The sequence below is a fragment of the Streptomyces sp. NPDC029296 genome (assembly GCF_055569255.1).
This window is the reverse complement of the sequence record NZ_JBVHXT010000001.1, coordinates 310835-363873: the sequence shown is the minus strand read 5'-3', so window position 1 is coordinate 363873 and position 53039 is coordinate 310835. Positions and strand designations below refer to the sequence as shown.

47 protein-coding genes, 4 pseudogenes and 1 riboswitch are annotated in these 53039 nt (G+C 72.1%); of the genes and pseudogenes, 27 read left to right on the top strand and 24 right to left on the bottom strand.

Going from position 1 to position 53039, the window contains the following annotated elements; genetic code table 11:
• The first annotated feature begins 263 nt into the window (after nucleotides 1–263).
• Nucleotides 264–824, top strand: a complete 561-nt coding sequence (locus ACZ4W9_RS01515; RefSeq protein ID WP_467932407.1) for a hypothetical protein — start codon at nucleotides 264–266, stop codon at nucleotides 822–824.
• Between the two features lie 157 nt (nucleotides 825–981).
• Here ACZ4W9_RS01515 and ACZ4W9_RS01510 read toward each other — a convergent pair whose 3' ends face one another.
• From ACZ4W9_RS01510 to ACZ4W9_RS01495, 4 genes are all read right to left on the bottom strand, one after another.
• Nucleotides 982–1284: a hypothetical protein gene (locus ACZ4W9_RS01510; protein WP_467932406.1), complete on the bottom strand. Its 303-nt coding sequence runs from the start codon at nucleotides 1282–1284 to the stop codon at nucleotides 982–984.
• A 42-nt stretch (nucleotides 1285–1326) separates the two neighbouring features.
• Nucleotides 1327–2061, bottom strand: coding sequence for an ABC transporter ATP-binding protein (locus tag ACZ4W9_RS01505; protein ID WP_467932404.1), 735 nt, complete (start codon nucleotides 2059–2061; stop codon nucleotides 1327–1329).
• The gene (locus ACZ4W9_RS01500) at nucleotides 2058–4160 is read right to left on the bottom strand and encodes a hypothetical protein (RefSeq protein WP_467932403.1); all 2103 of its coding nucleotides are present in this window, start codon (nucleotides 4158–4160) and stop codon (nucleotides 2058–2060) included. Before ACZ4W9_RS01500 ends, ACZ4W9_RS01505 begins: the two co-directional genes overlap by 4 nt.
• 73 nt (nucleotides 4161–4233) lie before the next feature.
• Nucleotides 4234–4527, bottom strand: a complete 294-nt coding sequence (locus tag ACZ4W9_RS01495) for a lactococcin 972 family bacteriocin (RefSeq protein ID WP_467932402.1) — start codon at nucleotides 4525–4527, stop codon at nucleotides 4234–4236.
• A 943-nt stretch (nucleotides 4528–5470) separates the two neighbouring features.
• Between ACZ4W9_RS01495 and ACZ4W9_RS01490 the strand changes: the two genes are divergently transcribed.
• Both ACZ4W9_RS01490 and ACZ4W9_RS01485 read left to right on the top strand, forming a co-directional pair.
• Nucleotides 5471–5713 carry a hypothetical protein gene (locus ACZ4W9_RS01490; RefSeq protein ID WP_467932400.1) on the top strand — a complete coding sequence of 81 codons (243 nt, stop codon included), beginning with the start codon at nucleotides 5471–5473 and terminating at the stop codon, nucleotides 5711–5713.
• A gap of 195 nt (nucleotides 5714–5908) precedes the next feature.
• Nucleotides 5909–7309 carry a glycosyltransferase family 39 protein gene (locus ACZ4W9_RS01485; RefSeq protein WP_467932429.1) on the top strand — a complete coding sequence of 467 codons (1401 nt, stop codon included), beginning with the start codon at nucleotides 5909–5911 and terminating at the stop codon, nucleotides 7307–7309.
• Between the two features lie 749 nt (nucleotides 7310–8058).
• On the opposite strand, the gene ACZ4W9_RS01480 is transcribed toward ACZ4W9_RS01485, so the two are convergent.
• Nucleotides 8059–8526 carry a hypothetical protein gene (locus ACZ4W9_RS01480; protein ID WP_467932399.1) on the bottom strand — a complete coding sequence of 156 codons (468 nt, stop codon included), beginning with the start codon at nucleotides 8524–8526 and terminating at the stop codon, nucleotides 8059–8061.
• Between the two features lie 640 nt (nucleotides 8527–9166).
• Entirely contained in the window at nucleotides 9167–10492 is a 1326-nt protein-coding gene (locus ACZ4W9_RS01475) for a hypothetical protein (protein WP_467932398.1), read from the bottom strand.
• A gap of 112 nt (nucleotides 10493–10604) precedes the next feature.
• Between ACZ4W9_RS01475 and ACZ4W9_RS01470 the strand changes: the two genes are divergently transcribed.
• From ACZ4W9_RS01470 to ACZ4W9_RS01460, 3 genes are all read left to right on the top strand, one after another.
• Nucleotides 10605–11447: a hypothetical protein gene (locus ACZ4W9_RS01470; RefSeq protein ID WP_467932397.1), complete on the top strand. Its 843-nt coding sequence runs from the start codon at nucleotides 10605–10607 to the stop codon at nucleotides 11445–11447.
• Complete coding sequence (locus ACZ4W9_RS01465; protein ID WP_467932395.1) at nucleotides 11401–11565, top strand: hypothetical protein; 165 nt, start codon at nucleotides 11401–11403, stop codon at nucleotides 11563–11565. Before ACZ4W9_RS01470 ends, ACZ4W9_RS01465 begins: the two co-directional genes overlap by 47 nt.
• Nucleotides 11566–11981: 416 nt before the next feature.
• Nucleotides 11982–13712, top strand: a complete 1731-nt coding sequence (locus tag ACZ4W9_RS01460) for a zeta toxin family protein (protein ID WP_467932394.1) — start codon at nucleotides 11982–11984, stop codon at nucleotides 13710–13712.
• Here ACZ4W9_RS01460 and ACZ4W9_RS01455 read toward each other — a convergent pair.
• The 4 genes and pseudogenes from ACZ4W9_RS01455 to ACZ4W9_RS01440 all read right to left on the bottom strand — a co-directional run bounded on the left by ACZ4W9_RS01455 (nucleotide 13670) and on the right by ACZ4W9_RS01440 (nucleotide 15625).
• Complete coding sequence (locus tag ACZ4W9_RS01455) at nucleotides 13670–13990, bottom strand: hypothetical protein (protein WP_467932393.1); 321 nt, start codon at nucleotides 13988–13990, stop codon at nucleotides 13670–13672. The genes ACZ4W9_RS01460 and ACZ4W9_RS01455 overlap by 43 nt on opposite strands.
• A 292-nt stretch (nucleotides 13991–14282) precedes the next feature.
• On the bottom strand, nucleotides 14283–14810 hold the full coding sequence (locus ACZ4W9_RS01450; protein WP_467932391.1) for a hypothetical protein: 528 nt from the start codon (nucleotides 14808–14810) through the stop codon (nucleotides 14283–14285).
• Nucleotides 14811–14945: 135 nt separating this feature from the next.
• A pseudogene (locus ACZ4W9_RS01445) lies at nucleotides 14946–15269 on the bottom strand (transposase); the annotation flags it as partial.
• A gap of 77 nt (nucleotides 15270–15346) precedes the next feature.
• Entirely contained in the window at nucleotides 15347–15625 is a 279-nt protein-coding gene (locus ACZ4W9_RS01440; protein ID WP_467932390.1) for a hypothetical protein, read from the bottom strand.
• Nucleotides 15626–16160: 535 nt separating this feature from the next.
• Between ACZ4W9_RS01440 and ACZ4W9_RS01435 the strand changes: the two genes are divergently transcribed.
• Both ACZ4W9_RS01435 and ACZ4W9_RS01430 read left to right on the top strand, forming a co-directional pair.
• A complete protein-coding gene (locus tag ACZ4W9_RS01435) occupies nucleotides 16161–16745 on the top strand; it encodes a LysR substrate-binding domain-containing protein (RefSeq protein ID WP_467932389.1) in 585 nt (194 codons plus the stop codon).
• Entirely contained in the window at nucleotides 16675–16863 is a 189-nt protein-coding gene (locus tag ACZ4W9_RS01430; RefSeq protein WP_467932431.1) for a hypothetical protein, read from the top strand. The genes ACZ4W9_RS01435 and ACZ4W9_RS01430 overlap by 71 nt, the downstream gene beginning before the upstream one ends.
• A gap of 316 nt (nucleotides 16864–17179) precedes the next feature.
• Here ACZ4W9_RS01430 and ACZ4W9_RS01425 read toward each other — a convergent pair whose 3' ends face one another.
• The 5 genes and pseudogenes from ACZ4W9_RS01425 to ACZ4W9_RS01405 form a co-directional block, all read right to left on the bottom strand.
• Nucleotides 17180–17611 carry a DUF7878 domain-containing protein gene (locus tag ACZ4W9_RS01425; RefSeq protein ID WP_467932387.1) on the bottom strand — a complete coding sequence of 144 codons (432 nt, stop codon included), beginning with the start codon at nucleotides 17609–17611 and terminating at the stop codon, nucleotides 17180–17182.
• 115 nt (nucleotides 17612–17726) lie between these two features.
• A complete protein-coding gene (locus tag ACZ4W9_RS01420) occupies nucleotides 17727–18119 on the bottom strand; it encodes a hypothetical protein (RefSeq protein ID WP_467932386.1) in 393 nt (130 codons plus the stop codon).
• 365 nt (nucleotides 18120–18484) lie between these two features.
• Nucleotides 18485–19329 (bottom strand): annotated as a pseudogene (locus ACZ4W9_RS01415) (IS5 family transposase).
• A gap of 92 nt (nucleotides 19330–19421) precedes the next feature.
• Nucleotides 19422–20867 (bottom strand): amino acid permease, encoded by a 1446-nt coding sequence (locus ACZ4W9_RS01410; protein ID WP_467932385.1) that lies wholly within the window; start codon nucleotides 20865–20867, stop codon nucleotides 19422–19424.
• Nucleotides 20868–21044: 177 nt separating this feature from the next.
• Nucleotides 21045–21377, bottom strand: a pseudogene (locus tag ACZ4W9_RS01405) (FCD domain-containing protein); the annotation flags it as partial.
• Nucleotides 21378–21500: 123 nt separating this feature from the next.
• On the opposite strand from ACZ4W9_RS01405, the gene ACZ4W9_RS01400 reads away from it, so the two are divergent.
• The 11 genes from ACZ4W9_RS01400 to ACZ4W9_RS01350 all read left to right on the top strand — a co-directional run bounded on the left by ACZ4W9_RS01400 (nucleotide 21501) and on the right by ACZ4W9_RS01350 (nucleotide 30925).
• The gene (locus tag ACZ4W9_RS01400) at nucleotides 21501–21623 is read left to right on the top strand and encodes a putative leader peptide (protein WP_467932384.1); all 123 of its coding nucleotides are present in this window, start codon (nucleotides 21501–21503) and stop codon (nucleotides 21621–21623) included.
• Between the two features lie 80 nt (nucleotides 21624–21703).
• Nucleotides 21704–22591 (top strand): glutathione S-transferase C-terminal domain-containing protein, encoded by an 888-nt coding sequence (locus ACZ4W9_RS01395; protein ID WP_467932382.1) that lies wholly within the window; start codon nucleotides 21704–21706, stop codon nucleotides 22589–22591.
• Nucleotides 22592–22668: 77 nt separating this feature from the next.
• Nucleotides 22669–22779, top strand: a riboswitch (SAM riboswitch).
• A 32-nt stretch (nucleotides 22780–22811) separates the two neighbouring features.
• Complete coding sequence (locus ACZ4W9_RS01390) at nucleotides 22812–22961, top strand: hypothetical protein (RefSeq protein WP_318200178.1); 150 nt, start codon at nucleotides 22812–22814, stop codon at nucleotides 22959–22961.
• Nucleotides 22962–23133: 172 nt separating this feature from the next.
• On the top strand, nucleotides 23134–24117 hold the full coding sequence (locus ACZ4W9_RS01385; protein WP_467932381.1) for an amino acid ABC transporter permease: 984 nt from the start codon (nucleotides 23134–23136) through the stop codon (nucleotides 24115–24117).
• A complete protein-coding gene (locus ACZ4W9_RS01380) occupies nucleotides 24114–24905 on the top strand; it encodes an amino acid ABC transporter ATP-binding protein (protein ID WP_467932380.1) in 792 nt (263 codons plus the stop codon). The genes ACZ4W9_RS01385 and ACZ4W9_RS01380 overlap by 4 nt, the downstream gene beginning before the upstream one ends.
• Before the next feature lie 50 nt (nucleotides 24906–24955).
• Nucleotides 24956–25975, top strand: a complete 1020-nt coding sequence (locus tag ACZ4W9_RS01375) for an ABC transporter substrate-binding protein (protein WP_467932378.1) — start codon at nucleotides 24956–24958, stop codon at nucleotides 25973–25975.
• Between the two features lie 107 nt (nucleotides 25976–26082).
• Entirely contained in the window at nucleotides 26083–26196 is a 114-nt protein-coding gene (locus tag ACZ4W9_RS01370; protein ID WP_467932377.1) for a putative leader peptide, read from the top strand.
• 123 nt (nucleotides 26197–26319) lie between these two features.
• Nucleotides 26320–27528: an LLM class flavin-dependent oxidoreductase gene (locus tag ACZ4W9_RS01365; protein WP_467932376.1), complete on the top strand. Its 1209-nt coding sequence runs from the start codon at nucleotides 26320–26322 to the stop codon at nucleotides 27526–27528.
• A 21-nt stretch (nucleotides 27529–27549) separates the two neighbouring features.
• On the top strand, nucleotides 27550–28938 hold the full coding sequence (locus tag ACZ4W9_RS01360; RefSeq protein ID WP_467932374.1) for an NtaA/DmoA family FMN-dependent monooxygenase: 1389 nt from the start codon (nucleotides 27550–27552) through the stop codon (nucleotides 28936–28938).
• A complete protein-coding gene (locus ACZ4W9_RS01355) occupies nucleotides 28935–30032 on the top strand; it encodes an LLM class flavin-dependent oxidoreductase (RefSeq protein WP_467932373.1) in 1098 nt (365 codons plus the stop codon). Before ACZ4W9_RS01360 ends, ACZ4W9_RS01355 begins: the two co-directional genes overlap by 4 nt.
• 68 nt (nucleotides 30033–30100) lie before the next feature.
• Nucleotides 30101–30925 (top strand): TauD/TfdA dioxygenase family protein, encoded by an 825-nt coding sequence (locus tag ACZ4W9_RS01350; RefSeq protein ID WP_467932372.1) that lies wholly within the window; start codon nucleotides 30101–30103, stop codon nucleotides 30923–30925.
• Between the two features lie 118 nt (nucleotides 30926–31043).
• On the opposite strand, the gene absR1 is transcribed toward ACZ4W9_RS01350, so the two are convergent.
• Nucleotides 31044–32129, bottom strand: coding sequence for a beta-glucuronidase AbsR1 (gene absR1, locus ACZ4W9_RS01345; protein WP_467932370.1), 1086 nt, complete (start codon nucleotides 32127–32129; stop codon nucleotides 31044–31046).
• Between the two features lie 94 nt (nucleotides 32130–32223).
• Between absR1 and ACZ4W9_RS01340 the strand changes: the two genes are divergently transcribed.
• From ACZ4W9_RS01340 to ACZ4W9_RS01330, 3 genes are all read left to right on the top strand, one after another.
• Nucleotides 32224–34242 (top strand): helix-turn-helix transcriptional regulator, encoded by a 2019-nt coding sequence (locus tag ACZ4W9_RS01340; RefSeq protein WP_467932369.1) that lies wholly within the window; start codon nucleotides 32224–32226, stop codon nucleotides 34240–34242.
• 120 nt (nucleotides 34243–34362) lie between these two features.
• A complete protein-coding gene (locus ACZ4W9_RS01335; protein ID WP_467932368.1) occupies nucleotides 34363–35658 on the top strand; it encodes a phospholipase D-like domain-containing protein in 1296 nt (431 codons plus the stop codon).
• A gap of 851 nt (nucleotides 35659–36509) precedes the next feature.
• Nucleotides 36510–36713: a cold-shock protein gene (locus tag ACZ4W9_RS01330; RefSeq protein WP_160508150.1), complete on the top strand. Its 204-nt coding sequence runs from the start codon at nucleotides 36510–36512 to the stop codon at nucleotides 36711–36713.
• Nucleotides 36714–36816: 103 nt separating this feature from the next.
• Here ACZ4W9_RS01330 and ACZ4W9_RS01325 read toward each other — a convergent pair whose 3' ends face one another.
• Nucleotides 36817–37104: a DUF6355 family natural product biosynthesis protein gene (locus ACZ4W9_RS01325; protein WP_467932366.1), complete on the bottom strand. Its 288-nt coding sequence runs from the start codon at nucleotides 37102–37104 to the stop codon at nucleotides 36817–36819.
• A gap of 284 nt (nucleotides 37105–37388) precedes the next feature.
• Here ACZ4W9_RS01325 and ACZ4W9_RS01320 point away from each other — a divergent pair.
• Nucleotides 37389–38206: pseudogene (locus ACZ4W9_RS01320) on the top strand (IS5 family transposase).
• 31 nt (nucleotides 38207–38237) lie between these two features.
• Here the strand turns inward: ACZ4W9_RS01320 and ACZ4W9_RS01315 are convergent.
• Nucleotides 38238–40850, bottom strand: coding sequence for a CHAT domain-containing protein (locus tag ACZ4W9_RS01315; protein ID WP_467932365.1), 2613 nt, complete (start codon nucleotides 40848–40850; stop codon nucleotides 38238–38240).
• Between the two features lie 76 nt (nucleotides 40851–40926).
• On the opposite strand from ACZ4W9_RS01315, the gene ACZ4W9_RS01310 reads away from it, so the two are divergent.
• From ACZ4W9_RS01310 to ACZ4W9_RS01300, 3 genes are read left to right on the top strand one after another with little or no spacing between them, the layout of a single operon-like run.
• A complete protein-coding gene (locus ACZ4W9_RS01310; RefSeq protein WP_467932364.1) occupies nucleotides 40927–42354 on the top strand; it encodes a S8/S53 family peptidase in 1428 nt (475 codons plus the stop codon).
• Complete coding sequence (locus tag ACZ4W9_RS01305; protein WP_467932362.1) at nucleotides 42351–42989, top strand: RNA polymerase sigma factor; 639 nt, start codon at nucleotides 42351–42353, stop codon at nucleotides 42987–42989. Before ACZ4W9_RS01310 ends, ACZ4W9_RS01305 begins: the two co-directional genes overlap by 4 nt.
• A 14-nt stretch (nucleotides 42990–43003) precedes the next feature.
• Complete coding sequence (locus ACZ4W9_RS01300; RefSeq protein WP_467932428.1) at nucleotides 43004–43456, top strand: hypothetical protein; 453 nt, start codon at nucleotides 43004–43006, stop codon at nucleotides 43454–43456.
• A 225-nt stretch (nucleotides 43457–43681) separates the two neighbouring features.
• On the opposite strand, the gene ACZ4W9_RS01295 is transcribed toward ACZ4W9_RS01300, so the two are convergent.
• The 6 genes from ACZ4W9_RS01295 to ACZ4W9_RS01270 all read right to left on the bottom strand — a co-directional run bounded on the left by ACZ4W9_RS01295 (nucleotide 43682) and on the right by ACZ4W9_RS01270 (nucleotide 51397).
• Entirely contained in the window at nucleotides 43682–44461 is a 780-nt protein-coding gene (locus tag ACZ4W9_RS01295; protein WP_467932427.1) for an N-formylglutamate amidohydrolase, read from the bottom strand.
• A gap of 332 nt (nucleotides 44462–44793) precedes the next feature.
• Nucleotides 44794–47013, bottom strand: a complete 2220-nt coding sequence (locus ACZ4W9_RS01290) for an NADP-dependent isocitrate dehydrogenase (RefSeq protein WP_467932361.1) — start codon at nucleotides 47011–47013, stop codon at nucleotides 44794–44796.
• Nucleotides 47014–47050: 37 nt separating this feature from the next.
• Nucleotides 47051–47482, bottom strand: a complete 432-nt coding sequence (locus ACZ4W9_RS01285; RefSeq protein ID WP_467932360.1) for a DUF4186 domain-containing protein — start codon at nucleotides 47480–47482, stop codon at nucleotides 47051–47053.
• Nucleotides 47483–47528: 46 nt separating this feature from the next.
• The gene (locus tag ACZ4W9_RS01280; RefSeq protein ID WP_467932358.1) at nucleotides 47529–48620 is read right to left on the bottom strand and encodes a mechanosensitive ion channel family protein; all 1092 of its coding nucleotides are present in this window, start codon (nucleotides 48618–48620) and stop codon (nucleotides 47529–47531) included.
• A 187-nt stretch (nucleotides 48621–48807) separates the two neighbouring features.
• Entirely contained in the window at nucleotides 48808–50367 is a 1560-nt protein-coding gene (locus tag ACZ4W9_RS01275) for an amino acid permease (RefSeq protein ID WP_467932357.1), read from the bottom strand.
• Between the two features lie 43 nt (nucleotides 50368–50410).
• Nucleotides 50411–51397, bottom strand: a complete 987-nt coding sequence (locus tag ACZ4W9_RS01270) for a hypothetical protein (protein ID WP_467932356.1) — start codon at nucleotides 51395–51397, stop codon at nucleotides 50411–50413.
• A 269-nt stretch (nucleotides 51398–51666) separates the two neighbouring features.
• On the opposite strand from ACZ4W9_RS01270, the gene ACZ4W9_RS01265 reads away from it, so the two are divergent.
• Nucleotides 51667–53039 (top strand): FGGY family carbohydrate kinase (locus ACZ4W9_RS01265; RefSeq protein WP_467932354.1); only part of this gene is annotated, 1373 nt, incomplete at its 3' end.

Here is a 53039-nt window from a genome sequence, read left to right as displayed (position 1 = left end):
GACCTGCCGGTCTGCCACCCGGGGTCGGCCTGTCGCGGCTCGCGGTATCAGCGGAGCGAGCAACTCCCACTCCTGATCAGTGAGTTCATGGCGACGTATCACCCCACCATGATCCACCACCCGATGATCTTTGAAGACGGACCCTAGCCCACCTCGCCCGCCTCGCCGGCGACTTCCCCACCGCCCACGACACCGCCCGCACCCTCGGATGGGCCGGCCGCCAGCACCGCGTCGAAGGCGACATCTACTGGCCCCACGGCGACATGCACCGCGCGGCCACCGCCTACGCCGCCGCCCGCGACCAGGCCGACCAGCACGATGTCGCCGGAGAACGCGCCACCAGCCAGACCCACCGCGCCCTCGTCCTCGCCTTCACCGACCCCGACACCGCGGACGACGAGATCCACCTCGCCGAGCAGCTCCTCACCGGCCTCGACCTCCGCGCCACCACCCTCACCCTTCGGATCGCCGCGCTCGCCCGCGACGCCGGCACCCTGCCCGGCCTCGACGCCGCCCGCATCCTGCGCGCCGAGAGCCGCGACGCCGGTATCACCGCGGCCGAAGCCGTCCTCGACGTGGTCCTCGCGTTCCACCACGCCGTCCTCGGCGACCACGACAAAGTCCGCACAGCCGTCGGCCGGCTACGGGGCCTCGCGCGGAACGGCGACTACGCCTACTACGCCGACGTCGCCCACTTCATGGCCGCACAGCCCCTCCCCCAGCCCTCCACCGCCCGCTGGCTCGAACCCGAGGACACCATCCGCAGGCGGTGGGAGACGCTCGTCGCCGAGCGCCGGCACCATCTCGGCATCCGCCTGCTGTGAACCATGCGCTCGCCGCTTGTGGTGGATCCGCCACAAGCGGCGAGCGCTGAGGAGTGAGGCGCGGTGAATGTGGGCTCAGTCACCCTGCTGCCCAGGACGTATACGGCTGTGCCCTGGAACACTTGAGTGTGTCCAGGGCCACAGCCACACAGGAGGATCAGCGGGCGTCGGGGTTCCGGCCGACGAGCTGGGTCAGCAGCTCCACGATCTGCGGCTGATTCCGGTCGATTTTCTCGGCCAGGCCCCGGACCTCATCGGTGAGGCTGCTCACCTTCGCGTCCAGGTTCCCCACCTTCTGATCAAGGTTGCCGACCTGCAGCCGCACCGCGGTCAGATCGCTCTTGACGATCCCGAACTCCCGGTCCGTCCGCTCCGCCACATCCTCGAAGCGCCGGGTGAGCGCAGCGATCTCACCCTGTGCGATGCGGTCCTCGGGCACGCGGATCTCCTGCCAGATCATCAAGGGGTGGGCGGTTGTCAGGGTCCTCCACCCTATCGGAGGTCAATGGTGGGCCGGAGCCGGGTCCGAGCTGGCCGACTCACGCGGCGAGGGGGTGATGAACGATGCCTCGTGTACGGCGAATACTGCGTCGCAGCTATCCCGGACGGCGGCGTCGTGGGTGGCGAGCACCACGGCACATCCGCTCCGGCTCAGTTCGCGGAGGATGCCTATAACGGCGGCGCTGTTGGTTTCGTCGAGGGCGCCGGTGGGCTCGTCGGCCAGGACCAGTGTCGGTTTCTGGACTATCAGCCGGGCCAGAGCAACGCGTTGCTGTTCGCCACCGCTTAGACGGTGGATCTGTTCCTTGCTCCGGCCTGCCAGGCCCACGCGTTCCAAGGCCTCGGCGATGTCTGGGCCGCCGCTGTACGAATTGGTCCGTCGCGGCCTGATGGCCACTTCCAGGTTTTCTTCGACAGTTGCATTTTCGATCAGGGCGTAGTGTTGGAACAGGTAGCCGAGACTGTCACGGCGAAAGCGTCGGATCTGGCCTCTGCCGAATCGCGTGATGTCCTTTCCCCGGTATCGGATTGCTCCAGTGGTCGGCTTGTCGAGCAGTCCGATACAGTTGAGGAGCGTTGATTTCCCCGATCCGCTGGGGCCGACGAGCGCGAACATCTCACCCGACTTCACGGTGAAGTTGATATCACTCCACAAGACCCGGGACTCGAACGCCTTTGACAGATTCTGGACCTCGACCAGATCCGCCTCTGACTTAATTTCGTTTTCCAGGCTCATGCAGCGCTCGCTCCTTCCTTGATTATTCGGCGATGAAAGAATGCGAGAGCGAACAGTACGGCTCCGAATTCGACCGCAACTAGAGTTGTAATTACGCCGACGTCCAGCGCGGTGATATGTACAGGCTGGAAGGGGGCGGGTGCACCAGCAGCCGCAATTCGCTTCAGTTCTTGCCCCTGCTGCCAAGATTTGAAGGGGACCCGTGTCGCGAATATGCCCGCAATGGCCAGTTCGACAGCGAGGATGAATCGATGTGTGGCGATGTACCTCCAGCCGTTGACGTGTCGCGCAAAAATCCTCTGCGCATTTTTGCGAGCGTAGATGATGCAAACACCGACCCCGGTAATTAGGAGGATGATGGCGGTAATGATGAGGTTGAAAACCTGCAGCCGAAGTTCGGCGGTCGCCTTCCTGAGGTCAAGGGCAGTTTTCTGCCCGACAGGACTCACTCCGCTGATGTAGCTTTGCAGGTTGTTGTGTGTGATGTCGCGCAGTACGGTATTCGGGTCGGGAAAGATTGTTCCCGACTGGGTGGCGAAGGTGGTGTACGCGTCATCTGTGAGGAACCGCGAACCATTGGGGACGGCAATAATCACCGGATCGAGCAACAGGGATCTGTCCTCGTCGGGTCCATGTGCCGAGTTGTACACATAGGTGCCGGTGTTGTACCCAAAAATGCGCTGCCCTGATCTGCTCCTCATTACCTCAAGGGGAACATTCCGAACCCCGCGGGCGTCGATTACTTCGGACGCCGCCTTCGTGATCACTTGTGCATGAGAAGCAAGAGAATCGGGGATGATGACTCGCACCGGACGTGATTCCGGTTCCCCCCCTCGCTTGGCCTGAGAAGTGTAGCGAAGTCCCGTCGGGCTCTTTACAGGCTGCTCGGCGAGGAACGTGTCGTTGACGATAAGAAACTCGCCTGCCGGTAGATGAGCACCAGGTGTGGAGACTTGGAGGTCCTTACGGCCGGCGAGGATGACCTCGCCACGCTTGTCGGCCTGGCGCAGCCAAGGCCCCACGTGCTGGTCCAGTTGTTCCGTATGCATGGCGAATGCGCCACTGAGACGGATCGAGACAGCGTCGCCCACCGTGTCATAAACTTTTTGGTTTTCCAGTCGCATCAGCACACCCCGGCCGGCGACAGTGACGTTTGTGGCGATACTGAGCGCGAGCAGGAGCACGGGGACACGTACGACATAGACGCTGAGAGAGGCAGCCCTCGCCGGCAGCTCACCCTTGAGGGCCGACAGCACGTCGACCCTATACGTCAGCGCGAGCATGGCCGCGTGGGCTGCAAGCACTGCAAGGACCAGAAGGGCAGCGGCCAGCGCAGCCACTACGGCGAACAGACAGAACCAGGCGAAGCCGTTGTAGAGACCGAGCCAGGCCACCGTCACTATCGCTACGATGCCGGCCGCTGTGAACCAGAAGGCGGCCAACTGCCGCAGATCACGGAGGAGGATGCCGATGAAAGACATCCCCTGCATCCGAAGAATCCCATACGCGTTGGCGTTGAGTAGCACACTTGCACCGGTCATTGTCATCGCTGCGAGGGCGACCACGCACAGGGCTCGGAACAGAGGATCGTCCGAGTACCGGTCGCTCAGTTCCGAGTATGACAAGGGATGCGTCACGCTCGTGACGAGACCAAGATGACCGAGCTTGGTCACCAGCATATCGACGGCCTTGGGCGAGCCGAACACATAATAGGAGCCCCGGGGGTCCATTGGCCCGATTTCAGAAATCGGGTGGACGCTTGTAGCGTAGTCCCTGCTGAATTCCGGGTATCCGTTATCCAGCCACCCTGCCGTCAGAGATGTAGCACTGCCTGGAGCCAGATAGAGGTGCCGGAGGCCGTCGGGGTTCTTCAGGTCAGGTATCTCGCGGGCCACCCCGACTTTTTGTTCAGTTGAGAAATCCTTGATGGCCCGGATGACTTGAGTGCCGTTGTTCGACCCGTCAGAGTCGATGACTTCGACCAGGGCGGCGTTCCCCAGCACTACGGTCTCGTCCAGGCCGCGTACGAACAGAAATGACAGTGTTGCGGCGAAGGCCAGAACCGCGGCGTGGACGAATTTTATGCCTCGGTGCAGCATCTGGTACCGATCCAGTTCAGTCCATAGAAAATAGCTGTGGGGGCAGGAACACCCACCCCCACAGCTGAGCGGTTCAGCAGCTCGGGTTGTAGTAGTACGAGATGGCGCCGCCATTCTTCGTACCAGAGGCGAGGGACCACTGGCCCTTAACCGTGCAGCCGCTCTTGAAGAGCACGCTGCCGATCTTCACCGACGACGCGTGTGAGTTTTTCGGGTGCGTGTAGTTCGACCACGCCGTGTTGGCGCCATCGTCGTAGCTCCACCTGCCTCCGTCCACGTCGACGGTCGTGGCGAGCGCCGGGGTTGCCGCAGCGAAAATAAGAGCTGCGGATGCGATGACAGCCTTGACAACGCTCTTTCTCTGCATGGTGAATCACCTCTCACTCTCAGGTTCCATGGGTTGCTGTGGACACTTCAACATTGATCACACGATGATCGCGACGCAACCATCTTCTTGCTTCCCTCGGAGTAGTTGGCTGGAAAGATGTGGATCATGAGGTGAAACTGGCGCGAATTGAGCGGGAGATAGATTCGGACAGTGTCCTGATTCTGTGTCATGCCGTAACTCATAACCTGCCGGCCTGCTGGTTCGGTGTCGAGTCGCTCCACCATCTCCCGGGTCATCGGCGAGGTACGCCCCCTACTCGCGCGAGACAGTCCTGCGCGACTTCTGGAGTTCCCGGGCAACAACCGGCAGTCCCATTGGAGAGCCAGCCCCGGCCCCGCGGTTCCGCGGACCTGGTGTGACGGGGTGATCCGGTGGGCCGATGCCCGCGGCCTGCGGCCCATCCGCGAGCCCGAGCTGAAAGCCGGCATGCTCGCCCTGATCGGCGCGGACGTGATCCGCATGCATCCGGCGTGGCTCATGGTCCGCCGCCCCGGCAGTTTGTGCTCTCGTTGTCCGCCGGCCGCAGCCCGAACGGCGGTCCGGCCCGGTGGGGACAGCACGCCGTCCGCTGTCCCTTCCCACCGGTCAACAGCAAGAGGCGCCAGAAGCGACAGAAGTCCTGATCACACCAGCGCACCCGCGAGCGGCTCCCGTACCTCCCGGCCCTCGTCTACGCCGCCGACCAGCACCTCAAAGATGCCCGGGCCGCCTCGGCGCCGTCGAAGCCGCGCGGCCGGATCCGAGTTCACCGTGCTTGAAGAGGCCTACCACAAGGCCCGCACCTCGAACTGGGTCGCCGACCCGCACCGCCTTCCTCCAGCCCGAGGGCTGGCGGACCGACCTCAAAGCCGCGGAGAACTGAACCTTCTGGGCCTGGGCCACGATCGAAGTGCTGCGGCACACCGGCATCCGAATCGAGGAGATGCTGGAGCACAGCCGCCACAGCATCCTGCAATACTGGCTGCCCACGCCCGGCGAGGTCGTCCCGCTGCTGCCCATCGCCCCGTCGAAGACCGGCAAGGAACGCGTCCTGCTGGTCACCCCTGAGTTCGCCGACGTCCTGAGCGCGATCGTCTGCCGGATCCGCAGCGCGGGCGGGATCGCCCCTTTGGCGGTCAGCTACGACGCGGCCGAGAGGGTCTGGGACCGATCAAGACAGACCTAACGAAGTCCTATTAGGGTGCTACGATTGACGGCCGGTAGGTAACTCCTGGCAGTCAGCCCTCATGGACAACTGCTTTAGGATCCCTCCTTCATGTCGACTGACCGCAAGTTAGACACGGCGCTCCAAGCCCCCCCGCACGACGTACCAACTGGGGGGCCGCCCTCATTTCGCGCGGTTGTCGTGTGGCTGGTGCCGATGCTGTGGACCTTCGTCTTCGGCCTGTGGGGGTTGTCGCGGCAGGACAGTGTGTGGCGGGATGAGGCCGCGACCTGGCAGGTGGCTCAGCGCTCGACGGCGGAGATCTGGCACATGCTGGCAAACGTCGACGTGGTCCATGGCCTCTACTACCTGCTGATGCACGTGCTGTTCACGTGTTTCGGCCCCGGCACCACGACCTTACGGCTGCCCTCGGTGCTGGCCACAGCGGTCTCGGCTGCTTGTGTGGCCGTCATCGGCCGCCGACTGGCCGGGAGTTGGGCGGGCCTGGCCGGCGGCATGGCGTTCGGGTTGCTGCCGGCTGTGCAGTTCTATCTCCAGGAGGGCCGGTCGTACGCGCTGGTGGCGGCCGGTGCGGCAATCTCCACCCTGCTCCTCATCACCATCCTCGAGCACCCCGCCCGGACTCGCCACTGGGCTGCCTACAGCACCGCTGTCCTCCTCACCGGCCTGCTGAACTGGCTCTCGCTCATGATCCTCGCGGCGCATCTGGCCACCTTGCTCTGGGCCCGGGCCCAGCGCGTGGTCCTGGCCCGCTGGGCGGCGGCCGCTGGGTGCGCCACCGTCGGAGTGCTTCCGCTGGTGGTGTTCAGCCGGAGCCAGTCCGCGCAGATGGCCTGGATCCCGCCGCTGTCCTGGCACATGCTGATCGGCCCGGCGGTCCTGCTGGCGATCGGCGGCTCCTGCGCGCTGCTGGACCGGCCGCGGGCAGGCCGGCCATCGGCGGCGGCCGTAGGGCTGCCCCTGCTCGCGGTGCCGCAACTCGGCCTGATCGCCTTGTCCTTGATCCAGCCGGTCTTCCTGGACCGCTACATCCTCTACAGCATGCTGGGGCTGGCGCTCCTGATCGGTACGGCCGTCGGCGCGGCGGTACAGGCGGCCGAGCCCCGCTTCCCGACAGCGTCGAGGTGGATTCTCCCCATGACGCTCGCCGTTGCCATGTCGGCCCTGCTGCCGCAATCACTGGCCAAGCGGTCCCCGGCGAGCAGAGTGGACGACGTCCTGGCGGTTGCCTCGGACATACGACGCCTCAAGCAGCCCGGGAATGCGGTGATCTTCGTGCCCTCAGCCCGCAGAGACACCAAGTCCGTCATCCCCAACGCCTTCGCCGGCCTGCGGGACGTAGCCCTGGCGGAGTCCCCGGAGAAGTCCGCAACCCTCAAAGGTGTCGAGACGGCACCGGATCTCATACGCACCGCGCTGCTTAACGAGCGGCGAGTCCTCCTGGTGACGGATGCATCCCCCGTGGCCCGCCCGGTGACAGCCGCCCGGGACAGGGTAAAGATCACTGTCCTGCGAAGGTACTTCACTGCGGTGACCGACAAGCAGACCCGAGGCCGCAGGGTCATAGTGTATGAACGGCGCTCTACGGTCCACTGACGACCTGTGAACGAAGGCTGGTCGGGTTTACACCGTGTCCAATGTGGTGAGACGGACGAGTCGTTTGTAACGGACTCGACGACCGGACGCGGCGCGTGCACCACGACCTGCGCGATGGGCGCATCACGGATGTCACCGTCGACGGCAGCATGGACTTCAGTGGCGCGACGTTCTCCTGCGGCACGGAAGCCGGGTCCACCCGGGACGGTCGCGCCGCCCGGCGGTGCACGGCGAGCGCACGGCGGTAGCCGTCCGAGGCGGTCTCCCGGGTGCGCACCGGCCCGGCGGGCGCGGCCCGCGGGCTCCGGGTCGGCGTCGGCCGACTCGCGTGTCGGCACCGTGCCGGGCGCGAGGATCTTCAGGGCGCGCACGACGGTGCGGCCGACCGACTCGTTGGCGGCCGCGATGACGCGGGCTGCTCTCGGCGCGTCTTCGTCGCCCAGGCTGGCGACTCCGGGCACACGGTGAGTCACCCGGTGTCGATGTCGTAGCCGACTTCGGCAACGTGCCGGGCCAGCTCCGAGCGTTGGCTGTCCACCGCTCGCGCAGCGAGGCGCCGGCCGCCGGGAGCTCCCAGGCCCGCTCGGTGACCAACGCGCCGATCACAGCCCCAGGCCCATCGGCTCGCGCCCGTCCCGGCACACCGTACGGACGGGCCGCGGCTTCAACTTCGCCTTCTGCCCGCCGCCGTTCAGCGCGGCCCGCAGCACGACCCGGGCCAGGTTCCACGCCGGACATCTCGCCGCCGCTCATACCTGCCCCCACGGGATGTAGCCGAGGTTCAGGTGCCCGAGGCCGACCACCCGCTGCACCTGGTCCACCAGCCGCCCGGTGAACAGGCGCCAGGCCGACGTCTCGCCGTACCGGTCGATGTGGTCGAACACCAGCTGCGTGTCCTTCATCGCGCGCACCCACCAGTCGAGGACCTGGTCGCGGGTCAGGTCCTCGAGCACGAGGTCCTGCTCCTGGTCGACGTCGTCGACGGCCGCGGCCGGCGCGGCGACCGAACGCGGCGCCGGCACCACGACCGGCGCCACCGGTGCGGGCCGGACGGTGGACCCCTGTGCGGCCGCGGCTTCGGCGCGGGCCTTGACCGCCGCCGACCGGGCGCGGACCTGCTCCCACTCGGCCTCGCGGGCCCGCGCCCTGGCCGTCACATCCTGGTGGAGCTGCTTGGCGGTGGCCGCCCGCCGTTCCGCTTCCGAGGCCCCGGGCATCGCGACCTCCACGGCAGCCGCGACCTTCCGGCGCTGCGCACGGCGGTCTTCCCTCCGCTCCTCACAGCGGGGACAGTCCCGGCCGGAGTCGAGCAGCACCCGGTCGTCGCACCGGGCGTCGCCGCACTCCTGGCGCTGCGGAGGCCCCGAGCCAGCAGCCAGCCCACCGGATCGGTGATCGGGCCGCTCGTACGCAGCTGCTCGGCCAGGCGCCGGGCGAGGCGGTCGGCAAGGACCTGCGGCGCGTCCGCACGGCCCGCGTAGCCCTCCACCGTCTTCAGCTCACTGCGGACAGCGGCCTCCACAATCCGGCGGGCAGCCGGACGCTCCAGCCACGCCCACACTAGGTCGACCGGGGCCACGACGGCCCGCAGATCCTCCGGCGGCAGAGGCACCCTCCCCCGCTGCTGCCTGCCCTGACTCTCACTGTCCACGACCCGAACCGAGGCGCCGGCCACCGGCCCGCGGCCGCACTTCTCGCTGATCGACGGGGACTTCTCTCGCTGTTCCCCGCGAAGCGGGCCGGTCTCGCGCACACGCGCGGTCCGGCCGATCAGGGTTCCCACCACGGCCTTCCCCGGAAAAGCCACCAGAGAGCTCAACCCGACCGACGGGAGCCGACGGACCCTGCCCAAGCGCCTCAGGCGAGGTCCGGTTCCTGGAACAGCACTACCTGGCCCGGGGCGTACGGGCGCACGCCCACCGCGGCGAGGTCGACGGCGTTCTCGACCAGGTCGTCGAACGAGCCGTCTGCCGCTCCACCGCCGAGGTGATGGGCGGGTCCACCCTGGACGGCGGAGCCACCTGCCGTCGGTGCGCCTTGCTCGCGCGGCGACAGCCGGTCAGCGAGATACGGCACCGGCGAGGAGAGGTCGGCCTTTCCGGGGGCGGGCGGCAGGACATACAGGATGCGGACCCTTACGTCGGGCACCTGCGTGTTGGCCGGCGCAGGCACGCCGAGCGCGGTACGCACCCTCGTCTCCAACTCCCCGGGGCGCTCGGCCGGGCTGGTGCCGAAGACCAGGCCGACGAGGCGGGCCGGCTCCGGTGCGGCCTCGGCGGCCACCAGGCGCGGTGCGAGCGCGATCGCCTGCTCCCACCACTCCTCCGCGTCCCCGGCGACGTCTGCGGATCCGGCGGGCACCGGGGACGAGGCGGCCGCCGGCGGGCGAGCGGCGAGGTGGGCGGCCAGCAGGCGGTCATGCAGCCGGGCATCGAGGCCGGCCAGTCGGCGGAAGGCGCGGGTGCGCACCCCCAGGCCGGCGCCGGCGTCCGCGTCGGCCGCGGCCAGGTCGAGCAGGGTGCGCGCCAGCCTCGACCCGCCGTACGCGGCCGGGTCACCGGCGTGCACCAGGGCGAGGTCGCCGCCGAAGACCAGCGGCCGGGAAGCGACCGGCAGCAGGGTGACGTCGCGGGCGAGCAGGCGGGCCAACACCGCCCGGATCATCGCGACGTCCCGGTGCGCGGAGCCGGCGCGGCCGGCCGGGTAGGCCGTCACCGCGAGTTCACGCAACAGCACCGCCACCTCGGAGCCGGGCAGCCGGGCCGCGGCCTCCTCGGTGATCTGCTCTTCCAGCTTCTCCTCGTGGGCCAGCGCGGCCGCCATCGCCGCTTCGGCGGCGGCCCGATCCCTGGCCGCCGCCCGCTGGTTGGCGGCGGTCTCGGCGGCGGCCACGCGCTCGGCGACGGCCCGCAGCGACAGGTGGCCGGCGTGCTCGTCCTCGACCGCGCCGGCCAGCAGACCCTCCACCACAAGGATCCAGTCGCGTGTCCGTCCCGCGGGCGGAACGCTCCGGGCCCAGCGGGCCGCCAGGCGCAGCGTCGCCACCACCGCCGGTCCGGTGCCGGCGCGCAGCCCGGCGGTGTCGCCCAGGACGGCGCGCACCAAGGCGGCTGCGACGCCGTCGCCGTGGCGCAGCGCGAGACCCAGCAGCGCGTCCAGGGCCGGGCGGCCGACCGCGGCCACCTGCTGCGCCCGGCTGACCGCCGGGTCTTGGACGGCTGGTGACGTGCTCGAGGGACGGGGCGGCCGGCCATCGCCCGCCGGCCGCGGGATCTGGCATCAGCAGGTGCGGGGCGTGCTCGGCCAGGACGCCCAGCCACACCGGCGCCGGGCCGGAGCGGAAGAAGTACGCCTCGGCGCGCGGGTCCGCCCAGCGGGCGAACTCGGCGGCCTCGTCCGCGCCCGGCTGCGTCAGGGCGGCCAGCTCAAGAACGCGGGCCCCGCGCTCCGGCAGCGGCACCAGCAGCTCCCGGGCCGCGTGCAGGAGTTCGGTGTACGAGCCGTCCTCGTCGTGTTCCGTGACGTCCGCCGCGACCTCGCCCACGAGGTGGGCCAGTTCCGCCAGCACCTCGGCGACGTCCTTCAGTCCGGGGCGCAGCTCCCCGCGTTCCAGGTGGTAGGCGGCGCGCGGGAGTTCGCCGTACGCGGGCAGGTCGTCGCGGGTGGCGACGGCGGCCTGCTCCTCGGCCTCGGCGGGGAAGGGCACGTATACCTGGGTGAGCATCAGCCCGGGCTGCCTGCTCTCTGCCTCGGTGGCGAGCCCGGAGACCATGGCCACCAGACGGGGGTGGATGGTGTGCACCTGGTCCGGCTCGCCGGGCAGGGCCCGGTGGTGATCGTTCAGGGACAGCGGCATCTCGCCGGGGAGCTGCTCCAGCAGCGCCCGCAGCTCGCCGACGGTGTCGACCATCGGCGCCGCGGCGACCACCGCCCGCAGTTGCTCCGCGCGGGCATCGCGGGCCTCGCCGGCGGCCCGGCCCAGGCCGAACGCGACCGGCGGCGGCGACTCCGAGCCGGAGGACGTGCGGCAGCGCCGGTTCTTGGAGGGGGCCCTGAAGACCGCGCGCAAGACCGCGAATACCCTCGCCAAGATGACCCAGACCCACGCTCGCGGCCGGGACGTCTTCGGCAGCCCTGACGGCGTGGCGCTGATGCGCAACCACCTGAATAAGGTGGACGAGATCCTCGTGGCCTACGGCCCCTCGTGGACGGCGGTGTTGGACCCGAATGACGATCTGGACGGGGACGACGCGTGAGCCTTGCTGTCCCGCGCCAGCTCCGCCGACAGCTCACCCCCGTCACCCAGGCTCTGGCGCCCCTGCTCGACGCCGGCGTACTGACCTGCGACGGTCACCTGTTGGCCGACCTGACCTGCCGCGCCACGGTGCAGGCGGCTCGACGCGCCATCACGGCGCGGAACGCCGTGTACGTGGCCTGGGACGTCCGGGGCTGCTGCCGCTACGTCGGCAGCGTGTGCCGCCGACCTCTTCCGGTGCGCCCGGCCCGCTTCCACCTTCGGCCGGGCGCACCCGTGTCTTGGCTGTTCTCCGCTTGTGAATTCCGTGTTCGTGGAGGAGTACGTGAGTAGCCCGTCCCCGCGCCGTCAGGCCGCCGCCCCGCCCGCGCCGGTTCTTCCCGGCGCCCTGTGCGGCGCGGTCGCCCAGGAGCAGCCGTGGTGGTGTTCGTGGCCGGGCAGGCCGGGAGCGGCAAGACGCTGGTGATGGACCTGGTCCAGGCGGCTCTTCAGCGGCGTGGTGGGGCGGTGCGCGTGGACCGCGACGCCTACAAGGCCGTCCATCCGCGCTATGGCGCGTTCCTGGCGGAGGACGTGCGGACGGCCGGGGTGCGGGTACGGGAGGAGACCTACCGGTGGCAGGCCGAGGTGGAGGCCCGCGCCCGGGCGTGCCGGTATGACGTGGTGGTGGAGGAGGCGCTGGCGGATCCGGCGGCGTGGCGGGCGTCGGCGGCCGCCTACCGGCGGGTGGGGTACCGGGTGGAGTTCGTGGCGCTGGCCATGCCGGAAGCGGTCAGCCAGCTCGGGGTGCTGGACCGCTACCTGCGGCTCGCCGAGGAGGGGCGGGCCCGGTACGTGGCGTGGGACAACCATGACGCGTGCGCGGCGGCGCTGCCCGAGGTCCTCGTCGGCATCGAGGCGGGGCGCCTGGTGGACCGGGTGGTCGTCGTGCGGCGCGTGGCCGAGGTGCTCTACGCCAACGACCTCACCCCTGACGGGCGGTGGAGCCGGCCGGCGGGCGCGCGGGAGGCGCTGCTGGCCGAGCGGTCGCGGCCGTGGGGTGCGGCGGAGACGGGTGTCTTCCGGGGTCGGCTCGCCGAGGCGGATCGGCGCACGCACGATCCGCGGCTGCCCGGGGACTGGGCGCTGGCGGTACGGCGCGACGCCGAGCGGGCGGCGGCCCTGGCGGAGCCGGTGCGGCGCACCGCGCAGGCCCGGCGGGAGCCGCCGGGGGTGGACTACCACCGGCTGTCCGCCGAGGAGCACCGCTGGATTTTTGACGAGCTGATCGTGCCGGACCTGCTGGCGCGCAGCACGCCGCAGGAGCGGCCGATCGTCGTGTACGTCATGGGGCAGCCCGGCGCGGGCAAGACCCGGTTGACGCCGATGATCCGGCGCACCCTGCGGGGGCGGCCGGTGCGGATCAGCGGTGACGACTTCAAGGCCGCCCACCCCGATTACCTCACGTTGCTGGCGGAGGAGCCGCGTGCGGCCGGTGAGCGCATCCGTGCGGACTACCGGGCCTGGCAGGCGCTGGCCGAGCAGTACGTACGCCGGCGGCGCAGCGATGTGGTCGTCGAGATCGCCCCCGCGAGTGCCGCGGCGTTCACCGCGGGGGCGATTCTGTACTGGCAGGCGGGCTACCGGGTCGAGCTCGTTGTCCTGGCCGGGCGGGCGGCGGACTCCTTGCAGGGAACCGCCGAGCGCTACGCCCGTCTCAGCGGCCATGGTGCTCCCGCGCGGTTCACCACCGCCGGCGGGCACGACGCCCACTTCGCCGCGCTGCCCGACGCGGTCGCCGCCGCCGAGGACACGCCGGTGGCCGACGCCGTCACCGTGCTGCGGCGGGACGCCACCGTCGTCTACCGCAACGAGCGCCGCTCGGACGGCTTGTGGGCGCGGCTGGCCGGCGCCGTGACCGCGCTACTCCTGGAGCATGCGCGCCCGTACACCGAGGCGGAGGCCGCGCGGTTCTGGGCGGTGCAGCGCCGGCTGCGGGCGGCGATGCCGCACTACCGGGATGCGCTGGCCGGTATCGCCCGGCGCGCGCGGCCGCTGATGCCGCCTCACCTGCGGCCGTACCGCCTGACCGGGCCTGCGGCCGTGGCCGCCCTGCCCGCCCGCCCTTACGAGCCGGGGGCTTGCAGTTCCTTCAGCCGGGCCGCGTAGAGCGCGGCCAGGCGTGCCGTCTCCTGCGTGTCGGCGTCCTCGAGGCGGTCGCGGTCCCGCACGCACTCCAGCCGCTGCGCGATCAGTTCGCTGAGGGTCTGCGGGGTGGCGCCGGCCCGCTGGGCGGCGAGGATGTGCTGGCTGTACCAGGCGATCACCTGCCCCACCAGCTCGACGGCGATCTCGTGGCCGGCGGTGCAGTCCAGCCCGTCGTCCGGGGGCTGGCCGCCGGCCCGGTCGGGGGCCGGGTGCGGGTCGGGGGTTGCGGGGTCGTGCATGAAAGCCACCAAACAGCGAGCCGGACAAGGGACCGCTCATTCTCGGCACCAAGCGGGCACCCCGGCAAGACGACCCAGGCCGCTGACCAGCACAAAAGCGCGGCGAGATCCGGCCGGACCCGTCCGGTCGCAGGCCTTGGCGCACCGGTGGTCTGCCTTCCCGGGCGGGGGCGGGCATAGGCTTGGCCGACTGATGATCTTTTGCTCGGGGGAGGCCACGTGACGGACCTGCGTGCGTTGTTCAGTTCAACGACCCCGTTGACTCGAGCGAGGCGTTCACCAACCGCCAGGGTCAGTGGGAGCTCGTCGCCACCGCGCTCGCCGAACACCTGCGGCACGTCACCGCTCCCGGCTTCGACCCGGCGGACCTCGAGGCGCCCCGCACCCATCTGATCGTCTCCCACGGGGTGGGCGGCGTCGGCAAGTCCACGCTGCTGCGCAAACTCGAAGCCGCGCTCGGCGGGAGCAGGCCGGCGCAGCGGGGGGAGCCGGTCTGGAGCGGGCGCAGGATCCTGCCCGTCCGGATCGACCTGGCCCGGTCCGCCGGCACGACCTTCGAAGACGTCGTCCTGACCATCCGGGCCGCGCTCGCTGCCGCCGTCGCCCGGCCGCTGCCCGCCAGGCCCAGCACCCGGCAGAACCGCTCGGCGCCTACCTCGAACGCGGCGGGCTGGCCAGCCGGTTCGGCAAGGCCCTGCCGCAGCAGACCCAGGCCGTCCTCAGCGACATCGCCCAGACCCTGCTGCTGCCCGGCACCGTCGGCTCGGTCGCCGGCGAAGTCGTCACCACCCTCATCGGCGCGCTGCGCGAGCGCCGCCAAACCGTGCGGGCCCTGGCCGCCTGCACCCGGCTCGCGCCCCTGCTGGAGACCGAGCCCAGCCGGGTGAAGCCGTCAGGCCGGAGGCATTCACCGTCCGCGAACTGCAGGGGGAGCTCGGCGCGGCCGCGCTCACCACACACCTACGGAACACCGTATGAGACCGACGATGCGATCGTAGGCGTCGAGCGCAATCTCCTTCAGACGGGCGAACAGACCCAGGCGTATCCACTGGTCGCGGCGGTTGCGAATGGTCGTGGCCGAGCAGGTGGAATCCCCGATCGCTTCGTAGGAGCACCCGAACCGGAGGACCTGGAGCAGCTTGTCGAAGACAATCCGGTCATCGATCCGGCGCCGGTGGCAGCCCAGCGGATGGGCTGGATCGAACTCCGACCGCCGCGGCAGCAGGGCGGCGAATTTGTCCCACAGTGGTTCACTCAGCCATGATGGCAGCGCAGGCACAGGTCTTCCCGGTGATCACAGAGCGTCGCAACTCCATGATCACGGAACCTGTGCCTGCCTTCATGCTGCACCCATCACTACACGTCGCGGACCGCGAGCAGTTCGACAGCGGCCCCAGACGATTCCAGCATCGGTGCAGCGGCAGAACGCCGGGGGTCCGCCCGGTAGGCAGCGAGATCCTCGCTGTTGGGGAAGGTTATGAGGTGGGCCTCGACCTGATCGTCCAAAGTGCGCAGGCGTCGCTCAAGACGTCCTCCATACTCGGCAAGGAGTGGCAAAACGGCGCTTTCATAAGCGTCGAAAGCACCCAAGCCTCCTTCAGGTAGCCGCGCGAGCATCAAGTATGTGACGGCCATGGCTCCCTCACAGCGGTCTGAAGACAGTGATCTCTGAGCCTAGCTGGACCGCCCGCCCTCAACGCCGCCCTGGCGACCGCCTATCTGCGCGACGACCTCTTAAAGCTAGGAGAGGTGGGCCAATTGGTGCCAGGCAGACATCGCGGGCGGAGAGCGCCTTGCACGGCGCGTCCGGCGCAGGTGGGAGGCCGGGCTGGTCAGCTGAGTACGCCGCCATGCGCTTTCAGCGGCCGGGCTGCGGCGGCGCCTCGGACGCCCGCGCAGGGCGCAGAGCGGCGTGCCTGCGCAGCGGCCTCCTGCTGGGCACGGCGGCGGGCTGCCACCGCCCGCCGCGCCTGGACCGCGACGGCCTCCCGCGCACGACGCGCCTCGGCCCGCGCCGCTTCGCGGAGTGTGTGCTCGCGCTGCTGCTGCTCGTAGACCACGCGCCGCTGGGCTGTACTGCCAGGTGGGACAGTCGGCGCGGGTGTCGAGGCGGATCCCGTCGTCGCAGCGCGGGTCCGCGCAGGCCTGCCGCTGGACCAGGCCGCGCCCGATGAACCAGCCCATGGGATCGCGCACCAGGGCCTGCCCGCTGACTTCCTCAAGGCGGTCGGTCAGCCGGTCGGCCAGCAGCCGCGCGGCGCGCCGCACCCGGCGGGCCGGCCGCGCCGACCCGCGTCTGGTCCTGGTCATCAAGCCGGGCGGCAGCGGTGGCCTGCTGCCCGCGATCCTCGACGCCTATCAGGCTGAGCCGGGTGCGCTGCCGGTCGAGCTGGTGTGCAGCTTCGGCGAGCGCGAGATCCTCCTGCGGGAGGGTCGTGCCGACGCCGCCCTGCTTTACCGCCCCCACCACGACCTCACCGGCCTGGACGCCCAGGACCTCCTGACCGAGACTCAACTTCTCGTGATGCCGAGTTCGCATCGCCTCGCGGGCCGTACCCAGGTCTGCCTGAACGACCTCGCCGGGGAGCCTCTGCCGCGCTGGCCGGGCGCACCTGAGGGTGGCTCACACGGACTCGAGCTCCACAACCTTGGGCAGCTTCTCCACCTCATCGCCTTTACGCCGCATGGTCGCCGTCCTCCCCTCCTCCATCCGCGGCCAGCTCCGCGACGACCTGGTCGCTGTCCCAGTCGATGATGCCGAGCCCACCACGCTCGTCCTCGCCTGGCCCGAGCACGCCACCTCCCCAGCCCTGGCCGCCTTCGTCCGCGCGGCCGCCGCCGTGGCGGGCAAGGCGACGGGCCACGGCGGGTAGAGCGGGGAGACACGCGGGGTGGGAGGCGCCCTCGCCCATGCTCGCAGGCGTGCGAACGCTCCAGGACGCCCTCACGGCCACCGTCGAGATCACACCTGGAGGCAGAATGACGGGCACCGGACGGCGAACCAATTACGCGGTCGACAATCCGAGCCAAGCCACTAGCGGACTCGCAGGGCCCCTGGTGGACGTTCCTCTGATTCCCCACACTCGGCGCCCCTGCGTGGTAGTGGCTCGGCTACTGACAGCTCGCGCCCGCACCCGGCCGCCAGCCACCCCGTGATCATTCCAGCCGGTCGGCCGGGCCGGAACAGTCTCAGGGCTCTGGGATGAAGGCGGGGTCGATGCCCATCTCGGCGATGCCCTCGCGCACGGCACCGTTGAACCACTTGATCTCTGCTACGAGAACGTCCCAAGCAACGGGTGGAGTCCAGAAGTCCGGCGTAAAGACGGAGCCGACCCGCCAGCCCTCATCGGAGTGGACGATGCGGATCATCCCTTCCTCGGCCTGCATCGAAGCAAGCTCGAAGTCCTCATGACCGGCAGCCGGGCTCTGGAGCCAGAGCGCCAGGTGGTACGCCAGCTCAGCCACCGGGAACGCCTCCTCGGACCACACCTCCCGCCCCTGCTCCCAGACGGACAGTTCTGCCTCGATGTCGAGGAGCAGCACCTCCAGGGGCGCCTCCTGCGGAGTGACGCCGCGCCGGGGCAGGTCCGACAGCCCAAAATTCCGGCAGACGAACTGCACCGCCCGGCCTCCATGCGATCTGAGGCCAGCTGAATGCCCAGGCCAACCAAATAGGGACAACCGTACCAGCTGATGGCGGGCGCCCCACCGGGCCCCTGTTTTACGGGACGCCCCTTTAGCTTGACATCCAGATCCACATTCCGCCGAGGGGAGAAGTCCTCCCACTCTCATCGACGCCGACCAGGTGGGCCGCCTCGGGGCCCAGGCTTGAGCCGTCGTCCAGCGGGATGATGAAACGATGCTCCCCAAAGTGGAGGGCCAGAAGCCGTTCCGGATCGTCTTCGTAACCGTCGACGGTCTTGCCGATGTAGCAGCGCATGAAGTCCAGTGACCCAGGTGCGGGGAAGTGCCACGCGTGGCCTCTGTACACGCCCAGGGGGTTGCTCAAGGCCCGCAATACCGGCCCGTCGAAGTGCAGCTCGACGTGGTCACGCACTAACGAGACGGCGCTGACCTCCAGGCCCTTCAGTAGTTGGAGCCCATCGCCCGGGTCGTTCTCGCAGTTCATGGACTCATGCTGCCAGAGACCTCCACCCGTCTGATCATGCGTCCGGCCGCTCGCAGGCCAGCTTGGAAGCGGGATGGCCGACTATCGGGCGACGTCACAGTAGCGCTCCACCGTGCGGCGCAAGACACCCAGCCTCTCCGCCAGGGCCTTGGTCGACCCCTTCGCCCGCGTGAGAAGGAATTTCACCTGAGCCTTCGCTGATTTCGGCGCGGGCCGGGTGAACACCTTCCGCTCGCCCGTGCGAGGGCCTCCAGAACCTTGCCGCGGCGCGGGGCCAGCCGCTGCTCGTGATCGCTCATGCCGCCCAGTACCCCATGGCGAGCCTGTGGACAGAGGCCGGTGCCCGCTAGGCAGTTTCGTTCGGATCACCGGGCGGACCAGAGGAAGATGCCCGCGATGTGGAGTCCGGCCAGGTAGATGGTGGCGGTCTTCTCGTAGCGGGTGGCGATGCCGCGCCACTGCTTCAGCCGGTTGATGCACCGTTCGACGGTGTTGCGCTGCTTGTAGGTCTCGCGGTCGAAGGCCGGTGGCCTGCCGCCTTGGCTGCCCCGGCGGAGTCGGTGCCTGCGCTGGTCTGCGGGGACGGGGATAACTGCTCGGATACCGCGTTTGCGCAAGTGCTCGCGGATCGCGCGGGAGGAGTACGCCTTGTCGGCCAGGACCAGGTCCGGCCTGGTGCGAGGTCGTCCCCGCCGACGGGGAACGCGTAGGCGGGCCATGACCTCGGTGAAAGCTGATGCATCACCGGCCTGTCCGGCGGAGAGAACGAACGCGAGAGGTCGGCAGCGGGCATCGGCGGCCAGGTGGATCTTGGTCGTCAGCCCGCCGCGGGACCGGCCGATTGCGTGGTCGGCCGGTTCGCCGGCCGGGGCCCCTTTTTGCGGGCCCCGGCAGCGTGCTGGTGGGCCCGCACGATCGTGGAGTCGACGGACACGGCCCAGCCGAGGTCCTCATCGGCGTCGGCCTGGGCCATCAGCGCGGTGAACACCCGCTCCCAGGTGCCGTCGACGGCCCACATCCGCAGCCGGTTGTAGACGCCCCGCCAGTTGCCGTACTTCTCCGGCAGGTGGACCCACTGCGTTCCGGTCTGGAACTTGAACGCGATCGCGTCGATCACCTCACGATGATCCCGCCAGCGACCACCCCGCTTCGGCGTGCGGTCCGGGAGTAACGGCTCGATCCGCGCCCACTGCGCATCTGTTAACGGCACACCCGGACCAGCGACCGACTGATCCAAACGAAACTGCCTAGACCCGGCGCCCCCGGACACCGCGGCGCCGGGGGTCTGCGGGCCGCGGCGGTCTACGGCGCCTCGGTCGCCGGGGCCCCGGTCGCCGGGGTCTGCCGCCGCTGGCGCCGGGCCGCCATCACCGCGTAGACGATGATCCCGACGAACAGGAACAGCACGCCCTGGTACACGGCGGCGTAGCCGGCGCCCGCCATCAGCCAGACCGAGAACGCGGCGGCCACCGCGGTGATCACGGAGTCCCGCACCAGCCGTCCCCGGTCGACCGCCCCGGGCCGCCCGGCCACGAGGTGGAAGATCTGCGCGGCGGTGGCCAGCAGATACGGCACGGTCGCGGTGAACGTGGTGACCAGCACCAGGACGTCGAAGACCCTGGCCGAGCCGGAGAAGTAGTTGTACACGGTGAGCAGCGAGGCGAGGACGACCGTCACGCCGACGCCCACCGTGGGCACCCCCCTGCGGCGGCGGGCGAAGGCGCTCGGGAACAGTCCGTCGCGCGCCGCGGCGTACGGCGTCTGGGCGCTGAGCAGGGTCCAGCCGTTGAGGCAGCCGGTCATCGACACCAGCGCGGCGAGTGCCACCGCCGTACCGCCCCAGCTGCCGCCGAACATCGTGTTCACGGCGTCCGAGAACGGCGCGGTGGAGGCCACCAGACGGTCGTGCGCGACCGTGCCGAACACCGACACCGTGCCCAGCAGGTACACCAGCGCCGCGCCCGCGGTGCCGATGACGGTCGCCCGGCCCACGTTGCGGCGGGCGTTCTCGACCTCGCCCGCGCTGACGGCGGCGGACTCCACTCCGAGGTAGGAGAAGAGCAGCAGGGCGGCGGAGGCGGACACCGCGCCGACCGCGCCGTGCCCGCTGGAGTTGAACGGCCCGAGCCGGTCCGGGTCGAAGAAGAACAGGCCGCCGACCGCGACGAGCAGCAGCGGCAGGAACTTCAGCACGGTGGAGACCAGCTGGACGGCGCCCACGTACCGGGTGCCGGCGAAGTTGGCGAGGGCGGGCAGCCACTGCAGGACGAGCGCGGCCAGGCAGGCGGTCCAGCGGTGGTCGTCGACCGGTATCAGCACGTTCAGGTAGCCGACGGCCGCGACGGCGAGCGCCGCGTTCGACACCCAGGTGGTGATCCAGTACGACCAGGCCGCGAGGAAGCCCGCGAAGTCGCCGAACGCCTCGCGGGCGTAGACGTAGGGGCCGCCGGTGCGCGGGTCCCGGGCGGCCAGCCGGCCGAAGACCAGGGCGAGCGCGATGGCGCCGACGGTCAGCACGCCGAAGGCGACCAGGCTGACCGTGCCGTAGGGGGCGATGGAGGCGGGCAGCAGGAAGATGCCGCCGCCGATGATGTTGCCCATGACCAGCGCCGTGGCGACGGGCAGGCCGAACCGGCGGGCATGCCTGCCGGCGTCGCCGTGCGGGTTCTTGGCGGGAACCGTGGGGGACGCCGCAGGGGTCTCCGCGGAGGCCGGAGCCGACCGTGCGACGGTTCCGGTGTCGTGCATGGGTGGTGCGCCTCTCATGGAACGGACGTTCCCGGGATCACCGGGACGGGCTCCATGGTCGGGGATGCGCCGATCTGGCTCAAAATCGCCGTTTTTTGTTCCGCGCGGACCGCGTGATCACGCAAAAAACGTCGCGTCGCGGTCCCGTGGCCGCCGGATGTCCGGCGCCGCAGGAGGTCAGTCCGCCGCCCACAGGCCGCGCACATGCCCCAGATGCCGGGTCGTGATCGTGTGGACGGCCCGCCCGTCGCGCTCCAGCAGGGCGTCCAGCAGCTCCAGGTGCTCCTTGGCGGAGGCGAGCAGCCGGCCCGCCCGGACCAGCGCGGTCAGCCCGTACAGCCGGGAGCGCCCCCGCAGGTCGGCGACGACCTCGACCAGGTGCGCGTTGCCCGCGAGGGCGAGGAGGCCGAGGTGGAAACGGGTGTCGGCCTCGACATAGGCGATCAGGTCGCCCGCCGCGGCGGCGGCGACGATCTCCCGGGCCGCCGGGCGCGGCGCCTCCGGCGAGAGCTGTGTCACATCTTTCTCGCTCCGAGGAGACCCCCGACTCCCGTGCGTGGACACCCCCTTGACGCCGTACCGAGCCGGATCGACACTCCAGGGGAGGGAATCCTAGTGAACAGGTAGGGAATCATGACGCGCCTCGCACCGGGCACCGGCCGTACGGTCCGGACCCCGTGGCACGCGCCCCTGCTCACCTCCCGCCGCCACATCGACCTCCAGCGTGTCTGCAGCGCGATCAGCCGCCACCGCTGAACCGGGCCCCTCGGCCCCGCCGGCCGGCCGACGCCCGCGCCGGAAGCGCCCGTCCGCACGCCCACCACCCGGGGAGACGCATGTCCATCACTCCGCTCGCCGCCGTGCCGCCCGTCCACCGCACCGCCCCCCTCTTCCGGGGCCGGATCGGCCGGGACGCGCGCAGCGGCCACTACGCCGTGCCGCACCGCTACCGGCTCCATCTGTCGACCGCCTGCCCCGACGGACTGCGCCTCGCCGTCGGCCACAGCCTCCTCGGCCTGGACACCCGCTGTCCGGTCACCCCGCTGCCGGCCGTCCCGGACTGTCCCGACGGCGGCCACGCGGCGCTGCGCCCGCTGTACGAGGCGAGCGCCCACCACTACACCGGCCCGGCCCTCGCCCCCGTCCTCAGCGACGACTGGTCCGGACGCATCGTCAGCACCCACGCCCCGGACATCCTGCGCGACCTGGACCGGTTCCGGCCGGACGACCACGCCCGCCTGTACCCGGCGGGCCTGGAGTCCGTGATCGAGGCGGTCGAGCGGATGTGCGCCGAGGGCATCGAGGAGGCCGCCCAGCGCGCCGGCCGGGCGGGCGCCACGCCACCGGAGCGGGCCGCCGCGCTGGACACCCTGCTGGACACCCTGGGCCGGCTGGAGCGCCGGCTGAGCGGGGAGGAGTACCTGGCCGACGGCCGGCTCACCGCCGCCGACATCGAGCTGTGGGTGACCCTGGTGCAACTCGACACCGTCCACCGCTGCCATCTCGACGCCTCCGCCGTGCACCGGGTGGCCGGGCACCACGCGCTGTGGGCTTACGCCCGCCGGCTGGCCGCCCACCCCGCGTTCGGCCGTCATCTCGACCTCGACGGCATCGCCCGCCGCCACCACGGCCGTTGCCAGGGCCTGGAGGCCGCCGGAGCGGCCGTCCAGATCCTGGACTGGGCGGGCCACGCCGGGCACACCTCGGGCGCCCGCCGCAGGTGAGAGCGGTCCGCGGGGGTCCACTGGGCGGACGGGCGTTGACATTCGAACGGGCAACTGCCTTACTTACGGCTCAGAACGGTCATGAGCGTCAGCGCCAAGCCCTGGCTCGCTGACCGGCAACCCTCGCACCGCGGTGGGGTGCCCCAGGTGACGACCGGACCGGACGACGCATTCGGTAAGCGCGAGGCCCCGCGGGGCCACGACAGTGACAGGTGACGCCATGTACGCAGCTTCCAGGACGGCCCCGAGCCGCCCCCAGGGCCGCGTACCGTCGTTCGCCGGTCTCCTGGTCGCCGACCGTGCCGTCGACCTGCTCCGGGTGAACAGCGCACTGTGTACCGCGCCGGGCATCGCCCGCCGCCAGGGCTGACCTCTCCTTCTTCGCCCTCGCGTTCCCGCCGCGCACCCCGCTCGCCCGGTGCGCCGTAGTCCGCCCACCCCCGGTTTCGCGCCGGCCCGTGCGCCGCCCCGTGCCCCAGAGCCGTCGGGGCCCGCGTCCGCCCGGCCGCGGCCCGGGGTGCCCGACCTCGCCGGAGCCCCTCATGAGTGAACCCCCAGGCGCCGCCGTCTCCCTCGCCGAGGCGCCCCCTACAGCCGACACACCGCCAAGAGAGCTGACGGCGCAGCGAGTTCAGCCGCTGCGCCGGCCCGGGCGGTGGATCGTCACCGCCGTCGTCCTCGTGCTCGTCGCGCAGATCCTGCACGGACTGGCCACGAACCCCTTCTACCAGTGGGACCGCTTCCGCTACTGGTTCCTGCGCCCCACCGTCGTCGACGGACTCCTCGTCACCCTCGAAGTCGCCGCGTTCAGCGCGGTCCTGGGCCTCCTCGGCGGTGTCCTGCTCGCGCTCGGCCGGCTCTCCGGGAGCCCGGTGCTGCGGGCGGTCAGCTGGACCTACACCTGGCTGTTCCGGTCCGTTCCGCTGATCGTGGTGCTGATCTTCCTGTACAACTTCAGTGCCCTGTACAAGACCCTGAGCCTCGGGGTGCCGTTCGGCCCGGCCTTCATCACCTTCGACGAGTCCCGGCTGGCCACCGACATGACCATCGCCGTCGTCGGCCTCACCCTCAACGAGGCGGCGTACGCGGCCGAGGTGGTCCGCGGCGGCATCCTCTCCGTCGACCAGGGCCAGCACGAGGCCGCCGCCGCGCTCGGCCTGCCCCGGGGCTACCGGTTCCGCAGGATCGTCTTCCCGCAGGCCCTCAGGTCCATCACCCCGAACTACGTCAACCAGCTGATCGGCCTCGTCAAGAGCACGTCCCTGGTGTTCTACGTGTCCCTGCTCGACCTGTTCGGCGCGGTGCAGTCGATGGGCAACACCTACCCCGGCGACGTGGTGCCGTTGCTGATGGTCGCCACCGTCTGGTACCTGCTCCTCACCAGCGCCGTCTCCGTCGTCCAGTTCTACGTCGAGCGGCACTACGCCCGGGGCGCCACCCGCGCCCTGCCGCCGACCCCGCTCCAGCGGGTCCGCGCCCAACTCGCGGACGTGCGGGCCCGGTTGCGCAAGGAGGCCGCCGTATGACCACCGTCCGGACCCCGGAGAAGGCGGCACCCGTCGCGCTAGAGGTGCACGGCGTGCACAAGTGGTACGGCACCCACCGGGTGCTCGACGGCATCGACCTCACCGTCCGCCCCGGCGAGGTCACGGCGATCATCGGGCCCTCCGGCTCCGGCAAGTCCACCCTACTCCGGGTGATCAACCACCTGGAGAAGCCCGAGATCGGCCACGTCAGCGTGGGCGGCGAACTGATCGGCGTCAAACGGCACGGCAAGGGGCTGAAGGAACTCGGCGAGCGCGCCCTGCTCGCCCAGCGCGGCCGGATCGGCTTCGTCTTCCAGAACTTCAACCTCTTCCCGCACCTGACCGTCCTCGACAACGTCGCCGCCGCCCCCGCCGCCACCGGCCGGCTCACCCGGCCGGCGGCCCGGGACCTCGCCCGCGAACTGCTCGGCCGCGTCGGCCTCGGCGACAAGTGCGACGCCTACCCGCGGCAGTTGTCCGGCGGCCAGCAGCAGCGCGTGGCCATCGCCCGCGCCCTCGCCCTGCGCCCCGGGATCATCCTCTTCGACGAGCCGACCTCGGCGCTCGACCCCGAGCTGGTCGGCGAGGTGCTGGCCGTCATCAAGGACCTGGCGACCAGCGGCACCACCCTCGTCATCGTCACCCACGAGATCGGCTTCGCCCGCGAGGTCGCCGACCGGATCGTCTTCCTCGACGCCGGCCGGATCGTCGAACAGGGCACGCCCGCCCAGGTTCTGGACCACCCCCGGCACGAACGCACCCGCGACTTCCTCGGCAAGGTCCTGTGACCCACCGCCCGCCCCACCACCCCTCGACACCCCGAACGACAAGGACAGCCATGCCCCGCCAGTTCTCCCGACGCGCCCTCGTACGCGGCCTCACCGCGGCGACCGCCACCCTCTCCCTCGCCGGCTCCCTCGCCGCCTGCGGAGGAGACAGCGACGCCGCCACCACCAGCGGCCCGGCCGGCACGGTGACCGTGGGGCAGCTGTCCAACGGAGCCGCCGAACCGGCCGAGTTGAAGGTCTCCGAGGTCAAGTCCATCAGCGCCGAACTGCCCGCCTCCATCCGCAAGAGCGGCAAGCTCGTCATCGGCGTCGGAGCCCTGCCCTCCGGATCGGCGCCGCTGAACTTCGTGGGCAGCGACCAGAAGACCCTCACCGGCTCCGAGCCCGACCTCGGCCGGCTGGTGGCCGCGGTGCTCGGCCTGGAGCCCGAACTGCGCAACTCCACCTGGGAGAACCTCTTCGTCGGCCTCGACAGCGGCAAGAACGACGTCGCCTTCTCCAACGTCACCGTCACCGAGGAACGCAAGAAGAAGTACGAGTTCGCCTCCTACCGCAAGGACAACCTGGCCTTCGAGGTCCCGAAGAAGAGCACCTGGAACTTCGACGGCGACTACGAGAACCTCGCGGGCAAGACGGTGACCGTGGGCGCCGGTACCAACCAGGAGAAGATCCTGCTGGAGTGGAAGGCCAGACTGGCCAAGGAGGGCAAGAAGCTCACCGTCAAGTACTTCCCGGACCAGAACGCCATCAGCCTGGCGCTGCGCAGCGGCAAGGTCGACGCCTACCTCGGGCCCAACCCCGCCGTCGCCTACCGCACCCGGCAGACCGCGCACACCCCCGACCCGACCCGCAACGCGGGCACCTTCTCCGGCGCCGGCGAGACGGTCCAGGGCCTGATCGCCGCCACCGCCAAGAAGGACAGCGGGCTCGCCAAGCCGCTTGCCGACGCCCTCAACTACCTGATCGAGAACGGTCAGTACGAGAAGTGGCTCGCCGCCTACAACCTCTCCAACGAAGCCGTGCCCAAGGCCGAGATCAACCCGCCCGGACTGCCCCTGGACAACTCCTGACACCGCCCGGGAACAACCCGCGGCGGGCGGGCGTTGACCGCTTTGACGAGACCCGCCCGGCGGACGCCGATCCGGCCCGCCGTGCCCGACGGAGGGAGGCGACGGCCGTGACCCGAGTGCCCGACCAGGCCCGCCCGCCGCGCCCGTACCGCTCCGTCCGGCTGCACTCCCGGCCGCACATCGACCTCCAGCGCGTGTCCGCCGCGCTCTGTCGCCGCTGATCCCTGCCCGGCCCCCGGCCCGGCCGCGCCTTTCGCGTGCCCGCCCGGCCCCCGCCGCGCACCCCGGCCCGCGCCCGGCCGCGCGCCGCTCACCCACGTACGGACATCAAGGAAGGCACAGACGTGTCGCCGACTGCCCCCGCACACCTGCATCTCGCCGTCGCCCTGGACGGCACCGGCTGGCATCCCGCCTCCTGGCGCGAGCCGGTCGCCCGCCCCCGGGACCTGTTCACCGCCGGCTACTGGGCCGACCAGATCACCGAGGCCGAACGCGGTCTGCTCGACTTCGTCACCCTCGAGGACGGCCTCGGCCCGCAGTCCTCCCGGCGCCGGGAGGCCGACGAGCGCACCGACCAGGTCCGCGGCCGGCTCGACGCGGTCCTCATCGCCTCCCGCGTCGCCCCGCTCACCCGCCACATCGGCCTGGTCCCGACCGTGGTGGCCACCCACACCGAGCCGTTCCACATCTCCAAGGCCATCGCCACCCTCGACTACGTCAGCACCGGCCGCGCCGGCCTGCGCGTCAAGATCAGCGCCCGCCCCGACGAGGCCGCCCACTTCGGCCGCCGCACCATCCCCCGGCTCGACCCCCACGACGGCGCGGACACGCCGGCACCGATCACCGAACTGTTCGACGAGGCCGCCGACCACGTGGAGGTCGTCCGCCGGCTCTGGGACAGCTGGGAGGACGACGCCGAGATCCGGGACGCCGCGACCGGCCGCTTCGTCGACCGGGACAAACTGCACTACATCGACTTCGAGGGCCGCTTCTTCCACGTCAAGGGCCCCTCCATCACCCCCCGCCCGCCGCAGGGCCAGCCGCCGGTCACCGCCCTCGCCCACCGGACCGTCCCCTACCGGCTGGTGGCCCGCCAGGCCGACGTCGGCTACGTCACCCCGCGCGACGCGGACCACGCCCGAGCCATCGTCGCCGAGATCCGCGCCGAGCAGCGGGCGGCCGGCCGCGCCGGAGAGCCCCTGCACGTCTTCGGGGACCTCGTCGTCCTCCTCGACGACGGCGAGGAGGCGGCCCGGGCCCGGCTGGACCGGCTCGACACGCTCGCCGGCGAGCCGTACACCAGCGACGCCCCGGTCTTCACCGGCACCGCCGCCGGGCTCGCCGACCTGCTGGAGGAACTGGCGGCCGGCGGACTGACCGGCTTCCGGCTGCGGCCCGCCGTCACCGGCCACGACCTGCCCCGGATCACCCGGGACCTGGTGCCCGAACTCCAGCGCCGCCACCGCTTCCGCACGGCCTACGAGGCGACGACCCTGCGCGGCCTCCTCGGCCTCGCCCGCCCCGCCAACCGCTACGCCACCGCCGCCGCCTGAGCCGGGAGGACCCGCCCCACCATGAGCAAGCCGCTGAAGCAGATCCACCTGGCCGCCCACTTCCCGGGCGTCAACAACACCACCGTCTGGAGCGACCCGGCCGCCGGCAGCCACATCGAGTTCGGCTCCTTCGCGCACTTCGCCCGGACCGCCGAACGCGCCAAGTTCGACTTCCTCTTCCTCGCCGAGGGCCTCAGGCTGCGCGAACAGGGCGGCAAGATATACGACCTGGACGTGGTCGGCCGCCCCGACACCTTCACCGTGCTCGCCGCGCTGGCCGCCGTCACCGACCGGCTCGGCCTGACCGGCACCATCAACTCCACGTTCAACGAGCCGTACGAGGTGGCCCGCCAGTTCGCCAGCCTCGACCACCTCTCCGGCGGCCGGGCCGCGTGGAACGTCGTCACCTCCTGGGACGCCTTCACCGGCGAGAACTTCCGGCGCGGCGGCTTCCTGCCGCAGGAGGAGCGTTACTCCCGCGCCAAGGAGTTCCTCGCCACCGCGCACGAGCTGTTCGACTCCTGGCACGGCGACGAGATCCTCGCCGACCAGGCCACCGGCACCTTCCTGCGGGACGCCCGGGCCGGCTCGTTCGTGCACCAGGGACAGCACTTCGACATCCAGGGCCGGTTCAACGTCCCGCGCTCCCCGCAGGGCCGCCCCGTCATCTTCCAGGCCGGCGACTCCGACGAGGGCCGCGAGTTCGCCGCCGCCGACGCCGACGCGATCTTCAGCCGGTACGCCACGCTGAAGGAGGGCCAGGCGTTCTACACGGACGTCAAGTCCCGCCTCGCCAAGTACGGCCGCCGCCCGGAGGACCTGCTCATCCTGCCCGCCGCGACCTTCGTGCTCGGCGACACCGACGAGGAGGCCGCCGAACTCGCCCGCGAGGTCCGCCGGCAGCAGGTCAGCGGCGCCACCGCCATCAAGCACCTGGAATTCGTGTGGAACCGGGACCTGTCGGCGTACGACCCGGAGGGCCCGCTGCCCGACGTCGACCCGGTGGTCGCCGAGGAGCACATCTCCCGGGGCCGCGCCCAGGTGCGGATGTACCGCGACCCGGTCGCCATCGCCCGCGAATGGCGGCAGCTCGCCGAGGCCAACAAGTGGTCCATCCGCGACCTCGTCATCAACACCGGCAACCGGCAGACCTTCATCGGCTCGCCCGCCACCGTCGCGCGGACCATCAACGAGTTCGTCCAGGCCGACGCCTCCGACGGCTTCATCCTCGTCCCGCACATCACCCCCGGCGGACTCGACCCGTTCGCCGACAAGGTCGTCCCGCTGCTCCAGGAACAGGGCGTCTTCCGCGCCGACTACGAGGGCACCACCCTGCGCGACCACCTGGGCCTCGCCCACCCCGACACCGGCCGCCGCGCCGGCGCCCCGGCCGAGCGGGCGGCGTCGTGAGGTTCCTCGCCGTCACACTGATCGTGCACCGGCCGGACCCCGCCACCGGCCTGCTCAAACCGACGCACGAGCGGTTCCGCGAGGTGCTGGAGGACGCGATCCTGGCGGAGGAGCTGGGCTTCGACGGGTTCGCCGTGGGGGAGCGGCACGAACGGCCGTTCCTCTCCTCCGCGCCGACGGTGGTGCTCGGCCACATCGCCGCGCTCACCCGCCGCATCCGGCTGTTCACCGCCGTCACCACGCTCAGCCTGCTCGACCCGGTCCGGGCCTACGAGGACTACGCGACCCTGGACCATCTCTCCGACGGCCGGCTGGACCTGATCATCGGCAAGGGCAACGGCTCCGCGCAGCGCGAGCTGTTCCAGGTGACCCCCGAGGACCAGTGGGCCCGCAACGCCGAGAGCTACGAGGTGTTCCGGCGGCTGTGGCGCGAGGACAAGGTGAGCGCCGACACCCGGTTCCGGCCGCCGCTGAAGGACGCCGAGGTGTGGCCGCGGCCGTACCAGCGGCCGGTGCGGGTCTGGCACGGCAGCGCCACCAGCAAGGAGTCCGTGGACCTCGCCGCGCGCTACGGCGACCCGCTGTTCTCGGCGAACGTCACCCACCCCATCGAGCCGTACGCGCAGCTGATCCGGTACTACCGCGAACGCTGGGAGCACTACGGCCACGACCCGGCGGACATCGCGGTGGGCGCGGGCACGGCCGGGCTGTACGTCGCCCGCACCTCCCAGGAGGCGCTGGCCGCCTACCGCCCGGTCTTCGAGGCCACCCTCGCCTACCAGCGGACGGCGGGCCTGCCCGTGGTCTTCGAGACCCTGGAGGACTTCGCCGCCCGCAGCTCGGCCCTGATCGGCAGCCCCGAACAGGTCATCGACAAGGTGCACCGCTACCACGAGGAGTTCGGGCACACCGTGCTGCACGTGGCCGCGGACGCGGGCGGACTCCCGCCCGCCGGGCACCGCGACTCGCTGGAACTGTTCCAGTCCGAGGTGGCCCCGGTACTGCGCCGGACCATCCCGGACCCCCCGTTCCCCTGGGCCCCGGCCGTCCCCGGCCCGGCGTCCGCACCGGCCCCCGTGCCGGCCGGCCGCTGAGCCACCGCACGCCCGCACACCCGGGTTCGTATCAGCGCACACCCGAGCAACGCATCGAGGAGATGGGCATGACCACCGTCACCGATCACGACACCAACCTCGTCATCCACCGGGCCGGCCCGCGCATCGGCGCGGAGGTGACCGGCGTCGACCTGACCCGCCCCGTCGACGAGTCCACCGCCGGCGCGCTGCGCCGGGCCTTCCGCGACCACAAGGTGCTGGTCTTCCGCGACCAGCACCTGACACCGGAACAGCACGTCGAGGCCGTACGGCTCTTCGCCGAGCCGTTCGACCACCCCACCGCCACCCGCCACCCGGACCACCCGCTGGTCTACCCCTACAACGTGCGGCACACCGGCAAGGCCAGCACCTGGCACATCGGCGGCCTGTGGCGCACCCCCGCCTTCGCCATCGAGTCGCTGACCTACGACGAGGTCCCCGACCTCGGCGGCCACACCCTGTGGGCCGACCTGCAGGCCGCCTACGACGACCTGTCCGAGCCCTTCAAGACCCTGCTCGCCGGCGTCGGCGCGGTCTACGACGGAAACCCCGAGAACTACGCCCAGGGCAGCCGGAAGACCGCCCTCGGCGAGACCACCACCGAGCACCCCGTCGTCCTCGAACACCCCCTCACCGGACGCAAGGGGCTCTTCCTCAGCTCCTCCGCGCTCGGGCTCACCGGCGTCACCGAGCAGGAGGGCCGCACCCTGCTCGACCACCTCCTGCGGCACGCCGCCTCGCCGGACTACACGATCCGCTTCGGCTGGCGGCCCGGCGACTTCGTCCTCTGGGACAACCAGGCCACCTGGCACTACGCCGTCGACGACTACGGCGACGGCGCCCGCGTCTACCGCAAGGTCATCGCCGTGGAGCCGCTGCGCCCCGCCGCCTGAGCGCACACGGCGCGGACACGACGGCACCGGCACGCGCGCGGACGTCACCACCCCCGTCGGTGACGTCCGCGCCCGCTCCCCCGGTGCCGGACCGCGGCGCCGTGCCGTCCCTGTGCCGTCACCAGCACATGACCGCCGTCTCTCCCGGACCCCACGTGGAGTACAGGCGCACCCGGACGGTGTAGCGGCGGCCCTTGACCAGCCGCACCCGGACGGCCGCGCCGTCCGGCGTGCCGCCGTCGTCGTGTCCCGCGAGGAAGCGCGGCTCCCCGTCCCGCTCCTCGAAGACCACCAGCACGGCATCGGCCTCGCCGAAGGCGCCCACGGTGTACTCGCGGGTCTGCGGCGGCTCGACGGTGAAGTCCGCCTGCTCGCCGGGCCCGAGGCCGAGCGGCACCGACCGGAACGGCACCAGCGCGGCCGGCCCCGCCAAACCGGCGGGCGGATACCAGCGCAGCGCGAACTCCTTGTCGGCCGGGGACGGGCTGCCGGGCGGCCGCAGCCCCCCGCGGTACTGCTCCGGCTCCAGCACCAGCCCCGGCCCGAGCGGCAGCGTCATGACCGACTGCGGGTCCCACACCGAGGCCTCCGCCGCGCCGGCGTCCAGCCGGCCCAGCACATTGGTGTACGTCGTCTCCCGGCTCCAGAAGTTCGGCGGGCCGGCCAGCTCCGCGTACACCGCCTCGTCGTCCCAGTGCAGCCCCGCGTACGGGCTCTGGTGCTCGTGCACCATGCCGAGGGCGTGCCCGATCTGATGCAGCACCGTGCCCCGCTCCCCGGGCGCGGTCACGTCCCAGCCGAGGTTCATGGTGCGCTCGCCCCGGCCCGCCGACAGCGCGTCCCGGCCCACCGCCGACCAGGACCCGGCACCGGCCTGGAACCCGATGCGCAGCTCCGCCTCGTGCCGGTCGGCGACCTCGGCGAAGGTGACGCCGATGCCGAGGTCCTGCCACTCGCGGAAGCAGTCGCGGACCACCTCCCGCTGCTCCGCGCCGCCCGCCCACGGCACCCGGCGCAGTTCACCGGTGCCGGGGACCGGGATGACCGAGGCGTCGGTGCGGGCGTCCAGGAAGCAGTAGTGCAGCACCGTGCCGTTGACCCACATCCGCCGCCCGGCGAGCAGGGCGCCCAGCCGCTCGGCGGTCAGTCCCGGGGCGAACGCCGGGACCGGCTGCCGCGGAAGCGAGCAGAGGCGTCGGGTCATGCCAGCAGGATGCCGCCCGGCCCGGCGGCACGCCTGAGTCGGGGGCTGCTCAAGTCGCCCTGTATCAGAACCGAGTACCCGTGCTCAGCATGGTGTGAGCACTGACGAACTGCACCCGAAGACCCTGGACGCGCCCTGGCCGTTCACCGGCCGGGCGGAGGAACTGGAGCTGGTGCGCGGCGCGTCGGCCGGCGGGCGGCCCGGCATCGTGGTGACCGGACCGGCGGGCCACGGCAAGACCCGGCTGATCACGGAGGCGGTCCGGGGCCTGGACCACGCCCGGGTGACCGGCACGCCCGAGGCCCGGCGCCTGCCCCTCGCGGCGTTCGCGCCCCTGCTCCCCGACACCGTCTCGCTGCACGGCGCCCTCCGCGCGCTGTCCGGTGTACGGGTCCTCGTCGTGGACGACGCCCAACTGCTGGACGAGACCTCCGCCGCCCTGGTCCACCAACTGGCCGTGCACGGTCGCACCCGGCTGATCGTGGCCGCGGCGGACGGCATGCGCGCGCCCGGCGCGGTGACCCGGCTGTGGACCGGGGAACTGCTGCCCCGGCTGGCCCTCGGCCCGCTGCCGGGCGAGGACACCGCCCGGCTGCTCGCCGGCACCGGCCTGGAACCGCTCACCGTGCGCCGCCTGCACCAGGCGTGCCGGGGCGACCTGCGCCTCCTGCGCGACCTGGTCACGGCGCTCACCGCCCCCGGCCGCCCGACGCCGGCCCCGGCCCCGGAACCGACGATCACCGAAGCCGACCGGCTGACGGCGGAGGCGGAAGACGCGTGCGCCGGGAGCGGCCGGGTGGCGGCCGGTTCGGGGGGCGGGCCGGCCGGATCGGTCTCGCCGACGGCCGGTCCGGGGACCGCCTCGGCCGGGGCGGACCCGTCGGGGCCGGGCGGGGGAGCCGCGTTCACCGGGAGCGGGCGGGTGGCGGCCGGCTTGGAGAGCCTGCTCGCCGTATCCGGGCGGCCGGCGCCCGCCCCGTGGGCGGTGTTCGCCGGGCCCGGCCGGCTGGAGCCCGTGCCCGGTACCGGTGAGTGGGCCTGGCGGGGGCCGTTGCCGGTCACGGCGGCGGTGCTGGAGCGGGTCGCCGGCGCCCTGGAGCGGTCCGGTCCCGGTGAACGCGACGTCCTGGACCGCCTCGCCTTCGCCGCACCCCTGCCGCTGCCGGCGGACGACCTGGACCTGGACGCCCTCGAACGCCTGGAGGCCGACGGCCTGATCGACGTCGGCGCACACGGCGCGGTCACCCTCGCCCACCCCCTGCACGGCGCCGTGCTGCGCGCCTCGGCCGGCCGGCTGCGGGCCCGGCGGCTGGGCCGGGCGGCCCCCGCGCACGGCCCGGCGCTGGAGGACGAACGGCGGTCGCTGGTACGGCGGATGGAGCGGCTGGACGTCCGGCCGGTGCCCACGCCGGTGGGGGAGTGGCTGGTGGCGCACGGCGACCCGCTGCCCGCCCGGTACGCCGAGGTCCGCGCCCGGTTCGCGCGCCTGCGCGGCGAGCTGCGCGAGGCGGCGGCCTGGGCCCGGGAGGGGCTGCGGACGGCCCCGTCGGACGACGGCTGCCGCCGGGAACTCCGGCTGGCCGAGGACGGACCGGACGGGAGGGGCGACCCGGACGACGTCCACGCCCGCTACGACGCCGTACGCCTCGGCGACCCCGGGAGGGCGGCCGGACGGCTCCCGGAAGGCAGCGTGTTCGCCCGGCACGCCGACGCCCTCGCGCACGCGGACGGGCCCGCGCTGGACCGGGCCGCCGAGGCACTGGCGGAGCGGGGCTTCACGCTGTACGCGGCGGAGGCCCACGCCCAGGCCGCCCGGGCGCACCGCGACCCGAGCGCCGCCCGGCGGTCCCGGACCCGGGCCGTCGCCCTGGCCCGCCGCTGCCAGGGCGCGAGCACACCCGCGCTGGCCGGACTGGTCCTCGGCGAACTCACCGCCCGCCAGCGGCAGATCGTCACGCTGGCCGCGGCCGGGCTGAGCAACCGGGAGATCGCCGAGAAGCTGACGCTGTCCGTACGGACGGTGGGCAACCACCTGTACGGCGCGTACACCCGGCTCGGCACCGGTGACCGGTCCGCGCTGCCCTGGCTGGTGGACGCGCGCGAAACGGCTTAAGGGCGCCGTCCAAAGGGACCCGAGTGCGGCGTGAGAGGGTTCACGGGTTCAGTGCGGCCAAGGATGTGGGCCGCAGACATGATGGGGGTGGGGTATATGAGGCGAACAAAGAAGAACGTGGTGATACTCGGGCTGTCGGCGGCCCTGGTTTTCACGCTCGGAGGGGTGCCGAACGCCGCGGCCGAGGGCGGAGTGGTCACCGGCGCGGTCTTCTCGAACCCGCTGGGTACCACGGAGGACGAGCGGGAGGGCATCATCAAGCGCGAGATCGAACTGATCGAAGGCGCTCCGGCTGGATCGCGTATACGGATGTCGATGTACTACGCAGCCGACGTGAAGGTGCCGAACGCGCTCGTCGCAGCCCATCAGCGTGGTGTCGATGTACAGATCATCTTCGACAGCGCTGCCGCGACGACCGACGACGCGAACTTCCCGGCCGCCTACGGACCGCTGGTCACGGAGCTCGGGGCCGACACCTCCAAGGCATCCTGGGTGCTGACCTGCGGACAGGGTCGAGGCTGCATAGGTCAGCGGCAGATCGACACGGGCGGCCACAGCGGCATCAACCACAACAAGTTCCTGCTGTTCTCAGAGACGAAGGGCAGCCGCAACGTCGTCCTGCAGACCTCCGCGAACATGTCGCACTACCGCGACTCGACCAAGGGCTGGACCGACGCCCTCGTCCTGGCCGACAACAACGGCATCTACCAGGCCTACGACGGATACTTCGACGACCTAGCCCAGCAGAAGCGTGACGACAACTACTACGACACACGCAAGCCGACCGCGTCGCTCAACGCCAAAGTGCACTTCTATCCGCGCCACGAGGCCAACGGCGATCCCAGCAACGATCCAGCCGAGGACACCATCGCCGGGATCCTCGACAACATCGAATGCTTCGGGAACACGAAAACCGGGATCGGCGACGACCACCGGACGCGCATCCGCGTCGGCATGTACGCGATGACCCGTACGTATCTCGCGGACCGGCTCGTGGCCCTGGACGCCAAGGGCTGCTACGTCGAGGTCGTGCAGACCTACAAGCCGAGCGTGACGGATGGTGGCGCCCCTGGTTGGTCCACGCAGTCTTTGCAGACCCTCCTGAGGAAGACCACCAACCAATACAACGGCGTGCTCGTGCGCTACTACTGCGAGAAGTCGACCCCCTCGGAGCCGTATGTCCACTCGAAGTACCTCCTGGTGGAGGGCAAGCTCTATGGGACTCCGGACCGCAAGATGATCTACACGGGCAGCCATAATTGGTCGCGTGACGCGCTGCGGCAGAACGATGAGGCGCTCCTGCAACTGGAGGACACCGACGTCTTCGCCTCCTACGTCCAGAACTTCACCACCATGCGCGATGCGGCCAGCCACAAACCTGCCAACGGGGACGCCATCTCCGCCACCTGCGTCTGAAGCTTCTCTTTGAGGGCTGATCTCCGGGGGATGTAGCTCTCGCGCAGTGAGCTGTGCTGATCTGGGTCGTTGCTGATCGCGTCGGCTTGCCGGATCGTCGTGTCCAGGGTCGGATCCCCGGGGGTGGCGATGTTTTGGCGGGAGGAGCAGGGACGACGTGAGGCTCGTGCATGTCAGCAGACCTCTGAACTCCGCGCTCGGGTCGGAGAGTTGGCAGCACTGCTGGCCGAGCAGGAGGCCGCCGTGTCCCGGCTGGAGATCACGCGGGAGACGATAACTCGGCGACAACCCCGTCCACGCCGACGCCGACCGAAACCCGCCGCGCCAACGAGCGCCTCAGCAGCGGCTGTTGAGGTCAGGGAACGTCACACGAGCGGTCCGCACCATACGCCGGATTCCCGGGCATCGGCGGCCCCGTCCCCGTACGCCGCCGCCACGCCTGGGGTAGCCCCGCGACGGTGCGAGCGCGACCACGGCCCGGCTCTCCCCGTGAAGAGCCGGGCCGCCTCGGAACAGCCCGCGGATCAGTCCGTCGAAGGGATCCGGTCGGCGATCGCCTGCGCAAACCAGGCCGCGTCCGTGGACACGTCGTCCAGCCCTTCCTCCGCCATGACCTGCAGCAGATGGCGCAGACCAAGCCCTCTGCCCGGACCGGAAGTTGACCAGAGCCCGCCACACCACGCGGTCTGCCCGTGTAACGTCAAGATCAGCTGTCGTGGTTCCGAAGTAACCGGTCGCCCGTGAGCGCGAGTTCACGGGCGTCTTGCTGTTCCAAGTCTCGGAGGACCAGGACGATCACCTCCGGGTCCCGCACGGTGCGGGGCCCGATCTCGAGTCTTCTGGAGGACACCATGGCTACCGGCACCGTGAAGTGGTTCAACGCGGAAAAGGGCTTCGGCTTCATCGAGCAGGACGGCGGAGGCCCCGACGTCTTCGCCCACTACTCCAACATCAACGCCTCCGGCTTCCGTGAGCTCCAGGAAGGCCAGAAGGTCAACTTCGACATCACCCAGGGCCAGAAGGGCCCGCAGGCGGAGAACATCACCCCCGCCTGACCTGCTCCGCACCGACCGCCCGCCCCAGATCGCCGATCACCGGGGCGGGCGGTCGTTAAGTGTTCGTTGCTGGGATCCTGTGTCTGGGCTGCTGAGCGGGAACTCAGCAGAGGTTGCCGGTGGGCTGCGCGTCGTTGACATCATCGCTGTGACCCAACCAGGTCATGCCCGGCTCCACACACCGCTCCTCGAGGGGGTTCCCGCTTTCGTCGACCTCGATGATGATGCTCTGTCCCTGCGAACAGTGGTTGTAGTAGGCGTCGGGACCGGCCTCGAAGAAGCCACAGGGGTCCTGCGCGGCCGGGCTCGCACTCGCGCTGCCCGCTCCGACGGAGGCGAGGACGAGCGCGGCGGAACCCATGGCATCGATCACGATACGACGAACACGCATGGAGAGCTCCAGGACAGTAGAAGGGACCGGCGCCCCAACTGAAGGGCCCTTCCGGTCCGTTGCCAAAGTCTCAGACTCGCAGCTCAGGGCAGGCTTTCTGACCACTGGTGACACTGTTCACCTGACGAATCGTTTTCCCGCTGCACCGATCAGGGGAACTTCGTCAGGCCCACGCACAGGACCGACGAAGCGGACTCGCCAGCCCCTTGTCTCCATGGCCGCCCGTACTCTCGGCCACCTGGCTAAGACCGTGTCCTACGTGGTGGTGGTTCGTTGGTCAGGTCATGGGGCGGGGTACGTGGAGTTGGATTGTTCCGGACGGGCTGTGGGAGATCGCGAAGCCACTGATCCCACCGCCGAGGGTGCGGCCACAGGGCGGTGGAACACCGGACACGCCTGATGAGACGCTGTTCGCCGCCATCATCTACGTGCTGGTCAGCGGCTGCGCCTGGCGGGCCCTGCCGCCCTGATTCGGCATCTCGAAGTCGACCGCCCACCGCCGGTTCCTGATCTGGTCCAGAGCCGGTGTCTGGGGCCGACTGCACGAGGCCGTGCTGCACCGGCTCGACGACGCCGGCCTCGTCGACGTCACCCGCGTCGTCCTCGACACCGCCCACGTCAGGGCCAAAAAGGGGGCGAACACACAGGTCCGAGCCCCGTGGACCGGGGCAAGCCGGGTTCCAAGATGCACGTCCTGTCGGACGCGAACGGACTGCCCCTTCTCGTCGGCGTCTCCGCCGGCAACACCCACGACAGCGAAGGACTGAAACCGATGGTGGAGGGCCACCAAACGAGACACGACCCCCACCGCGGCCGCCACTTCAAGCCCCAGCGCCTGCACGCCGACAAAGCCTACGACCGGGCCGACCTGCGCAGATGGCTCCGCGGGAAGCGCATCGGCGTGCGCATCGCCCGCAAAGGCATCGAGTCCGGCGAACGATTGGGGCGCCGCAGATGGGTCATCGAGCGCACCATGTCCTGGCTGTCCGGCTACCGCCGCCTCAGCCCCCGCTACGAACGCGACCCCCGCAACTACCTGGCCTTTCTCGGACTCGCCGCCGCCCTGTGCTGCTACAAGCGACTCGTCCGCCTCACCACGTAGGACACGGTCTTAGGGGCAGGGGCGGACGTCCTCACGCCGCCCCGAACGCCGCGAACGCCCACCCCGTCGCCTGGTGGACCGCGTCGCCCGGCAGGGCGGCGCGGGCGTCCCGCAGGCCCTCGGCCAGGGACAGACCCGCGCCGAGGCCCTTGTGCAGGGCCAGCATCAGCGGCACCACCGCCGCGTCGTTGACCGGCGCGCTGCTCGCCACCACCCCGGCCGTGCCCAGCGGCAGCAACGCCGTGACCACGCCCAGCAGTTCGTCCGCGCCGACCGAGGCGAGGCGGGCGGTCTCGCAGCTGGAGAGGATGATCCGGTACGGGCTGCGGGCCAGCCGCTCGAAATCGTGCACGATCAGCGGCCCGTCCGCCATCCGCAGCGCGGAGAACAGGGGACTGTCCGCGCGGAACGTGCCGTGCGCGGCGAGATGCGCGAGGCCCGCGCCGTCCAGCTCCGCGAGCACCCGCGGCACCCGCGCCTCGTCGTCCTCCAGGACCGTCGCCGTGCCGTACCGGTCCGCCAGCTCGGGCACCTCCGCACCGCCGGTCGCCAGGCCCGGACCGCGCACCAGCACCGGCCGGCCCTCCGGCGGCGGCGGGGTCTCCCGGGCACGCAGCCAACTGCCCGCCGACGGCGACACGCTGTGCACCCGCTCGCGCAGCGCGGGCAGCAGCGCCCACGGCACCTGGTGCAGCGCGCCCGGCGGCACGATCACCACCGGGCCGGACCCGAGATGCGGCACCGCGCCGGCCAGCAGCAGGTCCTGGAGCCGCCGGCCGGCCTCCTCCACCAGCGGCAGCCGCGCCTCGGCCCCCGGATGCGCGAGCCGCCGCAGCCCGGCCTGCACGTGCCCGGCCTCGGCCACCGCCCGGGCCAGCGACCCGCCGGCGAACCGCCGCACCCGGCCCCGCCCGCACAGCAGGACGTGCACCCGGCCGTCGACCACGACCAGCTCCACCAGGTGCCCGTCGCCGAGCCGGTCCAGCAGCCGGTCCGCGTCGAAGCGGTATCCGGCGCCCGCCGCGGCCCCGCCCATGTGCCGGGTGCGGGAGCGGATCTCCCGCTCCAGGCGCCGCTGTTCGCGCTCCAGCGCGGGCACCGGGCGGCCGTCCATCCGGGCGGCCTCCGCCCGGGCCGCGATCTCCCGGTAGGCGGTCAGCCCGCTCAGCAGCGCCGGATCGTCCGGCGGCCGGGCCGGCGGCGCGGACAGCACGGTCGCCCGCCACCGCTCGCTCCACACCAGCAGCCGTCGAGGGCCGCCCTGGGCCAGGCTCACCTCCTGGGCCAGCGCCGCCAGTTCGGCGCCTTGCGCGGTCGCGTGGGCGCGCAGCTCCGAGGCGCCGAGCGTCATCCGGTGGTCGTCCAGCACGTCCAGGCCGCGCCGGCACGCCTCCAGCACGCCCCGCCGGGACCCGGCCGCCCGCGCCCGCAGCGCCTGCGCCGCCCAGCCGGTCACCCGGGCCGGCGGCGGCCCGCCGTACCGGCTGCGCGCGGCCACCGCCAGGTGCCGCTCCGCGTCCGCCGTCCAGCCCAGCGCCAGCGCGATCCGGCCGGCCAGCAGCGAGGCCTCCGGCGCGGCGGGCGAGCCGAAGGCGGCCAGCTTCCCGGCGACCGCCGCCGCGTCCGCGACCATCCGCCCCGACCGGCGCCCGGCCGCCACCCGCGCCTCGATCAGCACCAGCCGCGCGTGCGTCTCCCACCACGTCCGGCGCTGCGCCGCGAACAGCCGTACGGCGACGGCGGCACGGGCTATGGCGGTGTGCGCGTCCCCCGCCGAACGGGCCGCCCAGGAAGCGGCGAGCAGCAGTTCGGCCTTGCGGGTGGACTGCCCGCCGATCCGGTCCAGTTCCGCGATCGCCGCGTCCGCCTCGGCCAGCGCCTCCGGCGCCAGCCCCGCCGCCCGCAGCACCTCGCAGCGCCGGATCGACAGGTTGTAGGTGGGCGTGCCCAGCTTGGCGTAGCGCTCCTCGGCCTCGTCCAGCAGCCGCAGCGCCGCCGGGATGTCCCCGGACCGGAAGGCGGCCAGGCCCCGGCTCTCCACCGCGTCCGCCTTGTCGTGCTCCTGGCCGGTGGTGTCCCACAGCCGCTCCGCGGCCGTGAAGTCGGCGACCGCCCGGTCCACCGCGCCGAGCGCCAGGTGCACGGTGGCCCGCAGGGTCAGCGCCCGCGCGGTCCAGATGTCGTCGGCGGCCTGCCGCAGCACCGGCAGCGCCCGCCGTACGTCCTCCAGCGCCTCCCGGTGCCGGCCCAGCACCCACCAGACGTAGGCGCGCCGGTACAGCACCCGGGCCCGCGTGTGCCCGCTGCCCCGGGCCACGCCCCGCTCGAAGGCGGCGAGCCCCTGCCGTGTGCGCCCCGCGTGCACCAGTGCGACCCCGAGGGTCGCCAGCACATCGGCCTCCCGGTCGGCCGACTCGGCGCGCGCGGCCAGGTCCCGGGCCCGCCGCAGGTGCCGCAGCGCGATCCGCAGGTCGCCGAAGTCCCGCTGCCAGATGCCGAGTACCTGGTGGGCCACGCTGGCGTGCAGCGGCGGCGGACCGGCGCGCAGCACGTGTTCCGCCCGCGCCCGGGCCTCGCCCGGGTCGGCGAACACCATGGGCAGCAGCTCGAGAACCGACTCGCTTCCCGCTGTCACGTCTCGCATGGTAGTGGCCTGCTGTATCAGACGGCGGTCCCGCGACTCTCACAGTCGTAGCACCGTCCACGGGGGAGGATGCCAGGTGGCACCACAGCGTTTCCACGAGCAGTTCCAGCACATCCAGCGCGCCATGCCGGACGTCCCGCTGACCATGGGACCGGACGCCTCGGCGGGCTTCCTCTACGAGAAGGGCGTCGTCCTCGTCCCGGACGGCGAGGAGGCCCCGTTCGTCGAGGACGCCGTGCGCGCCCACTTCACCGAGACCCGGGGCCTCGTCCCCGACCACGTGCGCCGCGAGGGCCCGCAGGCCGGCCGCACCGGCGTCACCCGGATCCGGGTCGGCCACCCGGAGGAGGGCGAGGACACCGTGCCGCATGCCCTGCGCGCCGTACGGCAGGCCGAGGACCGGCGGGGCCGCCGGCTGGCGGGACGCAACCACGTCCTGCACATCGCGGTCAACGCCTGCCCCGGCGACGAACCGGTGCCCGTCCCGCGCGGCGAACCCGCCAACCCGGCCGCCGCCGAGGGGAGCCACGACCCGGCCACCGCGGTCGGTGTGCTGGTCGTCGACACCGGCCTGGTGCGCGACCACCACCGCTACCCGCCGCTCGCCCACACCACGGGCGACGCCCAGCGGGCCGAGACCGACGCCGCCGGCGTGCTGCGCCAGTACGTCGGCCACGGCACGTTCATCGCCGGGATCCTCGCGGCCGTCGCGCCCAACACCGACATCACCGTGCGGGGCACGCTCAACGACGCCGGTGCCGTGCTGGAGTCGGAGTTCGGCGCGCTGCTCTTCGAGGCGGTCGACCGGGACGGCTGGCCGGACATCATCAGCCTGTCCGCCGGCACGCCCGGCAAGGACCCCCGCGGCCTGATCGGGCTGGACCCGTTCATGCGGGAACTGCGCGAGCGGCGCACCCTGCTGGTGGCCGCCGCGGGCAACAACGGCAGTGCCGTCCCGTTCTGGCCCGCCGCCTACGCCGGGCTGCCCGAGTACGCCGGCAGCGTGCTGTCGGTCGGCGCCCTGCGCGCGGACGGCGAGGGCGGCGCCTGCTTCACCAACCACGGCCCCTGGGTACGGGTGCACGCCCCCGGCGAGCGCCTCACCAGCGCCCTCACCGGCTTCGCCGCCCCGGTGCCGTACGTCTACCAGCACTCCACCTACGACGCCTGCCGGTTCGGCTCCGACGCGTACCCGTGCACCTGCCGGTACCCGGGCCACACGGGGGTGCTGAGCGAGGGCCTGGAGAGCACGGGCGGCAAACCGGACCAGGTGATGTTCGAGGGGATGGCGCAGTGGAGCGGCACCTCGTTCGCCACCCCGGTGGTCGCGGGGCTCGTCGCCGCCCGGATGACGCGGTACGGGGAACGCGATCCGCGGGCGGCCGGGGCCGCGCTGCTGGCGGCCGCCACGGACCGGGCCGAGGTGCGCGGGGCGTACGTCCCGGCGCTCTTCCCGCCCACGTGGCGCCCCGTGCCGGTCGCGCTCCCGGCGCTGCCGGTATGAGGGCCGGGACCCTCCGCTCCACGGCGTACGATGACGTGCCGTACACAAGGGGTGGAGTCGTGGACCGAACAGAGGTCGGCGCGCTGGTCCGGTCCGCCGTCGACGGGGACGCCGCGGCCTGGAAGGCGCTGGTGGAAGGGATGAGTCCGCTGGTGTGGTCGGTGGTGCGGGCCCACCGGCTCTCGGACGCCGACGGGCACGAGGTCTTCCAGACGGTGTGGTTCCGCTTCGCCCAGCACCTCGGCCGCATCCGCGAACCCGACAAGGCCGGTGCCTGGCTGGCCAGTACGGCCCGGCACGAGTGCCTGAAGGTGCTCAAGGGCCTGGCGCGGCTGACCCTGACCGACGATCCGCGGGTGCTGGACCGGGCCAGCGAGGAGCGGACGCCGGAGGAGTCGCTGACCGACTCGGAGGAGGCGGCGGACCGGGCCGAGCGGGTCCGCCGGCTGTGGCAGGAGCTGGACGGACTGGGCGAGCGCTGCCGGCAGTTGCTGCGCGTGCTGATGGCCTCGCCGCCGCCGAGCTACGGGGAGATCTCGGCCGCGCTCGGCATCGCGGTCGGCAGCATCGGCCCGCTGCGCCAGCGCTGTCTGCGCCGGCTGCGGGCCCGGATGGACGCGCGGGGTGCGCTGTGAACGGTGACGACGAGATGCCCGGGGAGCCGGACGAACTGGCGGACGAGCTGCTGGCGGAGGAGCTGCGGCGGTCCGCCGCCGTGTGGGACCCGGTCCCGCCCGAGCTGGTCCAGTCGGCCCTGGACGCGTTCGCACTGCACGACCTGGACGCCCGGCTCGCCGAGCTGGCCTTCGACTCGCTCGTGGACGCGCTGCCGGTCCGGGGGGCCCTGGACCCGCCGCGGATGCTCACCTTTCACGCGGGCGAGGTGACCGTGGACGTCGAGGTCACCGGGGACGGGCTGATCGGCCAGCTGCTGCCGCCGCAGTCCGCGCGGATCGAACTCCTCGGCGGTCCCGGTCACGTCCGCCCGCTCGCCACCGACCCCCTCGGCCGCTTCACCGGCGACCGGCCGCCCACCGGCCCGTTCGCCCTCCGCCTGCACACCGGCGCGGAGGTGATCGTGACGGAGTGGCTACGGGTGTGACGGCCCCGGCGCCCGCCCGGACCGGGCCGCCCTGTTCGGCCGGTGCCCGGGCCGGCACGCGGACCGGGACGGGGGCGCCCTCCGGTCCGGGCCCGCGCCCCGGCAGGCGGACGGTTGGCCGGGGGTCGTACGGGGGCGGGTCCGGGCGGGGGCGCATGGGCCCGGCCGCGGAGGCGGGCGTGCGGCCGCCCGCCGGGGCACCGGCGACGGGCACCGGCCTTGTGGCTACAGCCTGTCGACGAGTGCCGCCAGGGCCGCGGCCAGGTGGTCCAGGCCGGGGCCGGCCGGGCCGCCCGGTTCCGTCATGTAGGTGTCGCGGCGGATCTCCACCATCAGGGCGGCGACCCGGGCGTCCGTGCCGTAGAAGTCCAGCGGTACGTACGTCCCGGCGAACGGGCTGTCCAGTCCCGTCCCGCCGCGGCCGGCGAACGCCTCGCGGGCGGCCTCGGCCAGCGCCGGCGGGGTGTGGAAGGCGTCCGTGCCGAGGCACACCGGCGGACGCGGCCCGGTGCCGTGCAGCTCGTAGGGGAGCGGCTCCGTCGGGTACGAGTGCACGTCGATGATCACGGCGCGGCCGGTCGCTGCCAGCCGGCCGGCCACCGCCTCGGTCATGGCCCGGGCGTACGGCCGGAAGTACCGGGCGAGCAGCGGCTCCGGGTCGGTGTCCGCGGGCCGCAGCACGGCCCGGTGCGTGGTCCGCGTGTACACCGCGCCCATCCCGGCCGCCGCCATCTCCTCCCGCTCGTCCGGGAACCGCTCCGGGTCCACGACCAGCCGCGACAGCCGGTTGACGAACCGCCAGGGCCGCACCCCGGCGAGCGCGGCGGCCCGCTCGGCCAGCTCGGCGGTGTGCGCGTCCGTGATGTGGTCCAGCTCCCGCTTGAGCCCGCCGTCGTCCAGCACGATCCCGGCGCGCACGTCGTCGGGTATCGCCCGCGCGGAGTGCGGCACGTGCAGCAGCACGGGGGAGTCCGCGGCGCCGGGCAGGAGGTCGAACGGGGTCACGGGCTGCTCCAGGGGGTCGTCGGTGGCATCGTGCGCGATCACGGTGCCACACGCCACCGACAACGGGCCCCGGCCCGCACGACCGCGGGGGGGGGGGGGGGGGGGGGGGGGGGGGGGGGGGGGGGGGGGGGGGGGGGGGGGGGGGGTGGGGGGGGGGGGAGGGGGGGGGGGGGGGTGGCGGCGANNNNACGTACCCCCCCCCCCCCCCCCCCCCCCCCCCCCCCCCCCCCCCCCCCCCCCCCCTCTCCCTCCCCCCCCCCCCCCCCCCCCCCCCCCCCCCCCCCCCCGCCCCCCCCCCCCCCCCCCCCCGGGGTGGCGGGGTGCCGCGGGCGTCAGCTCAGGGACGCCAGGACCTCGTTCCAGGTCGCCGACGGGCGCATGACGGTGTCCGCCTTGGCCTTGTCGACCTGGTAGTAGCCGCCGATGTCGGCCGGCTCGCCCTGGACGGCGTTCAGCTCGTCCACGATCGTCCGCTCGTTCGCGGCCAGCGTCTCGGCGAGCGGCGCGAACGCCTTCGCGAGGCCGGCGTCGTCGGTCTGCCGCGCCAGCTCCTGCGCCCAGTACAGGGACAGGTAGAAGTGGCTGCCGCGGTTGTCGATGCCGCCCACGCGCCGGGTCGGGGACTTGTCCTCGTTGAGGAAGGTCGCCGTGGCGCGGTCCAGGGTGTCGGCGAGGACCTTGGCGCGGGTGTTGCCGGTGGCCGCCGCGTACTGCTCGAAGGACGGCACCAGGGCGAAGAACTCGCCGAGGGAGTCCCAGCGCAGGTAGTTCTCCTTGACCAGCTGCTGGACGTGCTTGGGCGCGGAGCCGCCGGCGCCGGTCTCGAACAGGCCGCCGCCCGCCATCAGCGGGACGACCGACAGCATCTTGGCGCTGGTGCCCAGCTCCAGGATGGGGAAGAGGTCGGTCAGGTAGTCACGCAGGACGTTGCCGGTGACGGAGATGGTGTTCTCGCCGCGGCGGATGCGCTCCACCGACAGCTTGGTGGCCTCCACCGGGGACAGGATCCGGATGTCCAGGCCCTCGGTGTCGTGCTCCGGCAGGTACTGCTCGACCTTGGCGATCAGGTTGGCGTCGTGGGCGCGCTCCTCGTCCAGCCAGAACACCGCCGGGTCGCCGGTGGCGCGGGCGCGGGTGACGGCCAGCTTGACCCAGTCGCGGATCGGGGCGTCCTTGGTCTGGCAGGCGCGGAAGATGTCGCCCTGCGCGACCGGCTGCTCGATCAGGACGTTGCCGGCCTGGTCGACCAGGCGCACGGTGCCCGCGGCCGGGATCTCGAAGGTCTTGTCGTGGGAGCCGTACTCCTCGGCCTTCTGCGCCATCAGGCCGACGTTCGGCACCGAGCCCATGGTGGACGGGTCGTAGGCGCCGTTGGCCCGGCAGTCGTCGATGACGGCCTGGTAGACACCGGCGTAGGAGGAGTCCGGGATGACGGCGAGGGCGTCGTGCTCCTGGCCGTCGGCGCCCCACATGTGGCCCGAGGTGCGGATCATCGCGGGCATGGAGGCGTCGATGATGACGTCGGAGGGCACGTGCAGGTTGGTGATGCCCTTGTCGGAGTCGACCATGGCGAGGGCCGGGCCCTCGGCGATCTCGGCGTCGAAGGAGGCCTTGATCTCGGCGCCCTCGGGCAGGCTCTCCAGGCCCTTGAGGATGCCGCCGAGGCCGTCGTTCGGGGTGAGGCCGGCCGCCTTGAGGGTCTCGCCGTACTTCGCGAACGTCTTCGGGAAGAACGCGCGCACCACGTGGCCGAAGATGATCGGGTCGGAGACCTTCATCATCGTGGCCTTCAGGTGCACGGAGAACAGGACGCCGTCCTGCTTGGCGCGGGCGACCTGCGCGGCGAGGAACTCGTTCAGCTCGGCCACGCGCAGGACGGAGGCGTCGACGACCTCGCCCTCGAGGACCGGTACGGAGTCCTTCAGGACGGTGGTGGTGCCGTCCTCGGCGGCCAGCTCGATGCGCAGGGTGCCGGCCTCGGAGATCACCACGGACTTCTCGGTGGAGCGGAAGTCGTTCTCGCCCATGGTCGCCACGTTGGTCCTGGACTCGGAGGACCAGGCGCCCATGCGGTGCGGGTGGGTCTTGGCGTAGTTCTTCACCGAGGCCGGGGCGCGGCGGTCGGAGTTGCCCTCACGCAGCACCGGGTTGACGGCGGAGCCCTTGACCTTGTCGTAGCGGGCGCGGATCTCGCGCTCCTCGTCGGTCTTCGGGTCGTCCGGGTAGTCCGGCAGCGCGTAGCCCTTGCCCTGGAGCTCGGCGACGGCGGCCTTCAGCTGCGGGATGGACGCCGAGATGTTCGGCAGCTTGATGATGTTGGCCGCCGGGGTCTTGGCCAGCTCGCCCAGCTCGGTCAGCGCGTCCGGGATGCGCTGGTCCTCGTTCAGGTACTCCGGGAAGACGGCGATGATGCGCCCGGCCAGCGAGATGTCGCGGGTCTCCACGGGCACACCGGCCTGCGAGGCGTACGCCTGGATCACCGGCAGGAACGAATGCGTCGCCAGGGCCGGGGCCTCGTCTGTGTAGGTGTAGATGATGGTCGAGTCAGTCACCGGGTGCTCCGCTCCACGTCTGCAACATTGCTCGACATCAAGATATCTCGTGATCGGCGTCCGCTCGACAGGGGTCCGGGCCGGAAATTCCGCCGCCCGCCGTCTCGCGCGCGATCCAGCGGCAGATCATCTCTACGACGTACATGTGTTCGACGCGGGTCAGCTCCCGGCCCTTGGGGATGCCGTGCCAGCGTTCGAGACAGCCCCGGCAGCAGGTGGCGGTCGCGTGCTGGGCCACGAACACCGGATGGCCGCGGTACGGGGTCTGCCGGCCGTCCTTGCGCGGCCGGGCCGGCGCCAGCCGTGCGGCGATCAGGTCGTAGGCGTGCCACCGCAGGGTCGCCGGCCCCTTCAGCCGCGCGGTCGCCAGCTCCCGGCCGCGCAGCCGGAACCGCGCCCGGAACGGCTGCCGCGCGAGCGCGTCCAGCCGCCGGTCGAGCGCGCGGGGGCCGTCGGCGGGGGAGGTCACGCCTTCCGAGCATACGACCCCTCGCGGCGCTTTCCCGGCCGTCGCCCTACTCGGCCGCCGGCGCCCCCGAGACGGCGTCCTCGCCGCTGCGCTGCTGCGGGATGGTCACCGGGCCCTGCTGGAGGGCCACGGTGCGGGTGGGGGCCGGGATCCGGATGCCCTCGGCGCGGTAGCGGCGGTGCAGGCGCTTGATGAACTCGTGCTTGATCCGGTACTGGTCGCTGAACTCTCCCACGCCGAGGATCACCGTGAAGCCGATCCGGGAGTCGCCGAAGGTGTGGAAGCGGATGGCGGGCTCGTGGTCTGGCATCGCGCCCGTGACGTCCCGCATCACCTCCGCGACCACCTCCGCCGTCACCCGCTCCACGTGCTCCAGGTCCGAGTCGTAGCCCACCCCGACCTGCACCAGCACGGTCAGCTCCTGTTCGGGCCGGGTGTAGTTGGTCATGTTGGCCTTGGCGAGCTGGCCGTTGGGGATGACCACCAGGTTGTTGGAGAGCTGGCGGACCGTCGTCTGGCGCCAGTTGATGTCGACGACGTAGCCCTCCTCGCCGCTGCTCAGCCGGATGTAGTCGCCCGGCTGGACGGTCTTGGAGGCGAGGATGTGGATGCCCGCGAAGAGGTTGGCGAGCGTGTCCTGGAGGGCCAGCGCGACGGCCAGACCGCCGACGCCGAGGGCGGTGAGCAGCGGCGCGATGGAGATGCCCAGGGTCTGCAGCACGACCAGGAAGCCGATGGCCAGCACCAGTACCCGGGTGATGTTGACGAAGATGGTCGCCGAGCCCGCCACCCCCGAGCGGGACTGGGTGACCGAGCGGACCAGGCCGGCGACGACCCGGGCCGCGGAAAAGGTCACCACGGCGATCACCCAGACCTGGAGCACCTGGTCGATGTGGTGCTGCACGGCCCCGGTGAGCGGCAGCACCGCCGCGGCCGCCGCCGTGCCGCCCGCGATGGCCGCCCAGGGCACGACCGAGCGCAGCGCGTCCACGATGACGTCGTCCCCGCTCCAGCGGGTCCGCTTGGCGTGCCCCGCGAGCCAGCGCAGCAGGGTGCGCGACATGAAGGCGAGCGTCAGGCCCGCCGCCAGGGCGATTCCGGCGAGGACCAGGTCGTCCAGGGTCAGCATGCGGTTCACCGGTCACCTCCGGGGCGCCGGGCGGCTGTGGGGGGCCGGTTGTGAAGTCTCGTCACGTTGTCACCTGCTCGATGTCCGGGATGTGCGACCGCGCCGGCCGGAGGAACTCCGGGAACCGGCGCGTGCGTTCATCCTGCCGCATCCCGCACGCCCGTTCGTCACCGCGGCGGCGTCGCCGGCCGTCCGCTCAGACGATGCCTTCCGCGAGTTCCGCCTGGTCACGGTCGCTGCCGTAGGCGGCGGCGGTGGGGGTGCCGTACGACCGGCGGGCGACGAACCACCAGACGGTGGCGAGGACCAGGACCGCGGCGAGGGCGACGGAGGCGTAGTTCATCGTGTCCGCCGTGACCGGCGACGCCTGCGGCAGGCAGAACAGGACGGTCACGCACGCCACCCACACGACCGCGATCCACCCCACCGGTCTGCTCCAGCGGCCCAGGTGCCACGGCCCCGGACGGAAGCGGTCGCCCGCGCGCAGCCGCAGGAGGACGGGGATGGCGTAGGCCGGGGTGATGCCGATGACGTTGATGGCGGTCACCGCGTTGTACGCCGTCGCCGAGTACAGCGACGGCAGCGCGAGCACGCAGGCCACGACCACGGACAGCCAGACCGCGGCGACCGGGGTCTGGGTGCGGCCGCTCACCTTGCGCCACAGGTGCGAGCCGGGCAGCGCGCCGTCCCGGCTGAACGCGAACACCATCCGGCTGGCCGCGGCGACCTCGGCGTTCCCGCAGAACAGCTGGGCGACGATCACGACCAGGAGCAGGGCGCTGGCGCCGTCGGTGCCGAGGCCGTCCAGCATGATCTGGGCGGGCGGCACGCCGGTGTCGGTGGTGCGCGTGGCGTCGTAGTCCTGGATGGCGAAGGTCAGGCCGGCCAGCAGCACGAAGCCCGCGAGCCAGGACACCCAGATGGCGCGGACGATGCCCCGCGAGGCGGCCACCGAGGCGTGTGCGGTCTCCTCCGACAGGTGGGCGGAGGCGTCGTACCCGGAGAAGGTGTACTGCGCGAGCAGCAGGCCGATCGCCGCCACGTACAACTGGTTGTCCCAGCCGGTCTCGTTGACGAACTCGGTGAACACGAAGGACGCCGACTGGTGGTGGTCCGGGACGATCACCAGCGCCCCCACGATCAGCGCCACGCCCGTCAGGTGCCACCACACGCTGACCGAGTTCAGCAGGCTGACCAGGCGCACGCCGAACAGGTTCAGCACCGCGTGCAGCAGCAGGATGGCGCAGAAGATCAGCATGGTCCTGCCGGGCGTCGGCACGAAGCCCCACTGGAGGTTGGCGAACGCCCCGGCGAACAGGGCGGCGCCGTAGTCGATGCCGGCGATCGCGCCGAGCAGGCCCAGCAGGTTCAGCCAGCCGGTGTACCAGCCCCAGCGCCGGCCGCCGAGCCGGTCCGCCATGTAGTACAGGGCGCCGGAGGTCGGGTAGGCGCTGGTCACCTCGGCGAGCGCGAGGCCGACGCACAGCACGAACAGGCCGACGCCGGCCCAGCCCCACAGCATCACGGCCGGGCCGCCGGTGTTCAGGCCGAAGCCGTACAGGGTCATGCAGCCGGACAGGATCGAGATCACCGAGAAGCTGATCGCGAAGTTGCCGAAGCCGCCCATCCGGCGGGCCAGCACCGGCCGGTAGCCGAGTTCGCGCAGGCGCTGCTCCTCGTCCTGCTGCGGCAGCCCCGGGGAGGGCACGGGCGAGGGTTCGGGGGTGGGGGACACGCGGGGGACCTCCGGGGTCATGGTTGCCGAACGGTTGTCGAACTGACGTGCTCGTGCCGGACGTTCAGGGGCGGGAGTCCTCCGCGGCGGCCCGGCAGCGGTCCCGGGCCTGCGCGAAGACCTCCACCGCGCGGTCCCGGTCCCGGGTGCGGTACATCCAGGGCGGCGGCGTGAAGTACGGGCCGATCGCCTCGAAGACGCGGGCCGCGTCCGTGAACTGGTGGGAGCCCCAGAGCGCGTGCGCCAGGTGGTTGAGGTCCGGCAGCGCGCGCTCGCCGGGCCGTGTCCGGTCGAACCAGGCGTCCAGCGCCCGCCGCGCCTCCCGGGCCGCCTCCTCCGCCACCCAGTGCAGGTCCAGTGCCGCGTCGTGCCCGCTGTCCCGGCGGTAGCGCTCCACCCGCACGTACAGCGGCAGCAGGTGCAGCGCCGAGCCGGGCGGGGCCTGGCCCGCCGCCCACTGCGCGTACCCGGACGCCTCCGCGAGCCGCCCCGAGCCGCCGCGCACGTACAGGAACTGGAGCATCCGGTGGTGGGCCTCGCGGTTGAACGGGTCGCGCCGGCCCGCCTCGGCCAGCAGCCCCCAGGGGCCCGGCGGCAGCATCGGCTCCGGCGGGGCGGCCCGGTGCTCCTCCCAGCGCTGCTCCGGGTCGAGCTGGGCGAGCGCCAGCAGGCACACCCAGGGCACCGGGTCGCTCGGCGCGGCCGCGGTGGCCGTCTGGGCCGCGTCCCACGCCTCGATCCACAACTCGTGGGTGCGCCGGTGCCTCTCGCGCCGGGCCCGCAGCGCCCGCTCCACGCCGACCCGGGCGTGCATCACCGCCGCGTGCACGCTGTCCGGCTCCTCGGCGAGCCAGGCCCGCACCACGTCGGTGCCGGCCGCGGCCGTGGCCAGCACCTGCGTGCGCTGCGTCCACCGCCACCACTGCGTGGTCTCCGCCAGCAGCGCGCGCATGGCCATCCAGCGGCCGGTGCGCAGCTCCTGGAGCGCGGCCCGCAGCGCGTGGTCGGGGCCGGCGGGATCGTAGGAGGGACGGCCTCCGTCTCTGGCCATCAGCCGCCGGCCCCCGGCCGCCGGCGCACCTGACGTGGCAACAGCCCTCCCCTGGGCGGTGAATGTGGTCTCGCGTGGTCGGCGGTCACTATAGAGGCGACTGTTCGACCTATCCATTGTTGCCAAGTCAACCATCCGGAAAGGCCAGTTGACATACCGGACGGCATCCCGTGACGGCGCCGGCCCGCCGGCCGCAAGAGCTTGACGCCGGGACCGCCGCGACGGCAGGCTGGCGCGGTGATCTTCAGGTCCGCAGCGGGGGACGCGCGATGACGGGGCCGGTGCTCGCCGTCGACCAGGGCACGTCCGGCACCAAGGCGCTCGTCGTCTGCCCCGAACGCGGTGTCCTCGGCACCGGCTTCGCCGGGGTCCGCCCCCGCCACCTGCCCGGCGGCCTGGTCGAGGCGGACCCGGGCGAGCTGTACGACTCGGTGGTCGAGGCCGGCCGGCGCGCGCTCGCCGAGGCCGGCGAGGACGTCGTCGCGCTCGGCCTCGCCAACCAGGGCGAGACCGTCCTCGCCTGGGACCCGGCCACCGGCCGCCCGCTCACCGACGCCCTGGTCTGGCAGGACCGGCGCGCCGAGTCCGTCTGCGCGGAACTCGGCGATCACGCCGAGGAGCTGCGGCAGCTGACCGGGCTGCCCCTCGACCCGTACTTCGCCGCGCCCAAGATGGCCTGGATCCGCCGCCACCTCACCCGCGACGGCGTCGTCACCACCTCCGACGCCTGGCTGGTGCACCGCCTCACCGGCGCCTTCGCCACCGACGCCGCCACCGCCGGCCGCACCCAGCTGCTGGACCTGGACCGCACCGAGTGGTCCCCGCGCGCCCTCGACCTGTACGGCCTGGCCGGCGAGGCACTGCCCGAGGTCACCGACAACGCCCACCCGGTCGGCACCACCACGGCGTTCGGCCCCGAGATCCCGCTCACCGCCCTGATCGTGGACCAGCAGGCCGCCCTCCTCGCCCAGCGGATCACCGGCCCCGGCGCCGTCAAGTGCACCTACGGCACCGGCGCGTTCCTGCTCGCGCACACCGGCGACCGGCCCCGGCGCGGCACGTCCGGCCTGGTCTCCTGCGTCGCCTGGCGGCTCGCCGGACAGCCCGGCTACTGTCTGGACGGCCAGGTCTACACGGCCGCCTCCGCCGTCGGCTGGCTCACCGGACTCGGCGTCCTCTCCTCCGCCGCCGACCTCGACCCCGTCGGCGCCACCGTCCCCGACAGCGGCGGGGTCACCTTCGTCCCCGCCCTCGCCGGGCTCGCCGCCCCCTGGTGGCGCGGCGACCTGCGCGGCTCGCTGACCGGGCTCGGCCTCGACACCACCGCCGGGCACCTGGTGCGCGCCCTGTGCGAGGGCATCGCCGCCCAGGTCGCCGAGCTGGCCGAGGCCGCCGCCGCGGACCTGGGCGCGCCCCTGGACACGCTCCGCGTCGACGGCGGCCTCACCCGCTCCGCGCTGCTCATGCAGACCCAGGCCGACCTGCTGCAACGCCCGGTCGAGGTGTCCGCGCTGCCCGACGCCACCGCGCTCGGCGCCGCCGCCCTCGCCCGTCTCGGGGGGGGGGGCGGGGGGGGGGGGGGGGGAGAACTGCCCTGCTGGGGGGGTGCCGCCTTGTTCGCGCACCCCACCCCCTCCCACCG

Excerpts from the sequence above, each read along its gene's own strand:
- ACZ4W9_RS01490 (WP_467932400.1), top strand. The coding sequence starts at position 5,471 with ATGCTGGAGCACAGCCGCCACAGCATCCTGCAATACTGGCTGCCCACG.
- ACZ4W9_RS01330 (WP_160508150.1), top strand. The coding sequence starts at position 36,510 with ATGGCTACCGGCACCGTGAAGTGGTTCAACGCGGAAAAGGGCTTCGGC.
- ACZ4W9_RS01385 (WP_467932381.1), top strand. The coding sequence starts at position 23,134 with ATGAGTGAACCCCCAGGCGCCGCCGTCTCCCTCGCCGAGGCGCCCCCT.
- ACZ4W9_RS01500 (WP_467932403.1), bottom strand. The coding sequence starts at position 4,160 with ATGCTGCACCGAGGCATAAAATTCGTCCACGCCGCGGTTCTGGCCTTC.
- ACZ4W9_RS01440 (WP_467932390.1), bottom strand. The coding sequence starts at position 15,625 with ATGGCCGTCACATACTTGATGCTCGCGCGGCTACCTGAAGGAGGCTTG.
- ACZ4W9_RS01270 (WP_467932356.1), bottom strand. The coding sequence starts at position 51,397 with ATGGCCAGAGACGGAGGCCGTCCCTCCTACGATCCCGCCGGCCCCGAC.
- ACZ4W9_RS01275 (WP_467932357.1), bottom strand. The coding sequence starts at position 50,367 with ATGACCCCGGAGGTCCCCCGCGTGTCCCCCACCCCCGAACCCTCGCCC.
- ACZ4W9_RS01305 (WP_467932362.1), top strand. The coding sequence starts at position 42,351 with ATGAGGGCCGGGACCCTCCGCTCCACGGCGTACGATGACGTGCCGTAC.
- ACZ4W9_RS01515 (WP_467932407.1), top strand. The coding sequence starts at position 264 with ATGCACCGCGCGGCCACCGCCTACGCCGCCGCCCGCGACCAGGCCGAC.
- ACZ4W9_RS01510 (WP_467932406.1), bottom strand. The coding sequence starts at position 1,284 with ATGATCTGGCAGGAGATCCGCGTGCCCGAGGACCGCATCGCACAGGGT.
- ACZ4W9_RS01435 (WP_467932389.1), top strand. The coding sequence starts at position 16,161 with ATGAACCAGCCCATGGGATCGCGCACCAGGGCCTGCCCGCTGACTTCC.
- ACZ4W9_RS01480 (WP_467932399.1), bottom strand. The coding sequence starts at position 8,526 with ATGCCCGGGGCCTCGGAAGCGGAACGGCGGGCGGCCACCGCCAAGCAG.
- absR1 (WP_467932370.1), bottom strand. The coding sequence starts at position 32,129 with ATGACCCGACGCCTCTGCTCGCTTCCGCGGCAGCCGGTCCCGGCGTTC.
- ACZ4W9_RS01395 (WP_467932382.1), top strand. The coding sequence starts at position 21,704 with ATGTCCATCACTCCGCTCGCCGCCGTGCCGCCCGTCCACCGCACCGCC.
- ACZ4W9_RS01300 (WP_467932428.1), top strand. The coding sequence starts at position 43,004 with ATGCCCGGGGAGCCGGACGAACTGGCGGACGAGCTGCTGGCGGAGGAG.
- ACZ4W9_RS01465 (WP_467932395.1), top strand. The coding sequence starts at position 11,401 with ATGACCCAGACCCACGCTCGCGGCCGGGACGTCTTCGGCAGCCCTGAC.
- ACZ4W9_RS01495 (WP_467932402.1), bottom strand. The coding sequence starts at position 4,527 with ATGCAGAGAAAGAGCGTTGTCAAGGCTGTCATCGCATCCGCAGCTCTT.
- ACZ4W9_RS01455 (WP_467932393.1), bottom strand. The coding sequence starts at position 13,990 with ATGCACGACCCCGCAACCCCCGACCCGCACCCGGCCCCCGACCGGGCC.
- ACZ4W9_RS01315 (WP_467932365.1), bottom strand. The coding sequence starts at position 40,850 with ATGCGAGACGTGACAGCGGGAAGCGAGTCGGTTCTCGAGCTGCTGCCC.
- ACZ4W9_RS01430 (WP_467932431.1), top strand. The coding sequence starts at position 16,675 with ATGGTCGCCGTCCTCCCCTCCTCCATCCGCGGCCAGCTCCGCGACGAC.
- ACZ4W9_RS01380 (WP_467932380.1), top strand. The coding sequence starts at position 24,114 with ATGACCACCGTCCGGACCCCGGAGAAGGCGGCACCCGTCGCGCTAGAG.
- ACZ4W9_RS01505 (WP_467932404.1), bottom strand. The coding sequence starts at position 2,061 with ATGAGCCTGGAAAACGAAATTAAGTCAGAGGCGGATCTGGTCGAGGTC.
- ACZ4W9_RS01360 (WP_467932374.1), top strand. The coding sequence starts at position 27,550 with ATGAGCAAGCCGCTGAAGCAGATCCACCTGGCCGCCCACTTCCCGGGC.
- ACZ4W9_RS01485 (WP_467932429.1), top strand. The coding sequence starts at position 5,909 with ATGCTGTGGACCTTCGTCTTCGGCCTGTGGGGGTTGTCGCGGCAGGAC.
- ACZ4W9_RS01390 (WP_318200178.1), top strand. The coding sequence starts at position 22,812 with ATGTACGCAGCTTCCAGGACGGCCCCGAGCCGCCCCCAGGGCCGCGTA.
- ACZ4W9_RS01375 (WP_467932378.1), top strand. The coding sequence starts at position 24,956 with ATGCCCCGCCAGTTCTCCCGACGCGCCCTCGTACGCGGCCTCACCGCG.
- ACZ4W9_RS01420 (WP_467932386.1), bottom strand. The coding sequence starts at position 18,119 with ATGAACTGCGAGAACGACCCGGGCGATGGGCTCCAACTACTGAAGGGC.
- ACZ4W9_RS01400 (WP_467932384.1), top strand. The coding sequence starts at position 21,501 with ATGACGCGCCTCGCACCGGGCACCGGCCGTACGGTCCGGACCCCGTGG.
- ACZ4W9_RS01410 (WP_467932385.1), bottom strand. The coding sequence starts at position 20,867 with ATGCACGACACCGGAACCGTCGCACGGTCGGCTCCGGCCTCCGCGGAG.
- ACZ4W9_RS01325 (WP_467932366.1), bottom strand. The coding sequence starts at position 37,104 with ATGCGTGTTCGTCGTATCGTGATCGATGCCATGGGTTCCGCCGCGCTC.
- ACZ4W9_RS01350 (WP_467932372.1), top strand. The coding sequence starts at position 30,101 with ATGACCACCGTCACCGATCACGACACCAACCTCGTCATCCACCGGGCC.